General features: G+C 36.8%; 34 protein-coding genes. 22 read left to right on the forward strand and 12 right to left on the reverse strand.

Annotated elements, in window-relative coordinates; genetic code table 11:
* Positions 1-259: 259 nt before the first annotated feature.
* Positions 260-802 carry a DUF4136 domain-containing protein gene (locus ACOVQ4_RS17310; RefSeq protein ID WP_421821874.1) on the reverse strand — a complete coding sequence of 181 codons (543 nt, stop codon included), beginning with the start codon at positions 800-802 and terminating at the stop codon, positions 260-262.
* A 482-nt stretch (positions 803-1,284) separates the two neighbouring features.
* A complete protein-coding gene (locus ACOVQ4_RS17315; protein ID WP_421821875.1) occupies positions 1,285-1,872 on the reverse strand; it encodes a DUF4136 domain-containing protein in 588 nt (195 codons plus the stop codon).
* A gap of 182 nt (positions 1,873-2,054) precedes the next feature.
* Here ACOVQ4_RS17315 and ACOVQ4_RS17320 point away from each other — a divergent pair, with 182 nt between their 5' ends.
* The 3 genes from ACOVQ4_RS17320 (at position 2,055) to ACOVQ4_RS17330 (ending at position 4,807) form a co-directional block, all read left to right on the forward strand.
* Complete coding sequence (locus ACOVQ4_RS17320) at positions 2,055-2,756, forward strand: DsbA family oxidoreductase (RefSeq protein WP_421821876.1); 702 nt, start codon at positions 2,055-2,057, stop codon at positions 2,754-2,756.
* Positions 2,757-2,977: 221 nt separating this feature from the next.
* Positions 2,978-3,793, forward strand: a complete 816-nt coding sequence (locus tag ACOVQ4_RS17325) for a hypothetical protein (RefSeq protein WP_421821877.1) — start codon at positions 2,978-2,980, stop codon at positions 3,791-3,793.
* Positions 3,794-3,799: 6 nt separating this feature from the next.
* On the forward strand, positions 3,800-4,807 hold the full coding sequence (locus ACOVQ4_RS17330) for a S41 family peptidase (RefSeq protein ID WP_421821878.1): 1,008 nt from the start codon (positions 3,800-3,802) through the stop codon (positions 4,805-4,807).
* 177 nt (positions 4,808-4,984) lie between these two features.
* Here ACOVQ4_RS17330 and ACOVQ4_RS17335 read toward each other — a convergent pair whose 3' ends face one another.
* The 4 genes from ACOVQ4_RS17335 to mutL all read right to left on the reverse strand — a co-directional run bounded on the left by ACOVQ4_RS17335 (position 4,985) and on the right by mutL (position 10,234).
* The gene (locus tag ACOVQ4_RS17335; protein WP_421821879.1) at positions 4,985-5,689 is read right to left on the reverse strand and encodes a 2-phosphosulfolactate phosphatase; all 705 of its coding nucleotides are present in this window, start codon (positions 5,687-5,689) and stop codon (positions 4,985-4,987) included.
* Between the two features lie 301 nt (positions 5,690-5,990).
* Entirely contained in the window at positions 5,991-7,088 is a 1,098-nt protein-coding gene (gcvT, locus tag ACOVQ4_RS17340) for a glycine cleavage system aminomethyltransferase GcvT (protein WP_421821880.1), read from the reverse strand.
* A 150-nt stretch (positions 7,089-7,238) separates the two neighbouring features.
* Positions 7,239-8,270, reverse strand: a complete 1,032-nt coding sequence (locus ACOVQ4_RS17345) for a M28 family peptidase (protein ID WP_421821881.1) — start codon at positions 8,268-8,270, stop codon at positions 7,239-7,241.
* A 44-nt stretch (positions 8,271-8,314) separates the two neighbouring features.
* Positions 8,315-10,234 carry a DNA mismatch repair endonuclease MutL gene (gene mutL / locus ACOVQ4_RS17350; RefSeq protein ID WP_421821882.1) on the reverse strand — a complete coding sequence of 640 codons (1,920 nt, stop codon included), beginning with the start codon at positions 10,232-10,234 and terminating at the stop codon, positions 8,315-8,317.
* A gap of 486 nt (positions 10,235-10,720) precedes the next feature.
* Here mutL and ACOVQ4_RS17355 point away from each other — a divergent pair, with 486 nt between their 5' ends.
* Positions 10,721-11,314 carry a NifU family protein gene (locus ACOVQ4_RS17355; RefSeq protein WP_421821883.1) on the forward strand — a complete coding sequence of 198 codons (594 nt, stop codon included), beginning with the start codon at positions 10,721-10,723 and terminating at the stop codon, positions 11,312-11,314.
* A 223-nt stretch (positions 11,315-11,537) separates the two neighbouring features.
* Here ACOVQ4_RS17355 and ACOVQ4_RS17360 read toward each other — a convergent pair whose 3' ends face one another.
* Positions 11,538-12,869, reverse strand: coding sequence for an alpha-L-fucosidase (locus ACOVQ4_RS17360; RefSeq protein WP_421821884.1), 1,332 nt, complete (start codon positions 12,867-12,869; stop codon positions 11,538-11,540).
* 168 nt (positions 12,870-13,037) lie between these two features.
* On the opposite strand from ACOVQ4_RS17360, the gene recJ reads away from it, so the two are divergent.
* Positions 13,038-14,750, forward strand: a complete 1,713-nt coding sequence (gene recJ, locus ACOVQ4_RS17365; RefSeq protein ID WP_421821885.1) for a single-stranded-DNA-specific exonuclease RecJ — start codon at positions 13,038-13,040, stop codon at positions 14,748-14,750.
* A 116-nt stretch (positions 14,751-14,866) separates the two neighbouring features.
* Positions 14,867-15,598: an LPS export ABC transporter ATP-binding protein gene (lptB, locus tag ACOVQ4_RS17370; RefSeq protein WP_421821886.1), complete on the forward strand. Its 732-nt coding sequence runs from the start codon at positions 14,867-14,869 to the stop codon at positions 15,596-15,598.
* Here the strand turns inward: lptB and recO are convergent.
* Together recO and ACOVQ4_RS17380 are read right to left on the reverse strand one after the other, a co-directional pair.
* On the reverse strand, positions 15,595-16,278 hold the full coding sequence (gene recO, locus ACOVQ4_RS17375) for a DNA repair protein RecO (protein WP_421821887.1): 684 nt from the start codon (positions 16,276-16,278) through the stop codon (positions 15,595-15,597). The two genes, lptB and recO, sit on opposite strands and share 4 nt — an antisense overlap.
* Before the next feature lie 4 nt (positions 16,279-16,282).
* Complete coding sequence (locus ACOVQ4_RS17380; RefSeq protein WP_421821888.1) at positions 16,283-17,086, reverse strand: lysophospholipid acyltransferase family protein; 804 nt, start codon at positions 17,084-17,086, stop codon at positions 16,283-16,285.
* A gap of 551 nt (positions 17,087-17,637) precedes the next feature.
* Here ACOVQ4_RS17380 and ACOVQ4_RS17385 point away from each other — a divergent pair.
* The 5 genes from ACOVQ4_RS17385 (at position 17,638) to gldJ (ending at position 25,827) form a co-directional block, all read left to right on the forward strand.
* The gene (locus ACOVQ4_RS17385) at positions 17,638-18,546 is read left to right on the forward strand and encodes a TIGR01777 family oxidoreductase (protein WP_421821889.1); all 909 of its coding nucleotides are present in this window, start codon (positions 17,638-17,640) and stop codon (positions 18,544-18,546) included.
* 75 nt (positions 18,547-18,621) lie between these two features.
* The gene (locus ACOVQ4_RS17390) at positions 18,622-19,203 is read left to right on the forward strand and encodes a TIGR00730 family Rossman fold protein (RefSeq protein ID WP_421821890.1); all 582 of its coding nucleotides are present in this window, start codon (positions 18,622-18,624) and stop codon (positions 19,201-19,203) included.
* A gap of 62 nt (positions 19,204-19,265) precedes the next feature.
* Positions 19,266-20,909 (forward strand): OmpA family protein, encoded by a 1,644-nt coding sequence (locus tag ACOVQ4_RS17395; RefSeq protein WP_421821891.1) that lies wholly within the window; start codon positions 19,266-19,268, stop codon positions 20,907-20,909.
* 153 nt (positions 20,910-21,062) lie between these two features.
* On the forward strand, positions 21,063-24,428 hold the full coding sequence (mfd, locus tag ACOVQ4_RS17400) for a transcription-repair coupling factor (RefSeq protein WP_421821892.1): 3,366 nt from the start codon (positions 21,063-21,065) through the stop codon (positions 24,426-24,428).
* Positions 24,429-24,582: 154 nt separating this feature from the next.
* Positions 24,583-25,827, forward strand: a complete 1,245-nt coding sequence (gldJ, locus tag ACOVQ4_RS17405; RefSeq protein WP_421821893.1) for a gliding motility lipoprotein GldJ — start codon at positions 24,583-24,585, stop codon at positions 25,825-25,827.
* 49 nt (positions 25,828-25,876) lie between these two features.
* Here gldJ and ACOVQ4_RS17410 read toward each other — a convergent pair whose 3' ends face one another.
* Positions 25,877-26,560 carry a ComF family protein gene (locus ACOVQ4_RS17410; RefSeq protein ID WP_421821894.1) on the reverse strand — a complete coding sequence of 228 codons (684 nt, stop codon included), beginning with the start codon at positions 26,558-26,560 and terminating at the stop codon, positions 25,877-25,879.
* Positions 26,561-26,674: 114 nt separating this feature from the next.
* On the opposite strand from ACOVQ4_RS17410, the gene ACOVQ4_RS17415 reads away from it, so the two are divergent.
* On the forward strand, positions 26,675-27,019 hold the full coding sequence (locus tag ACOVQ4_RS17415; protein ID WP_095163540.1) for a carboxymuconolactone decarboxylase family protein: 345 nt from the start codon (positions 26,675-26,677) through the stop codon (positions 27,017-27,019).
* A gap of 47 nt (positions 27,020-27,066) precedes the next feature.
* Positions 27,067-27,423, forward strand: coding sequence for a hypothetical protein (locus ACOVQ4_RS17420; RefSeq protein WP_095163539.1), 357 nt, complete (start codon positions 27,067-27,069; stop codon positions 27,421-27,423).
* Positions 27,424-27,599: 176 nt separating this feature from the next.
* Here ACOVQ4_RS17420 and ACOVQ4_RS17425 read toward each other — a convergent pair whose 3' ends face one another.
* Positions 27,600-29,051, reverse strand: a complete 1,452-nt coding sequence (locus tag ACOVQ4_RS17425; RefSeq protein WP_421821895.1) for a hypothetical protein — start codon at positions 29,049-29,051, stop codon at positions 27,600-27,602.
* A 369-nt stretch (positions 29,052-29,420) separates the two neighbouring features.
* Here ACOVQ4_RS17425 and ACOVQ4_RS17430 point away from each other — a divergent pair, with 369 nt between their 5' ends.
* On the forward strand, positions 29,421-30,182 hold the full coding sequence (locus ACOVQ4_RS17430; protein WP_283344882.1) for an exodeoxyribonuclease III: 762 nt from the start codon (positions 29,421-29,423) through the stop codon (positions 30,180-30,182).
* A gap of 133 nt (positions 30,183-30,315) precedes the next feature.
* On the forward strand, positions 30,316-33,660 hold the full coding sequence (locus ACOVQ4_RS17435) for a DUF4175 family protein (RefSeq protein ID WP_421821896.1): 3,345 nt from the start codon (positions 30,316-30,318) through the stop codon (positions 33,658-33,660).
* Positions 33,661-33,690: 30 nt separating this feature from the next.
* On the opposite strand, the gene ACOVQ4_RS17440 is transcribed toward ACOVQ4_RS17435, so the two are convergent.
* The gene (locus ACOVQ4_RS17440; protein WP_421821897.1) at positions 33,691-34,941 is read right to left on the reverse strand and encodes an OmpA family protein; all 1,251 of its coding nucleotides are present in this window, start codon (positions 34,939-34,941) and stop codon (positions 33,691-33,693) included.
* 191 nt (positions 34,942-35,132) lie between these two features.
* On the opposite strand from ACOVQ4_RS17440, the gene ybeY reads away from it, so the two are divergent.
* The 7 genes from ybeY to ACOVQ4_RS17475 form a co-directional block, all read left to right on the forward strand.
* Positions 35,133-35,564, forward strand: a complete 432-nt coding sequence (gene ybeY, locus ACOVQ4_RS17445) for an rRNA maturation RNase YbeY (protein WP_421821898.1) — start codon at positions 35,133-35,135, stop codon at positions 35,562-35,564.
* Between the two features lie 184 nt (positions 35,565-35,748).
* Positions 35,749-37,611: a tRNA uridine-5-carboxymethylaminomethyl(34) synthesis enzyme MnmG gene (gene mnmG, locus ACOVQ4_RS17450; RefSeq protein WP_421821899.1), complete on the forward strand. Its 1,863-nt coding sequence runs from the start codon at positions 35,749-35,751 to the stop codon at positions 37,609-37,611.
* 423 nt (positions 37,612-38,034) lie between these two features.
* The gene (locus ACOVQ4_RS17455) at positions 38,035-38,925 is read left to right on the forward strand and encodes a methyltransferase domain-containing protein (RefSeq protein ID WP_421821900.1); all 891 of its coding nucleotides are present in this window, start codon (positions 38,035-38,037) and stop codon (positions 38,923-38,925) included.
* A 207-nt stretch (positions 38,926-39,132) separates the two neighbouring features.
* Positions 39,133-40,782 carry an Ig-like domain-containing domain gene (locus ACOVQ4_RS17460; protein ID WP_421821901.1) on the forward strand — a complete coding sequence of 550 codons (1,650 nt, stop codon included), beginning with the start codon at positions 39,133-39,135 and terminating at the stop codon, positions 40,780-40,782.
* 486 nt (positions 40,783-41,268) lie between these two features.
* Positions 41,269-43,104, forward strand: a complete 1,836-nt coding sequence (locus ACOVQ4_RS17465) for a tetratricopeptide repeat protein (RefSeq protein ID WP_421821902.1) — start codon at positions 41,269-41,271, stop codon at positions 43,102-43,104.
* Between the two features lie 93 nt (positions 43,105-43,197).
* On the forward strand, positions 43,198-44,304 hold the full coding sequence (locus ACOVQ4_RS17470; RefSeq protein ID WP_421821903.1) for a M48 family metalloprotease: 1,107 nt from the start codon (positions 43,198-43,200) through the stop codon (positions 44,302-44,304).
* A gap of 218 nt (positions 44,305-44,522) precedes the next feature.
* Positions 44,523-45,789, forward strand: a 1,267-nt coding sequence (locus ACOVQ4_RS17475) for an AMP-dependent synthetase/ligase (RefSeq protein ID WP_421821904.1), incomplete at its 3' end; no start/stop codon positions are given.

A 45,789-nucleotide genomic window follows, 5' to 3' on the forward strand; every position in this document is an offset into this window, starting at 1 on the left:
GAAGTATTTTGGTTTGACCAAACATGAGTCATTCCTAATTTAGTGATTTAGCGACAGAATGAATGAGTGATTAATTTAAAATTTATATTCCATCAGTAGAGACGCAATGATTGCGTCTTAAGCTGAGTCATATCTAGCAGAGTAGCATCAAAAAAGGGGTCGAAAAATATTTTTCGACCCCTTTTTTGATAAAAACTTGGAGAATAATCCCAATCCTAAAAATTCGGGATGACTCATGTTTTACTTTATAGTTTAATGACTAACGAGTCGCTGTCATTTCCTGTTTTGGTGTGTAGCCATAAGCTACCAATTTATACTCATCAAAAATACTTCGTGTAATAGCCTTTAATTCACGTTCTTCTACCAATTTGTGAGGCTTGATAAAACCCGAAGCCATTCCGAGCCAAACAGACTTATTCAAGTTTTCGTCAATCATCTGAATCATTAATGTTCCGCCATTGAGTGTTACTCTACGAGTGGTATACTCCGATTTGTCCTCCTCTACATTGCGACTGTCTTTAATTTTCAATTTGGTTTCAAAAACAGAACATACTACTACAATATCAGGAGATTTGCTGGTACGCACAAAACCACGAGCCTCCATTTGGTTTTCAACTTCGTCCTGAATTGCACGTTCGGTTTCTTCTGACAATTTTGCTTCACTTTGCCCAATCACAATTTGATAAGTCTGATTGAGATTATTTACCATCAAATGATCATTATTGGCACGAACAGCAAATTTCTGATTGCTACATGACATGATTACGGTGGCAAGTAGTAATAAAAAGAATAATTGTTTCATCTTGCTATTGGGTTAATGGTCCAACATTTCATTATAGTCATATACTTTAAGAGATATTGGCGATTGTGTTTCAAACACTCTTTTGCCATCATGACTTAATGATAATATTACAAAAATTTAACAATTATTTAATATTAAATTTTGAAGAAAATTAAAATAAAGACAGACGAATCGTAAAGCGCAGAACATTGAATGTATTTTGAAAAACTAAGATGAGTCATTCCGAATTGTAGGATAGGAATTATTCTTCAAGTTTTCATCAAAAAAGCGGTTGAAAAATATTTTCCAACCGCTTTTTTGATAGTTAAATACTAGATATGACTCATTTTAAGATTGTGCTTTCAGGTATCGGCTTTCGGCGGTGGGCTTTGGGAAAATGCATGTCTGTGGCCAGTAAAAAACATTTTAACACGCTTTGCCTTATGCCTGCTGCCTTGTCCCTAAAAATATAACTCTGCATAATTACTTACCTTTGACTGCTCTCATTTACTTGGAGCCAACACCATAGCTGTAACAGGCTGATTAGTTAAGTAGTTTTTGGCAAAGATTTTATAATTATCAAAAATTTGGCGAGTAGCCGAGCGAAGAGCTTTTTCATCTATATCGTTGGTTTTTTCCTCGGCAATACCTGCAGCGTAGCCCATCCAAATAGGTCGATTAGAATCATTTTCGACAAACTGCAAAAGGAGGGTACCTTTTCGAAGTTTGATTCTTCTGAGTTCTTCGCTCATATTTTCTTTACCTAAGCCTCTAAAAGAACGCTGAAGTACCGATAAATTAACTTCTGTTGGAAAAAGAGCATAAAACACTATTAAGTTGGGACGCTCTTTGGAATCTTGATAACCTCTAAGTCTCATTTGCGTATCGATTTCGTCAATAACAGCGTCGAACCTATAGGTGGTATCTACGAGGGTAAACTGTTTTTCGATACAAGTAAATGATTCATAATTGGGTTTGAAGACTTCATCTTCAATTTCTCGATGACAAGCCGTACCAACCTGAAAGTCGTGGCGATTGCACGCACTCAAAAAAAACATAGCTGAGATAGCGATGAAATAAACTTTCCTCATAATTCTCAAAAGTTAGAGTGATTACGGAGTGCATAATCACATTTGAAATATAACAAACAGACTAAACAATTTTTATAACTATTTGACTATTAGATTGTTTCAAAAAAGAATTATTAGTAATACTAAAAAATAGGAATTTAATGAGGTAGATAGGTGTTTTGATTAAAATAAAATTCAAGAAAATGAATCAAGAAAAAGCAAAAATTCGAATAGATGTAGTTTCAGATGTGGCTTGCCCATGGTGTTATATAGGAAAACGTAGAATTGAACAGGCTATTGAAAATACGCAAATTTCTGATAATGTGCAAATTGTCTATCATCCTTTTCAGTTAGACCCCACTATCCCAAACGAAGGAGTTGACTTTAATACATACGCAGAAAATCGCTTTGGAGATGGGTATCTACAAAAATTTACGCAAGTCGAAAATGCGGGTAAATCAGTAGGGCTTGATTTTGAGTTTGAGGCTTTACCCAAAGCTATCAATACCTTCCATTTGCATCGATTCTTGACTATTGCCGCTATGGAGGGCAAGCAAGCCGAGCTAAAAGAACTCTTCCTCAAAGCCTATTTTATAGACCGTGTTGATTTGAGTAAAAAAGAGGTATTAATCAATATCCTAAGTCAAATAGGTTGGTCTGAAGATAAAACATTAGCACTTTTAAATTCTGACGAAGCTACTGATAGTGTAAAAGAAGAAATGCACTATTTCAGACAGCATGGCGTAGGAGGTGTACCTTTTTATATCTTCAATAAAAAATATGCCTTATCTGGTGCTCAACCGAGCGAAGTGTTTGAACAAGTATTCCAACAAATCCTTCAAGAAGAAGGAATTACCGTTCAAGCAGAAAGTAATAGCTGTGATATTGAAACAGGTGAGTGTTAGTTGAACTGACCTCAATAATATCCAATTTGACATAAGCGTTAAATAATCTTTATAAAAGGAATATTTTTGATTTACTTTACAAAGTTTGGCATCATCAGGTCAGATTATTAGTAAATCCGAAGTATTCCTTTTTTATTTGTAAATCAAACCTATCTTACTCTCTTTCCTAAATACCCTAATCACCTGATTTAACTATTCTTTTCAGTTAGTATAAATATTGAATGAGACCAATTACTTTTTGTTGCTTACTACTGTCAACGCTGACAAGTTATGCACAATTACATATTGACAGCACATTATCTACAACATACCGAAGTTTTACAGGCAAAGTAGGTTCAACTACATTCAGAGATGATTTTATTAGCCCACTTAGGTATGATTTAGTAGCAATAGGGCTAGAATTTCAACATCAAAAGCTTCAAAAGCATAAGTTATCCACATTGTTATCCACAATGTCATTTGGTATTCCTTCGCAACAAAATACCTTAACTGTAGCTGCTGGTGAGATTAATTTGTATTATGCGAAGCAATATAATATACTGCGTACAAATACATCATCATTGTTTTTGGGTGGTTTTACAGGCTTGAATATTGCTACAAGGTTTTCTGATATTTATAGCTTAGGATATGGAAACAATGAAGTTTCGGTGGATGCAGGCATTCGGCTCGGGCTTGCTATTAGCTATTGGAAGTCCATGAAGATTTTTCATCAAAAAGTACAATTCAGGAATTTTTTTATGATGCCTCTTGTAAGCGTATTAGGTCGTTCGGGGTATGCTCATGATGCCTATTTTAAGGAAGAGCTCTGGAGATACCTTGCTGACTATATTTATGTTGGTGGAGTCAACAAATATTTCTTCTTTACGAATCGTTGTACGCTTTATTTTGGAGAACACTCGTCGGCAAGTATCAAACATCCAAATCGAAAGACAGCTTGGCGTGTAGGAATCGAATGGGGTTTCAGACATTATACGGCTCCTTCTGAGTTATCTCTTGGAAACACATCTCTGACAATTGGTAAGGTTATTTCTTTTTGATGTTTTATGAAAAAAATACTTCTATTGATATTCGTAGTGTTCACTCTTTTGGGTTGCGAAAAACTATTTATTGCTCCTAATCCATCTAATACTCCCACCGAGAACTTTGAAATACTCTGGAAAACTGTAAGAGATAAATACTGCTATTTTGAGCTAAAGGGAATTGATTGGCAAAGTATTTATCAGAAATATCGACCAAAAGTAAATGACCAATTGACACAAGATGCATTCTTTACAATCGTAAGTCAAATGATGAATGAATTACATGATGGGCACGTCAATCTACAAATTCCTAATACTCGTTATAACTATACTTACTATTCGGCTTTGGGCTTGTTGAGAGGCTATGCTCGTAATTTTAATGATAGTATTTTAACAAATCAATACCTAAAATTTGGATATGGGCAAAAAATCAGGAGTACAGTGCTCAACGAAAACATAGGTTATATTTACTACGGTAGTTTTTCGACTACACTAGAGGATAAAGAATGGGATAATATTATTAATAAGATGGTTATCACCAAAGGTTTAATTATTGATATCAGAGACAACAATGGCGGCTCTGTAGAAAATATAAAACGCCTAATGCAGCATTTTTTATTAGAAAAGACGCTAATTGGTTTTACCAGAAGCAAAAATAGCGCAACCCTTCACGATTTTAAGAACTATACTCCCGTGTATGTAGAGCCTAGTGGGTCTTTTTATGGTAAAAAAATTATTTTACTCACCAATCGGCGCGTATTTAGTGCTGCCAATATGTTTGCCTCGGCTATGTCCGAGCAACCCCAAGTGACTTTGGTAGGCGACGTTACTGGCGGAGGGGGGGCTGGGCCTATTGGTGGAGAATTGCCCAATGGGTGGCTTTATCGTTTTTCGGCTGTAGCTTTTTCCAATACTAAAAAAGAAGATATTGAAAATGGAGTTATGCCCGATTATCGTATAAATATTACCACAAAAGATGAGAGTGCTAAAATCGATACAATTTTAGAGAAAGCCATCGAGCTTCTGAATTGAGTGAATTGAGATTGAGTGAATGATTGATTGTTATTTATCAAACTTGCCTCGACACAAAAGATTGCGTTTGGACTGGTGATATTTATTAAAAAAACAACCACTCAATCACCCAAGTACTTCAATATTATCCACAGTGTATCCTGATAACTGATACACTGTTAACAAATAACAAAAACCTTACATATTTACCAAAGCATTACCTCTTAGCACAGGTAAAACATCATATAAATCATGTTGTAAACAATAAGCTATATCTTTTTGAATACCTAATCTTTGCAAACGACGAACGTGAGATGACGATGCTACAAAAGATAATAAATCATCTTTTGCATTTTGATATTGACGTAAGGCCATTAACGCAGAATCCTCCTCAATCATAAATTCTTCTTTCAAACGCTCTACCAAAGCACCCGCAAACAAGGTATCTTCCAAGTTTGGCTTGCCTTTCCATCCAGCACATAAAATCAATACATCATACTGTTGATCTTTAAGATAAGTTGACAAAGCACCGAGATTTAGAAATGACCCAACCATTACTTTCACCGCAGATTTTGATTTGGTAATAGCCAAAGTCCCATTGGTGGTTGTCACACAAATTGTTGCATCTTTCACTTTATCGACCATATAACTAAATGGCGAGTTATCGAAATCAAAGCCTTCTGGCGTTTTTCCGTCACGCTCAGCAGCGGCCAAATAGCCTTGTTGTTGATAAGCAACGCATTCGTCGATGGTAGCCACAGGGATAATAGACCCTACGCCGTTGGCAAATGCCGTTGTCATACAAGAAGTGGCTCTGAAAATATCCACAACCACAACGATTGAGTTTTCGATATTATGAAGATGTAATAATTCTGGCGTTAAACAAACATCAATGGTTTTCATGATTGGACAAAATTTTTCGAGCAAAAAGCCCTCAGACTTCTTGCTCGAAAAGGTTAAGTTTCTGACTTGATATTATTATGCATTAGGCTGTAAGCTATATGCATTAGGCAAAAGAGTTTCTATTATTCTATTAAAAACAATTGTAAACTTTTTGCCTTAAGTAAAAGGAAAGATTAAATCAATAACATATCTGTGGCAAAATTTGACTATAACCTTTTGATTATGAATATCTCCAAATAACCAATATACTATTAACGCTTTCCTACTTATGCTTACAGCTTATTACCTAGAACCTAATTACTTATTTAAGAAATGGTAATTTTACCACTTGAGCTTTCAAATATTTGTTACGGATATTGATATAAATTTCTGTACCTAATTTACTGAACTCTTTAGCTACATAACCTAATCCGATACCTTTATTCAATGAAGGCGACTGAGTTCCTGAAGTAACTTCACCGATGATATTACCTGTTGCATCCATGATTTCGTAATGCTGACGAGGAATACCACGATCTACCATTTCAAAGGCTACCAATTTCTTGGTTGGTCCATTTTCTTTGATTTGTTTGTGGAAAGCTGAGTTTACAAATTCTTTATTAAATTTTGTAATCCAGCCCAAACCAGCTTCGATAGGAGAGGTTGTATCGTCGATATCGTTACCATATAAACAGTAGCCCATTTCGGTACGCAAAGTATCGCGAGCACCTAAGCCTACTGGCATGATACCAAATTCTGCTCCTGCTGCAAAAATGGCATCCCACATGGTTTTTGCATCTTCATTTTTTACATATACTTCCATACCACCTGCGCCAGTATAACCTGTTGTGGCAATGAGTACATTTTCGATACCTGCAACTGTACCTTCTTTGAAAGTATAGTACTCCATAGAACCAAGGTCAAGGTCAGTCAATTTTTGCATGGTAGCTACCCCTTTAGGTCCTTGTACAGCAAATAGACTGATTCCATCACTAATATTTTGCATCTCAACACCAAAAGTATTGTGGCTCTGCATCCAGTTCCAGTCCTTTTCGATGTTAGAAGCATTTACTACCACAAAGTATTCGTTTTCCGAACGGCGGTAAATCAACAAATCGTCTACGATACCACCTTTGTCATTAGGCAAGCAAGAGTATTGCACTTTGCCATCGTACAAAGCAGCTACATCGTTTGAGGTAACATACTGTAAAAATTCAGTAGCACGCTCGCCCTTTACCACAAATTCACCCATGTGAGATACATCAAATACCCCAACTGAGTTACGAACAGCAAGGTGTTCTTGAATTAAGTTGGTATATAAAACTGGCATTGAATATCCTGCAAAAGGTACCATTTTGGCTCCTAATGCGACATGTACATCGTTGAGAAATACGAGTTTTAATTGTTCTGTTTGTTCCATTTGGTAGTTGGTTGAAAAAGATGCACAAAGGTACGGAAAGTATCTATATCCATCGAGTGTCAAAAGCAAGGCTTTTGCATTTATCCACAAAAAAATCCCAAAAAACACGAATATGCATTTTTTGGGATCATCAAAATGCTTCGAAAAGCATTATTCTTGATACAAAGCTGTCAAAACTGTTTGACCAACAGCTTTCAACGTATTTTTATCAATCACATTCATATTGTCGTTGTGGGTATGATGATACGAGCCAAAAGTTTTAGGATCGTTTGGTCGAAGCTCCACAATATCAATCATTTGAATTTTACCAATATCGTTCACAAAAGCATGGTCGTCGGTTAATGCACCACCATCGGCATCGATAAATAAATTACCATATCCTAGCCTTGAAGCGATATCCCAGATAGATCTAGTTAAGATAGGAGCATATTGCATGGATAATCCTTCATGTGGAAAAACAGCGCCCTTTGCGCCAACCATATCCAATAAGATACCATAATAGGCTTGATAATTTGGTACGTGCTTATTGGCTGCCCAATATTGTGAGCCCAAGCACCACCAAACTTGATTTCCTGAATTACCGCTATATTCATTTGGTTCACCATTGTCTTCGGCATCAAATAAGATAAAATCAATCCCGACATTAGGTTTGTTTTGAGCATCCTTAATGGCTCTTGCTATTTCTAATAAAACACCCACACCACTTGCACCATCATTGGCTCCGTCGATGGGCTTATCTTTATCCTTGGTATCTTTATCGGCAATAGGTCTAGTATCCCAGTGTGCTGCCAACAATATTCTTTTGGCTGCTCCAGGGTTGTAGGTTCCTATGATATTTACTGCATTGAGCTTTTTACCATCGTAGGTTGTTGCCACAAAGTTTTGATTGATTACCTGACATCCATAAGCCTTCAACTGGTCAGCTAACCATGCTGCACAAGCTTTGTGAGACTTGGTATTAGGAACTCTTGGACCAAACTCAACCTGCTTTGCTACAAACTTATAAGCCGAATCGGCATTGAAGGTAGCGGCTGGCAATAGCCCTTGGTCGGCTGCTGGGGCTTGGGTACTTGCTTGTTCGGTTGTTGAACTAGATTTTTCTTGACAAGATTTGAGATAAACTCCTACGCCAGAAAAAACAAATATGCCTAGCAAAACAAGAGCGATTTTAGACGTTTTCATATACAGATAAATAAGGCACCTTTGCAGATGCCTTGAAGGAAGTTTTATTTTTGAAATATATTGGCTATTTCTGCTAATCCCAAAATCTTCATAGTAAGCTCACCGCTTGGCGAATAGCTTGGATTAGATGAGGCAAAAAGTTGCTCTACTAAAGTGTTCATTTCTTGGTTTGACAAACGAGACATGCCAAATCGTCCTGCCGAACGTTTTGCCATAGACCTAGCTAAATTTTCAACTCTGTCGAGATGCAACTCCGATTCGTTGCGCTTAAATTGTTCTAATAAACCTTCAATCAAAGCTTGTTCATTTTCATCGGGCGAATCTGCTGGGATACCATTGACGATAAATGAGTCATGACCGATAACGCTTAAATCAAAACCAAGGTTACGAACTTCATCTTGGATTTCGACCAATAAATGAAAATCCGCAGGTGTTAATTTTATCGTAGAAGGAAAAAGCAGTTGCTGCGATGTTCCATTATTTTTTTGAAGATATTGTACAAATTTTTCATACAAAATACGCTCATAAGCTGCACGCTGATCAATTAACAACATACCTGATTTTACCTGAGAAATAATATATCGGTTGTGAATCTGGAAAGTTGTCGCATCTGAATCTTGCGAACTGCGTAATGGACGAGACTCTAACAAATCATTGGCTTTGCTTTTGAGCGTGAAAGGCTGAGACTCTGGATAATCTTCCTCATTTCTAAAATTAAATGAGGATTGTTCTACTCTTTTTTGCTCAAAACTTTCAACGGTACTGTCTAGTCCTTCATACAATTTGTTCCAATTTGAAAGATTGCTTTTTTCACGAGGCGACATTTCGGGCTTCGCAAAAGGTCTTTCACTATCAAAATCAGCTTGATTCATTTTGCTCGGGACAGCCGTTGATGTTGGCGTAGGAGCATTATTAAAGCTAAAAAACTGATTGGAGTAATTGATATTGGTATCAAAGTCGAGTGATGGCGCCAAATTATGTTGGCTCATCGATTTGCGTACAGCAGCTTGCACGATGGCATAAACGGTACGTTCATCATCAAATTTGATTTCTGTTTTAGTAGGGTGTACGTTTATATCAATATGGACAGGGTCTATCTCAATAAATAAAACATAGAAAGGATGTGAGCCTTCGGGCATCAATCCTTCAAACGCCGACATCACAGCGTGATTGAGATAACTGTTTTTGATAAAACGATTATTGGCAAAGAAAAACTGTTCGCCACGAGTTTTCTTGGCAAACTGAGGTTTTCCCACAAATCCACGAACTGTCACAAATGATGTTTCTTCCTCACAAGGCGCTAATTGCTCGCGATAGCTTTTGCCAAATAAATCCACAATACGACGGCTTAATTTACCAGAAGGCAAATTATAAATCTCGGCATCGTTATGATACAATGAAAAGGCAATATCAGGATTAGCCAAAGCCACACGCTGAAACTCATCAATAATATGACGCATCTCTACAGGGTTTGACTTTAAGAAATTACGACGAGCGGGAACATTGTAGAATAGGTTTTTGACCAAAAGATTGGTGCCTTCAGGTGTCGAAATAGCCTCTTGTGCTTTTAGCTCCGAAGCTTCAATTCTTACCATCGTACCTAGTTCATCTGTGCTACGTCGGGTTTTTAGTTCTACCTGAGATACCGCCGCAATTGAGGCCATAGCTTCGCCTCTAAATCCCATGGTACGGATTTTAAACAAATCGTCGGAAGTACGTATTTTGGAAGTAGCGTGGCGCTCAAAGCACATTCGAGCATCGGTTTCGGACATACCTTTACCGTTGTCGATTACCTGGATAAGGTTTTTGCCTGCCTCTCTTACAATCAATTGAATCTGAGTGGCTTCGGCATCTATAGAATTCTCTAACAACTCCTTCACCACAGAAGAAGGTCTTTGGACTACCTCCCCAGCAGCAATCTGGTTCGCAATCGAATCAGGAAGCAGTTGAATTATATCTAACATTTGTATCAGCTAAATTTTTAGGGTTTGAAAACGCATGTCTTCAAAACATTCATTTTCTACAATCACTCTACTAAGTTCGGCATTATCGAAGGGATTCCCAACAAAAAAACGACATTTGAGCTCTGAGTGCTTCTAAAGCAGGTATCTTTTTTCAGAAAAAAACTTAACAAAAGTACGATAAATTCTTGTTTTTTGATAGAAAAGATTCTCATTAACAATACCTTAACTTATTTGAATCCTCTAGGCAAAAGCACTGAAAAAACCTTTAATAAACACAAACTTTAGTTTATTATTCAATAAATCCTCCCCAATGTAATCGTTTTACCCTCAATTAGTCTACAGTCTCATTATCAGATTATTCTGTAAGATTTGTATCAAAAATCAAATTTTTGAAAGAAAGCATTCGCAATTATCAAACTTTGCAAACTAATTTTGGACATCCTTTGTTATAACAACCATAATAGCTAATCAAACTAAACAGGCATCATGTTAAAATCTCAGATATTTATTTATACAGAATCAACTCCGAACCCTAATTCAATGAAGTTTGTCTTAAACTTTGAATTAGTTCCAGAAGGTGCTTCTTTCGATTATGCAACACCTTCGGATGCAATTTCGGAAGAAAAAAACTCACCTCTAGCGGTTGAGTTATTTGGTTTTGATTTTGTAAAAAGAGTATTTATTTCTTCCAACTTTGTGACGGTAACCAAGGATGAAGAAACGAAATGGGAAGATGAATTATTCAACTTGAAGCAGTTTTTGAAAAAATTCTTCGAGGATAAAAAAGAAGTTTTTGCTCAATCAACGATAAAAGCACACGAAACAAATCCTTCGGGCGAGCCTGATTCGGATACTGTTATCAAAATCAAAGCAGTTCTTGACCAATATGTACGCCCTGCTGTTGAATCAGACGGTGGCGCTATCAGCTTTCACTCATTCAATGAAGGTACCGTAAAAGTATTGCTTCAAGGTTCTTGCTCGGGTTGCCCTTCTTCAACGATGACTTTGAAGGCTGGTATCGAAAACCTTTTGACAAGAATGGTTCCTGACGTAAAAGAAGTAGTAGCTGAAGGAGTCTAGTGAGTGTTGAGTTTTGAGTGCGGAGTTTTGAATAATCAAGGCTCGTAGAGACGTAATACTTTACTTCTAAATAGGTTTTATAGTATCATAAAAGGCGTTCGAAATTAGTTTTTCGAACGCCTTTTATGTTAAACAGTTGGAAAATCACTTTTTGAAAATAGACTCAAGCCAAAAATTTAACACATTTTCAAATCTCCAAATTGACACATCTTCAAATTAGCCCCTATTTTTCTCCATCGCTTTTATAAATACTAATCGGTTTTTCGAGTTCTAGCGCCAAGACAGTCATATAAGTATCATTTACTTTTGCAGGAACATCAATGAATACAATCCCTGGCACATTACCCCAAGTCATTTTGCTTTGTACTTGATGAGTTAGTTCGTGATTTGTTCCTACGACTCTGATTTTATTGATTTTATTATTCAATCCTTTCAACATGACTTGCCCTGAAGATTGTGGTTGTAAAAACAAATACAAAGTAGTTGAATCTTTAGACAACGTTGTAGGCCCATAAAAATGTCCTGCTTCGATACCCGCCACAGTACCAAAAATAGCCTCCTCGTGTTTCTTATTCCATTTTCCTAGTTCTTTCAAAATATGAACTTGTTCGGCAGGAATTGTACCGTCCTCTTTAGGCCCAATATCAAATAGGTAAACTCCACCATTACTAATCACATCTGCAAAGATTGAGATAACCTGAAATGGGGTTTTGTAATTGGTATCGTCAGGGTGATATCCCCAGTTGAGATTAGAAGTCATACAAGCCTCCCAGTAAGGAAACTTCTTTGGTCGGGTAGGAGGGATGGTTTGCTCATAAGTCTCATAATGTCCAAAATCCAAAAGTCGGTCGTTGGCAATAGCCCAAGGTTGAGCTTTTAGTATTTTATCTTTGATTTTTTCAGATTCCCATTCCTTCGAACTATGTTCCCATTCGCCATCAAACCACCAAAGATCTGGATTATAATTAGCCAGTAATTCATCTATCTGATTATGTGCAAAAGTTTTGAAGCGTCCCCAGCGAGCCAAATCATCTTGCATTTTGTATCGATTACTATCTCTCAGAATAGCAGGGTAATCTGGATGGCTCCAATCAATTAGAGAAAAATAGGCTCCTTTTTTAATACCTTGTTTTTCAAGAGCAGTAAAAAATGGCTTTATCAAATCTCTTTTGGCTGGAGTGTTTTTTAAAGTACTAAAATGTTTTTCTTTGGTTGGCCACAGTGCCACGCCATCATGATGCTTGGTAGTAATTACGGCGTATCTTGCGCCACTATCTTTAATTAAAGCTGCCCATTCTTCAGGATTATATTTACTTGCCGTAAATCCATTTAGTTGAGCCATATAGTCTTTGTATGAGATTTTGTGGTTATAAAAGCTCCAACTTTCATCTACTCCCTTTACAGAATAGATGCCCCAATGGATAAATACGCCCAGCTTTCCATCCTGAAACCATTCCATTCGTTCCTGCAAAGAATTGGGAGAGGTACTTTTCTGAGCCTGTAGATTGAGACTCAACCAACAAAGTGTCGATAAAATTATAAATAATCTTTTCATAGAAAATAAACTTGTTAATGATTGAAAATTGAGTGCAAAAGTGCAAAGTATGAAGTGTGAATTTCTTAAAAAATCTTATAGTCACAGTCCTTCTTTGCAAGTCTCCTATATTTAAGTATAACTTTGTTCTTTAATAATCAACATCTTGTTATCCACAGTCATCAATCCATGGTCGAAAAACGTTGGAATTATAAAAAATTACCCTCTTCAGAAATAGTAGATACCCTATCAAAAGAATTAGGTGTGAGTTATGAAATCGCTACCTTGTTGGGTCAGCGAGGCGTTGGTACATTTGATGAAGCTAAGCATTTTTTTCGTCCTAGCTTATCAGATTTACACGACCCGTACTTGATGGCAGACATGGCCATCGCCGTTGAGCGATTGAGTAAAGCCGTTGAGCAAAATGAGAAAATACTAATTTATGGTGATTATGATGTAGATGGTACTACTTCGGTTGCTATGTTTTATGGATTTTTGCAAAAGTATATTCATCAGAATATTGAATTTTATATTCCCGATCGTTATGCCGAAGGATATGGCGTCTCACAAAAAGGGATTGAATATGCCGCCGAAAATGGTTTTGCTCTCATTGTAAGCCTCGACTGTGGAATCAAATCTGTTGATAAGGTAGCTTGGGCAAAAGAACATGGCGTAGATTTTATTATATGTGACCACCACCGACCAGGCGACGAGCTGCCAGATGCGGTAGCGGTACTTGACCCTAAACGTGAAGACTGTCTATATCCTTTCAAGGAATTAACAGGTTGTGGCGTGGGTTTTAAATTGTTACAAGCTTATTGTCAAGTTAAAGATATTGATGTCAATTTGTTGTTGCCCTATTTGGATTTGGTTGTGACGAGTATTAGTTGTGATATTGTACCAATTGTGGGTGAAAACCGAGTTTTGGCTTTTTATGGTTTACAACAACTCAATACCCATCCACGAACGGGGCTAAAAGCATTGATTAAATCCGCTTCGCTGGAAGGCAAAATGGATATTACCAAAGTGGTATTTGGATTAGGGCCACGAATCAACGCAGCAGGAAGAATTCGCCATGCATACGATGCTGTTGACCTAATGTTATCTGAGGACGAACAAAAAGCTGAGGAGTTTGCCCGTGTGATTGGTCAACATAATACCGACCGCAAAGGACTTGATTCATCTATTACAGCCGAGGCTTTGGAAATGATTGCCCAAAATAGTGATTTGATTGCCGCCAAAAGTACGGTGTTATTTAATGAAACTTGGCATAAAGGTGTAATTGGAATTGTAGCCAGTAGATGTATCGAAAAATATCATCGTCCTACCATTATCTTGACAGAATCACATGGCAATGCCGCTGGTTCGGCACGCTCAGTGCCAGGCTTTGATGTGTATGACGCCATTGAAGAATGCTCTGAGCATTTGATTCAATTTGGCGGACACACTTTTGCAGCTGGTTTGACGTTAGAGCTTAATCAAATTGAAAATTTTAGAAGAAAATTTGAAGAAGTTGTTTCTCGAAAAATTTTACAAGAACAGCTTTCTCCGCTGATAGAAATAGACTTAGCCTTGCCACTATCAGCTATTACAGACAAGTTTTATCGTATTATGAGTCAAATGGCGCCCTTCGGTCCTCAAAATATGACACCTGTTTTTGTAAGTCACAAAGTACAATTATATGGGGCTCCTATCAAAATGAAGGAAAAGCATCTGAAGTTTCAAGCATTTCAAGAAGGTTCAGCGGCTTTTACCTGTGTAGGCTTTGGCATGGTTGAAGACTTTTTTGATAAATTATTAGAAGTTAAAACTTGCTCTATTTGTTATACCATCGAAATCAACGAGTGGCAAGGGAAAAAGAGTTTTCAACTGATGTTGAAAGATATTAAGTTTGAATCCTAAAATGCATGGAAAAGCACAGTGGCTTTCAGTTTGTGTTTTTTCCTAAACATCGTATTCTATTTTAATTCATAGATAAAAACGGCAGGTTTATTTCAAAGAATTTTGCCACAGCAATTATGCTACTAAGAACAGAAAATCTTGTAAAGAAATATGGTCAGCGCTTGGTCAACAACAATGTAAGCTACCAAGTAGAACAAGGCGAAATTGTAGGTTTGCTAGGTCCTAATGGTGCTGGTAAAACGACTTCGTTTTACATGGCAACAGGTTTGGTAAAGCCCAATTCTGGAAAAGTATATCTCGATGATTTGGATGTGACTAACTTGCCCATGTACAAGCGTGCACGTTTGGGGATTGGCTATTTGGCTCAAGAAGCATCTGTTTTCAGAACGCTATCGGTTGAAGAAAATATCTTAGCAGTTTTGGAATTAACTAAACTTTCTAAAAAAGAGCAAAAAGAAAAAACAGAGCAATTGCTAGAAGAATTTTCATTGACTCATGTTCGCAAAAACCTTGGACAAGTACTATCTGGAGGCGAGCGTCGTCGTACCGAAATTGCCCGTGCCTTGGCTGTTGACCCAAAATTCATTTTGTTAGATGAGCCTTTCGCAGGAGTGGACCCTATTGCTGTAGAAGAAATTCAAGGTATCGTAGCCAAGCTCAAATATCGCAATATTGGTATCCTTATTACCGACCACAACGTAGACGAAACATTGTCGATTACTGACCGTGCTTATTTGTTATTTGAAGGGAAAATTTTAAAATCAGGTACACCCGAAGACCTTGCTTCGGACGAGCAAGTGCGTCGCTTGTATTTGGGTAAACACTTTGAATTAAAGCGCAAAATCTAGTGTAATATCTCTTTGAGAACAGCCAAAGATTTTATCTCTCCAAAAGTCTCCAAATGTATTTTATACCAGTGCAATAGTATCTCTACCATTTCATTTCTTGAATGACGATCTATTCTTGGTACTTCTCCATATTCCAAACCCCAAAGGAGTTGAAGCCCAGCCTTAGCTCCTTTGGTCAAAGGGTATCCATACAAGCTCAATTCCTCTTCCATCTCTTCAAGTGTTTCAGGCAAAAAACCTAAATACGCTGTCATTGACAATAAAAACTGAATATGAAAGCATTCAAAGTGCTTATTAGCACCATCTAGCCACAAGATTGATTGCTCTACAAACTCGAACAGTTGTTCATTCGGGCTTTCTTCACGTAGCGTTTTGGTCAAAATCTCGGTGACAAAAATCGCTACCGATGATTTTGCTATCTCATAAGGAATCGATTCGAACGGATGATTACATTTGATTTCTGCAATACGATGAATATCCTTTCCTTCCTTATGGTATATCACAAGGTCGAGTAAAGTGAGTGGCTGAAAAAGTGCTATTTTGTTTTTGGCTCTTGCACTTCTTACGCCATTTTCAATGTACGATTGTATGCCAAACTCCTTAGTATAGACTTTAGCAATAATCGAACTTTCCTTGTACTTCACGTAGTTGATGACAATTCCCTGAGTTTTGCTTAGCATAGTCTTATTCTTCTCTTCTCCACTTCAATTTTTCGACAGGTATTTTTTGTTCTATCTGCTCACGCAAAATATCCATCATCTCTTCAACTGGCATATTAGGGTCAAATTGAATTGGGGCTTTGAATGTTACCGAAAGCGTTGTATTACGTTTTTTAAACAAAAGTCCTTTTTTGTCAAAGGCTCTTCTAAAACCGTTGATTACCACAGGTACTACAATGGGATTATGTGCTTTTATCAAGTGCGCTGTTCCTTTACGAAGTGGAGCGTAAGGTGTAGTTGTTCCTTGCGGAAAACTAACCACCCAACCGTATTTTAAACCTAATCCAACCTTGTCGTTTGCGGCAGTATCCAATTCTCTTTTCACATCATGCCCTTTGGCTCTCCATGAACGATTCACCAAAATAGCTCCAGCTTGAGAAAAAATCTTTGGCAATAATCCACCTTCTTTCATCGTCTCTGAAGCTGCCACATAAAACAGGCGCGACCGAGGAGCCAATAAATAAATGGGAAAGTTTATCGAATTTTTGAAGCCCCATTTGATACTAAAAAAAACATGATACAAGCAAATCACATCCATGAAATAGGTTTGGTGATTTGAAAGAAAAAGAACTCCTGTTTGTGGTAAATTTTCGAGGTGTTCTGTTCCACTAATTTTGGTTTTATTATAAACTCTCAATCTTCCGTAAGTTATCCAACCTAAGGTAAACATGATGATTCTTTTCAGAAACATCGAATTACCAAAAGGGTCTCTCTCCACAATTCCAAAGACATCAAACATGGATAAAAAATTTCGGATATGTAATTTCATTGCTTGCAGTTTTAGGGTCTTAGTTCATGTTTATAACTAAGAAATAGTTTGGTTTTTGAGTCGTTTTAGACAATACTTAATTGGTCGAATATATACATTTTTTTACAAATAATCTCAATCACGATTTCGGCCCACGTTATGTCTAATAACCAAAAGTGCCTAGGTTTGTATATATCTATTTGTGTTCTAATTCCTTAAAATTAAGATATTCGAACGTTCAATCTATTTCATTCTATACTTATTTTCTCTTTGAGTAAAAACCGAAACTAAGTACTAAGGTTTGTAGGCACTCGCCTATTCCCCATCCAGTAAAAAATAGCCATGTTTATAAGATTATAAATTTACCAAAAGGATATTTTGGAATTTAATTATTTCCGACAAATCACAACCGAACATTCAATCAAAAAAATAAAAATCTAAAAATCAACTAATTAACACTAAATAAGATTCAATATAACCATTAGATTCCTTTTGTTGTTTATTTTATTGAGATATGCTGTATCTTCATTTTTCTTATCAATTCTTTTATTCTCTTGTAAAAAACTAAACTAATGAACATACTAATCACTGGCGGAACTGGGCTTGTGGGCACACGGCTTACTGAGCTACTAATTGAACAAGGGCATTCGGTTTGGCATCTGAGTCGCAAAGCTCAACAGAGAGGAAACGTAAAAACTTTCGTTTGGGATATAGACAAAGGAATCATTGATGAGGAGGCTCTTCGCGGGGCTGACTATATCATCCACTTGGCAGGTGCAGGTATTGCAGACGAGCGTTGGACACCCGAACGCAAAAAAGAAATCATTGATTCTCGAACAAAATCAATGGCGCTGATTGCCCAAAAACTCCAAATGATTCCACATAATATTCAAGGGTTTGTATCAGCATCAGGAATTGGATTTTACGGCGCAGATACTGGGAGTGCTATCATTACCGAAGAGTCTCAAGCAGGCAATGACTTCGTTGCCGAGTGTTGTATTCTTTGGGAAAAAGCCGCTGACCAAATAGCAAACCTCGGTATCAGAACGACTAAACTCCGCATTGGTATTGTACTTTCTGACAAAGGGGGAGCACTGCCCAAAATGGCTCTGCCAACCAAATTTGGCTTTGGTGCACCACTAGGTACAGGCGAACAAATTCTCTCATGGATACATATTGATGACCTTTGCAGACTCTTTATCCATGCACTATTTACCCCTACTGTTCAAGGTGTTTTCAATGCAGTTGCAGACAATCCTATCAACAACCGAACGTTCAATCAGATTTTGGCAAGCGTATTAAAACGCCCATTATGGCTACCAAATGTGCCATCATTTGTACTAAAGACCATTTTTGGAGAAATGGCGTCTATTGTTCTAGGAGGCAATAAAGTACTCAACAATAAGCTCAAACAGGAAACTTCTTTTACATTTTTATATGATGACCCAGAAGCAGCTTTACGTGATATTTTCAAAAAATAGCTATCATGAGAGTTTAAAAACTGTTATTTTGTGAGACTTTATTCAACAATAAACATTTTTTCGTATACTCTGAACATGAAAAATATCTTGGTGTATTGCGGAGCATCTGTTGGCTTCGATGAGATTTATAAAAATACAGCTATTGCTGCTGGCAAGCTTTTAGTAGAAAAAAACAAAACGCTTGTTTACGGTGCAGGTAGCGTTGGTATTATGGGGATAATCGCCGATGCAGTACTCGAAAATGGGGGAGAGGTGATTGGTGTAATCCCTTCTTTTATGGAAAAATTTGAAGTACAACACAAAGGTCTCACGCACATTCACATTGTGGAAACCATGCACCAGCGCAAGCAATTGATGGCTGAAATTTCAGATGCAGTGGTAGCTTTGCCAGGCGGATGGGGAACGCTCGATGAGCTTTTTGAAATACTTACTTGGAAACAATTAGGACTTCACCAAATGCCAGTTGGTCTGCTTAATGTCAATGGCTTTTATGACCCATTAATCGAAATGATTCATAAAATGGTGAAAGAAGGTTTCTTAAAGCAAACTAATTTTGATATGCTCATGATTGATGATAGTCTCGAAAGCCTCCTCAATCGTATGGAACAAGCTGAATATCCAGATTTTCCTGTTGGTAAATGGGTGAATAAAGCCTAACAATACATGCGTAGCTTTGTTCGTTTGCCTATGACATAAACCCTTTAATATTGGCTATTTTCATGAAACTCTATACTTCGTTGGCTATCGTTTTGTTGTGTATACCATCTGCATTCTTGATGGCTCAAAACAAACCCGAAAACCTTGGTACTGCTATCAATACTGAATACTCAGAACTGGGGCCAGTTATGTCTCCAGATGGTAAAACCCTTTATTTTGGACGTAAAAACCACCCTCAAAACAAATATGGGGTTAGTGGTTCGGAACAAATTGCAGGCTCCCAAGATATTTGGTTTTCCGAAAATACCATGGGCGCATGGACACCTGCAAGACGTATGTCCGAAAACCTTAATAGAGATCAGTACAATAGTATTCTGAGTATCTCTCCCGATGGGCAAACTATTCTCATGAAAGGTGCTTATTTAAACGGTCAGTACGAAACACGAGGTTTTTCTATCGCCAAAAAACTTGAAGGAGGCTGGGGACTTCCTCGCAAATTGGACATTCCCAAATACGAAAAACTAAGTCGAGGCAAAAACGAGCATGGCTTCTTGTCTGCTGATGGAAAGGTTTTATTAATGGCTTTTTCAGAAAAGAAAAACTCTGACGAAGATGATATCTATGCTTCTTTTTTAGAAGATGATGGAACTTGGTCTGAACCCATGAATTTGGGCGATGATATCAATACCAACTTTACCGAAACTACTCCTTTTTTGGCGGCCGACGGTAAAACGTTGTATTTTTCTAGTAACAGAGAAGGCGGAAAAGGTAGTAATGACATTTATGTTTGTAAACGTAAAGATGAGACTTGGATCAACTGGACAGAGCCTCAAAACATCGGCGAACCTATCAATACCGATGAATATGATGCCTATTACACGATTCCAGCCTCTGGTGATTATGCTTATTTTATTTCTGGAAAAAGCTCTCTTGGTAAAAAGGATATTTTTCGTTTGAAGCTTGATGCTGGTACAACATCACCTATACAGGCAGGTAATGAGCCTGTGGTGGCTACAAACAAACCAAATACCAAAAACACCAAAAATCAACCCGCACCCGACGCTACCAAATCAGAACCTGTTGTCCTTGTTGCAGGGAAAGTGATTGATAGCAAAACAGGGAAAGTACCTAAAAATGCCAAAGTCATTTATGAAGATTTGACCACAGGAAAAGAATTAGGTCAAGCCAGTCCAGACCCGCTGACTGGTATTTACAAAATCGTATTGCCTTATGGTAAGAACTATGGTATTACAACCAAAATCGATGGTTTTGTAGGAACTTCTCAGAATATTGACTTGAGTAAAATTTCAGGAAAATACCTTGAAATAGAAGGAAAAGATATCACCGTTGCTCCAATCGAAGCTGGTACGAAGATAACGATGAATAACATTTTCTTTGAATTTGGGAAAGCAGCTCTACAGTCTGAGTCAACTCCAGAATTGAAGCGTATCGCTGAATTTATCAAAAAGAACAAAATCAATGTTGAAATCAGTGGGCATACCGATAATGTGGGTAGCGATGAGGTCAATAACCGACTTTCGCAAGAGCGTGCAGATGTAGTTCGTAACCAACTCATCGCTTTTGGCGTAGCTCCTGAGCGAATTATAGCAAAAGGATATGGTAAAAACCGTCCCAAAGTAGCGAATGATACTCCAGAAAATCAGGCCATAAACAGACGTGTAGAATTTGAGATTCTGAAGAATTAAAAACTATTTACTCTTTTTTACAGTTATTTTTGTGAAATGATTGCCACAAAGGCTCAAATATTCGGTATTTGAGCCTTTGTGGCTAATTGTGTTTTTCTGAACTGAAAAACTCTTACCTTACGATAAAAACAGACCCTAGCTTTATTTTCAATCATGCTTGTTAAAGATTTCCTGAAGCTCTACCGTGAAGATGGCGTTGTGCAAACTATTTCGGAGCAAATCAAAAACCGAGAAAAGTATCCTCAAGTCCAGTTAAAGGGGCTTTCGGGTAGTCTCGACGCTGTTATTGCTTCCGCAATACATCAGCTTAACCCTCAACAAGACCACTTATTTGTGTTGGAAGACCGCGAAGAAGCTGTCTATTTCCTGAACGACCTGCAAAGTCTTCTGGGAGAAGAAGTGCCAATGCTTTTTCCGATGTCATACAAAAAAGCCTATCAGTATGAAGATATTGATAACGCAAATGTTTTGATGAGAGCTGAGGTTTTAAGTAAAATCAACAACAATACCAATAAAGGACATATCATTGTATCTTATCCAGAAGCGCTTTTTGAGAAAGTTATCAACAAGCGTTCTTTGATGAAAAATACACTTACGGTGTCTTTGAACGAACAGTTGGATACCAACTTTTTGGCAGAAGTTTTACTAAGTTATGATTTCGAAAAAACTGATTTTGTGTACGAAGCAGGGCAATTTTCTATCCGTGGTGGAATAGTAGATGTTTTTAGCTTTTCGAACGAGCTTCCTTACAGAATTGATTTGTTTGGGAACGAAATTGAAAGTATCCGAACTTTCGACCCAGAATCTCAGCTTTCGATTGAATCTGTTTCGAAAATTAATATTATTCCAGATGTTCAGACCAAATTAGTTCAAGAAACTCGCGAACCATTTTTCCAGTTTTTATCACCAGATACCCGCATTTGGTTCAAAGACCTAGAACATGCTCTGGAAGTAGTACAGAAATGTTTTGAAAAGGTAGAACAAAGCCTTCAGCAAATCCTTGCCAAAAGTGGAGGAATTCAGGTTGTATCGGATCCAAACCAATTATTCGAATCTCGACGAAGTTTTTTAAACTTAATCAAAGCATTCGGCATCACAGAGTTTGGGCGTAGATTTTATTTTAAAGAAAAATCTGAGAAACTTATCTATCAAGCCAAAGCACAACCATCTTTCAACAAGGATTTTAAGCGATTGGCGGATAATCTTCGTGAATATCAGAGTTTTTACTTCACAAATATCATTACCTCCGAATCACAACGTCAGTTAGAACGACTGACCACGATTTTTGAAGAAATCGACTCCAATGTGCGTTTTCAGCCAATTACTATTGGCCTTAGAGAGGGATTCATAGACGAGCAAAACAAAATTGTTTGCTATACCGACCACCAAATATTCGATAGGTTTCACCGTTTCAAAGAAAAAAGCAAATATTCAAAATCCAAAGCGCTTACCCTAAAAGAGCTTCGTACCTTGCAAGTGGGCGATTATGTGACCCACGTGGATTACGGCATTGGACGTTTTGCAGGTCTTGATAGAGTCCAAGTTGGGGAGTCTGAACAAGAAGCTATTCGTCTGATTTTTAGGGACAACGACGTTTTGATGGTATCTATCCACTCTTTGCACAAAATTTCAAAGTTCTCAGGCAAAGAAGGTGGACCACCAACCATGTCAAAATTGGGTTCTCCTGAATGGGAAAACAAGAAGTCCCGTATCAAAAAACAGGTTCAGGACATTGCCAAAGAATTGATTGCTCTTTACGCTCAGCGTCGTTTGGCACAAGGATATGCATTTTCAAAAGATAGTTTCCTACAAGCAGAATTAGAATCTTCTTTTATTTATGAAGATACACCAGATCAGGCAAAAGCTACGGCTGATGTAAAAGCTGATATGGAAAAACCAAACCCTATGGATAGGTTAGTTTGTGGTGATGTAGGCTTCGGAAAAACCGAAGTGGCTATTCGTGCGGCATTTAAAGCTGTCGCAGACTCCAAACAAGTGGCGATTTTGGTACCTACTACCGTTTTGGCTATGCAACATTTCCGTACCTTCCGCGACCGCCTAGAAAACTTTCCATGTCGTGTAGAATATATCAACCGTTTTAAATCGACACAACAAATCAAAGAAACCCTCAAACGTGTAGCTAATGGTGAAACCGACATCCTGATTGGCACACATCGTATTGTGAATAAGGATGTTACCTTCAAAAATTTGGGTTTAATGATTATTGATGAGGAACAAAAATTTGGCGTAAAAGTTAAAGATCGACTTAAAGAAATGCGTGTGAACATAGATGTGCTAACACTTACAGCAACACCTATTCCACGTACTTTGCATTTTTCACTTATGGGGGCACGTGATTTGTCAGTTATTGCAACTCCGCCACCAAATCGTCAACCAGTTACCACCGAGCTTCACGTTCTTAGCGATCAATTACTTCGCGATGCCATTAGCTACGAATTAAAACGTGGAGGTCAGGTATATTTTGTTCATAATCGAGTGGCAGAGTTAGAAAGCATTGGAAATAGCATACTTAGAATGGTGCCAGATGCCAAAGTAGGAATTGCACATGGTCAGATGGAAGGGGATAAACTTGAGAAAGTGATGATGAATTTTATCGAAGGTCATTATGATGTGCTTGTTTCTACTAATATCATCGAGTCGGGTATCGATATTCCAAATGCCAACACGATCATCATCAATCACGCCAACCATTTTGGTCTATCAGATTTGCACCAAATGAGGGGTAGGGTAGGGCGTTCCAACAAAAAAGCATTTTGTTATTTACTCACACCTGCGCTCTCGTTACTTACAACAGACGCACGCAAGCGACTGAGTGCACTGGAAGAGTTCTCTGATTTAGGAGATGGCTTCAAGGTAGCTATGCGAGATTTGGATATTCGTGGAGCAGGAAACTTGCTTGGTGCCGAACAAAGTGGTTTTATTAATGATTTGGGATACGAAATGTATCATAAAATCCTAGATGAAGCTGTTCAAGAATTGAAAGAAAATGAGTTTAGAGCTTTATTTGAGCAAGATTTGGCAGAATCGACCAACAAATTGAAGGTAGATTGTCAAATTGAAACCGATATGCAAGTTTTAATTCCTGAAAACTATGTGACCTCGATTTCTGAAAGATTGTCGCTCTATACCCAGCTCGACGACATGAAATCAGAAGAAGAATTACAAAATTTTCAACGTGCCATCAACGATCGTTTCGGCCCAATTCCCCCTGAAGTGAAGGATATGATTGAGATAGTTCGTGTACGATGGAAAGCAGAAGTTCTTGGAATCGAAAAAATTATGTTAAAAAATAATAACCTACGTTGTTTCTTCGTTTCCTCACAGAATGAAAGGTATTATAAATCAAGTGTTTTTGGCAAGATTCTTGATTATGTGAAAGTCAACCCCAAAAAATGTTCGCTCAAAGAAGCGAAAGGGCGATTAATCCTTAGCTTTGATAAAGTCACTTCTATTGACGAACTTCAAACAATTCTGACCGACATATACTCTCGAGGATAGTATTTAGGCTTTATTTCCCTAAACATCGCTCAAATGAGCAAACAAATTGGGTATCTACAGCGCTTTTTATATCAAAAACACTAATTTTGTGTTTAATCAAAAATCAGATTTTAGTATTAAATATTTATACAACGACAATCCAAGTATTTAAGAAATGAAGTTGTCTATCAAATCAGTAGCTGTTTTATTCTTGGGTCTAGCCCTCGTAAGCAGTTGCAAAAGCAAAAAGCCGAATAGTGTTAAGCTAGGTAAAAACAGTACTGCTACTGGTATTACCTACAACAAAAAAGGAGGATTCCAAGTTGATAAAAAATTCAAAGGCCAGCCTACCGGTCCTAACCTCGTGTTTATCGAAGGTGGACGTTTTACGATGGGTGCTCTTGAAGAAGATGTTATCAACACTCGTGACAACTTGGAAAGAACCGTTTCTGTGCAGTCATTCTACATGGATGAAACAGAAATTGCTAACGTTCACTACCTCGAATATCTCAATGCTATTCAAAAAGACTCTTCACAAGAGTTTTATGAGTCTGCGCTTCCAGATACCCTAGTTTGGAAAGACGAATTAGCGTTCAACGACTCTTACGTTGAGCAATATCTTCGTTATCCTGGCTTCCGTATGTATCCTTTGGTAGGTGTTTCTTGGACTCAGGCTACAGACTATTGTACTTGGCGTACCGCGGCGGTCAATAATGACTTAGCCATGAAAAACCAAAAAGGTAAGAAGTCTACCACCAAAAGAAAAGGAAAAGCTGCTGGTGCTGAAGTAAAAGCCGCTCCTGCATTCTCTGCTGGTCAACGCCTTCCAATCGAATCAGGAATTGTATTGCCTGCTTACCGCCTTCCAACAGAAGCTGAGTGGGAATATGCCGCAAAAGCCATGATTGGAACGCAATATGAAGATGAAAACCAAGTAAATCAGCGTATTTATCCTTGGGATGGCCCTTCTATGCGTTTGGCAAGAGGTAAGCACAAAGGTGAAATGTTAGCTAACTTCAAACGTGGTCGTGGTGACTATGCTGGTATTGCTGGTAAAAGCAACGATAAAGCTATTATTACAACTGAAGTATATTACTATCCACCAAATGACTTCGGTTTGTACCAAATGGCTGGTAACGTGAATGAGTGGGTATTTGACTTGTATCGCCCACTGTCTTACGAGGATATGAACGACTTGAACCCTATTCGTAGAAATGATTTTATGGATAATGCCAAAAACTACGATAGAAAAAATAATAACTCTTTAATTGACAACCATTCAAGAGTTTACAAAGGTGGTTCATGGGCCGATGTAGCTTATTGGCTAGCTCCTGGTACTCGTAGATTCCTCGACCAAGATTCATCAACATCAACTATTGGTTTCAGATGTGCGATGATTCGTGCTGGTACTAATAAATAAGATTATTCATTTTGAAAAGGGCTTGAAATTTCGATTTTAAGCCCTTTTTTTATTGTTCTGCACATGCAAGTACCATAATTGAGATTTCTTTGGGATTTACTGCCTTTATAGCCTCAAAACATGACTCTATGGTGGCACCTGTAGTCAGGGTATCATCCACAATTACGATTCTTTTATTTTCAAGCATTTCAGGTGCTACTACTTCAAACAATTTCTCAACATTTTCAAATCGTTCCATACGCTTTTTTCGTACTTGTGACTCCGTGGCTCTTACCCGTTGTACTGCATTTTCCAACACTATTCCCCCCAAACTTTCAGCCAAGCCTGCCGCAATGCATGTTGACTGGTTGTAACCTCGTTCTAATTGCCGTTTTTTATGCAGTGGAATTGGGATATAAACATCAAAAGTATTTGCCAGACCTACCTTTTCTAGCTCAGCCCCAAACCATCTTCCAAGCATTTGACCTAACTCTTGATTGCCTCCATATTTGATGGCATGCATGATATGTTGAACATTACTAGCTTTCTTAAATTTGAGATAGGCAAATTGATATCGGGGCATAATTCTACCTGCAAAACGATTCACCAAAACATGATACATCCCTTTGTGAGAGTCTGTTTTGGGTAAATCAAACATGCAGTCGGTACAAAGATGTTTTTCTTGGGATACTAGCGGCTCTTTACAAGCTACACATACATCTGGGAATAGCAGTTGAAGAAATGCTTTGAACATGTTAGGTGTCATCGGTGTTGAATATTAGGTGTAATAGACTTTGCGCTTTTTATTAGTAAATTAGCGTTCTTTTATATGAATTAACGATTTTTTTCAGAAACAAACAATACTATTATGAGCTTAGTCACAGAATTTAACGACTACAGAGCTAAAATGAACGAAAAAATTTTAGCCGGTGATAATAAAGTAATCAAACGTATTTTCAATTTAGATACCAATACTTACGCAGAGGGTGCATTATCAGAAAAAACTAAAGAGATGATGGGCTTGGCTTGTTCTATGGTTTTGCGTTGCGATGATTGTGTCAAATATCATTTGGGCAAATGCTTTGAGTTGGGCGTAACGGATGCTGAAGTTCAAGAAATTTTCTCAGTAGCTACTTTGATAGGCGGTACAATCGTTGTTCCTCATTTACGCCGTGCTGTTGAGTATTGGGAAGCTTTACAACAAGAACAATAAACAGAAAAACGGTTCTATTATAAATCAAACCGTATTTTCTCAATACCATGGATATAGAATTAGAAAATCTGTCTCAGGAATGGGATATTCTTCTGGATAAACTTGAAAGAATGATGGAAAAACGTCCTTCTGATCTTAATTCTGTACTTTTTTTAATCGGAGTACAAGAGCTAGGAAAAGGACATCGTTTTTTTACCAAAGAAGAAAAACAAGACCTTATGCACATTGCCATTTGTAAAGTGCTTAGTTTTTCGGGTATATATGAGCTTGAAGGCACCGACCAAGATGGCTGGCCACATTGGAAACTGGTTCAACCTTTACCTTTTGTGAATCTATTGGAACAAGAAAAACTTCTAAAAGCTCACGTAATTGAGTATTTCGAAAAAGAGGTTTTTAATAGTTAAGGCATCAGGCAAATAGTTTAAAAATAGCTAAAGCCTTAATTCACAGAATACCCAAAGCCCAATATTTTAATTTTACTTACTATAGGCATAAGCTATTTGTTGTGAGCACAAGATAAAAGTATTTCTCAGGTAACCATGAATATGCTTTTATCTTGTGCTTGTGGCTTAAAGCCTATCTATTCTGTTCCAACCAATTTGCTATATGCAAGCAAATTAATCTGAGGAATAGTAGCATTGTAAGTTTGATTGATGGCTTTTATTACCTCATTGGCGATGACTGCCTGACCGATAGCTGTAGGATAAATACCATCTGCTGAAAAGAAGTTTCCTCGTGTTCCTCCGTCGATTTTAAAACCATCAGCCGAAACATATTGGTTGAGGTGGATTTGATGATAAATTTTCTCTAAATCTACAATTGCCAATCCTTTTTCTTTTGCCAATGTCTTAATTCTTTCGTTATACTGTTTTATAAACTGGGTATTATTGTTCAATATCTGAGTATTCAAGAAGGTGGAAGTGGGCAATACGGTAAACACATCATCGCCTTTTTTAAGATTTCTGAACAAAATATCTACTGTTTGACTTGGGATAAACAACATATCTGTTGAATTGCCATTAATAGAAATACTTTTTGCTTTAGTTTTTAAATCTTCCAAGGTGTACCAATTAAAATATGCTAAATCGGTGATAATTGGCCAAGTAAAGACTACTCCTTTGTCCGCTTTCGCCTTTTCATACAACAGTTCAATTGTTTTTTCTAATATTTTGGGACCATTCGTGTACCTTTCATACCCATAAGAACTGAGAGCATTTCCATTATTTTTGATGAGCGAAATCAACATATCACTATCATCTTCCAATAGATAAAAGTTAATGGGCTGTTTTAAAATTTGCTCTCTCAATGATACTGATTTATCGTCAATCCCATCGGGTAAGATGCGACTGGCAAAAACACCTCCAATACTCCATCTATTTCCTAATAAATCAAGCGTTTCGGTATTGACCACTCTACCTGCAATGGTAAGTCCACCATTCTCGGGTAAACCGTAGTTTTGCGCTGAATTACCTTGATATTTAGTCAATATTGGAGGCGTACCGGCTTTTACTGTTGTTACATTATTTTTTACCTCCTTCCAAGTAGGATAGGAGGAACCATCATCGACAAGGGCTAAATATCCTGTTCCATTTGCCTCTGAAGCAGAAAACAAAGGGCTTTGAAAATTATTCATTCCCATTTGCCATGCTACAAGATTGGGAAACGATGTCATTTGTCCAACTCGATACAATCCACCATTGCGAACGCCTGCAGTCAAGCCTCCACCCATAGCAATCAAATTTAGCTTTTCGCCATTATTGACGATAGTGCCTAGGTTAGGAGTATTATTTCCTTGAAAAAAGGCAGAAATATCTACATTGGAAGTAACAGAGCTTTCTCCCTTGATAAAGTAAGATTTATCAGAAAATGGATATAATGGCGGTAATAAAGTCTCATTACCCGTCGTACTAGGAGGATTGACCACTGGAGGTGTCGTTGGCTGAACCTCAACTTGCGGCGGTAATACTTCGGATGAACAACTTGTGAAAATCGAGATGGTCAATAAAGGTAGAATTTTAGTTATCCTTTTCATGGTCGATGTTTTAAGATGTAAGCACTTGTTTTGTAACTCTTTAATAGTCAAAGTTTAATGTAATTAATAGGGATGAAAGAAATGTTGGGTAATACAATTGGGATGAAAAATGCTTTCTGCATGGAGTAGTACTCTAGGATGTAGCCAAAAATTATCAGAAAAGCATCATGTATGCAAATGTATGCAAAATAGCAATCCTTAGTTTGTTTATTTCCTACTTAGAATATAATAAAATTTCAGTCTTTATTTTCCTACCAAAAACTATCCTTTCCAGCATAGAATATTGAGGCTTTGCCATGATTTAAGGTTATCTTTGAGATAAAATGTTTGTTAAATCAGCATATTCAACAACAATATCCTTTTTGTTTTATGAAAATCATTACCTACAACGTCAACGGAATTCGTTCGGCTATTTCTAAAGGCTTTATTGAGTGGCTTCAGGCTGCCAATCCAGATATGATTTGTTTACAAGAATTAAAAGCAGAAGAACACCAAATAGAAAAGCAACTTCTCACAGATTTGGGATATCACTTATATTGGTATTCTGCTCAGAAAAAAGGCTATTCGGGCGTAGCAATCTTTACTAAAGTTTTACCCAAACATGTAGAATATGGCTGTGGCATAGCAGCTTATGACAATGAAGGACGTGTCATTCGTACTGATTTTGAAGATTTTTCGTTAATGTCTGTATATATGCCATCAGGTTCGAGTGGCGACGAGCGACAAGGATTCAAGTTTCAATGGCTCGATGATTTTCAAGGATATATTAATGATTTGAAAGTACAAATTCCGAATCTTATTGTTTCTGGCGATTATAACATTTGTCATCAACCAATAGATATCCACAATCCCAAATCCAATGCCAATAGTTCTGGTTTTTTACCTGAAGAACGTGAGTGGATGGGGCAGTTTTTAGCAAGTGGGTTTATCGATACCTTCCGTCATTTCAATTCAGAGCCTCATCATTACACTTGGTGGAGCTTTAGGGCAGGAGCGAGGGCCAAGAACTTAGGCTGGCGTATCGATTATCATTGCGCTACTTTACCATTGAAAGACCGTTTAACTCGTGCCTATATTTTACCCGAAGCCAAACATTCAGACCATTGTCCGTCTGTAGTGGAGTTAGATTAACAATTCTCCACATAAAGTTTTCCACATTTTATAAATTTGTGGATAACTTTATGTGGAATACTTACCAATTTCCATTTCAGCATGATTATTGGACTCGTACTGGTCATATAATCCGCAAAATGATTTTATTACTATGACAAATTCTCCTATTGCCGCACTTTCGTCACGCATTGAAGAATATAAACGAAAGTTTTACCTCAATCGATTAGTCAAAGGTTCTATCTTTTCTTTGGCTGTTATTTTGTCTGCCTATCTGGTATTCAACACCTTAGAATATTTTGGACATTTCGGCTCATTCTTCCGTGGAGTACTTTTCTTCGGTTTTATTCTCGCGTTTGGGTTATCCACATTTTTCTGGGTCATCAAGCCATTGTTATTTCTTTATGGAAAAAGAACTCCCTTGAGTGATGAAATTGCCGCTGATCAAATCGGTAAATTCTTTCCTGAAGTATCGGATAAATTACTCAATACCCTTCAGCTTTCAAAAGCATTGAGTCATGAGCAAAATGAATTATTAATGGCCTCTATTGCTCAAAAATCGCAGCAATTAGCCATTATTCGTTTTGCCGACGCCATCAAGATTGATCACAACAAACGATACCTCAAATATATGGCCGCCCCAGCTGTTGTAATTTTTGGGTTATTGTTGATGTATCCAGCCTTTTTTTCGAAGAGTACCGAACGTATTGTCAATTTCAAAAACGAGTATCAAGAAGAAGCTCCGTTTAGCTTTGAGCTAGGAAACAAAAATTTGAAAGCGTTCAAAAATGAAGACTTCACGGTAAATCTGGCGCTTCGTGGCAACACCATTCCTGATGCAGTTTATGTGTTGGTCAATGATAGAAAAATGAAAATGGAGTCAATAGACAGCCGTCATTACTCTTTTACTTTTTCTAAATTACAAGACAATACAGATTTTACTTTTGAAGCAGCTGGCTTTAAATCTGGCAATTATGAGATAGAAGTTGTGAATAAACCAACCCTTGGGTTCTTCGATGTAACACTTCATTATCCTGCATATTTAAACAAACCTGATGAACAACTTCAAAATATGGGTAATATCACAGTACCCGAAGGCACGCTTATCGATTGGAATTTTGAAGTTACAGATACCGATTCGATTATTTTTGCTTTTGATGGTGATAAGAAAAGATATTTTGCTGAGAAAAAAATGCTCGGTGGGGGATATGACTTTAGATTGAAAGCTACTCGTTCGAGTGCCTATCAGGTTTTTCTCAAAAATCAATATTCTACTTCTAATCAAGGAATTGATTTTAATCTCAATGTTATTCCCGATAAATATCCACAAATCAGTCTTGAGCAATACAAAGATTCTACGCTTTATAACTATATGGTTTTGGGCGGAAGTATTGCAGATGACTATGGTTTAAGTCGTTTGGCGGTATTCTATAAAATTTTGCGTGAAGGGAAACCAAACAACGGCAGCTACCGCAGTTTCAATATTCCAGTCAACAAAACGCAATCGATTCAAGGATTTTATCAACAATGGGCCATGGATAGCCTTAAATTAAATCCTTCGGACAAAGTCGAGTACTATGTTCAAGTTTGGGACAATGATGGCGTAAATGGCGCTAAATCGACTCGTTCGCAATTATTAAATTATACGATTCCGAGTAAAAATGACATCAATAAAGAAATTGATAATTCTATTGATAAAACGGAGGCTCAGCTAGATAAAACGCTTGAAAAAGCCCAAAAGCTTCGCAAAGAATTAGCCGCGCTCGAAAATCGTTTGAAAAATAAGAAAGACCTAGATTTTCAAGATAAAAAGCTCATCGAAGAAATTGCCAAGAAAAAAGAAGATTTGATGAATGAAATCAAAAAGCTTCAAGAGCAAAATCAAAATCTAACAGATAAACAACAGCGATTCAATGAGCAAAAGCCTGAAATGCAACAAAAAATGGAAGCATTACAGAAAATGATGAATCAATTGATGGACCCTGAGACGCAAAAGCTTTACGAAGAATTGAAAAAAATGTTAGAAAAAAATCCAGAAGACAATCATATCAATGAGCAGATGGATAAACTTCGAAACAAAGAGCGTAATACTGAAAAGGAGCTTGAGCGTATGCAAAACCTTTTCAAGAAACTTCAGGTAGAACAAAAACTCGATAAAGCTATCAAAGAGCTTGAAAAACAAGCCGAAAAGCAAGAAAATTTAGCTGAGAAAAACGAAGACCTCAGTAAAAAGCCTCAAAGTCAAGATAAGGCTCAACAAACAGAGGACTTGAAAAAAGAGCAAGAAAAACTAAGTAAAGAGTTTGACGAGGTGAAAAAAGACTTGAAAGATGCTGATAAGCTTAACAACGAAGTCAAAAACTCAGACCCTCTCGATTTAGATAAGCAACAGCAAGAAGATATCTCCGAAGACCAGAAAGATTCCCAACAGAAAATGGACAAAGGCGATAACAAGTCTGCCGCAGCAAAACAAAAGAAAGCTGCCAAGAACATGAAAAGTATGGCTCAAAAGCTGGCTCAGATGAAACAACAAGCTGAGATGAAGGAAAATGAGGAAAACATCGAAACCCTTCGTGAAATCTTAGAAAACCTCGTTAAACTCTCTTTTGACCAAGAACAACTCATGAAGGACTTTAGAGGTATTATGCCATCCGACCCTAGATTTGTGAAGTTATCGCAGGAACAAATCAAATTGCAGGACGATGCCAAAGTAATCGAAGACAGTTTATACACCCTTTCAAAACGAGTGTTGCAAATTGAAACTTTTGTAACTAGAGAAATGGGCAATATGAAAACCTACATGGGTGAAGCCGTAAAACTCATCAAAGACCGTAAAATGGCGATGACTGCCTCGAAACAACAATTTGCCATGACCTCAATGAATAATCTAGCGCTTTTATTGTCGGATGTTCAAAAACAAATGCAGCAAAACCAACAAATGATGATGGCTGGCTCAGGAAGTGGAAAAGGTAAGAATAAAGGCAACCAAAAAGGAATGGGGCAAAGTCAAAAAGATTTTAACCAGAAAATGCAACAAACGCTTCAAAAAGGCTCTCAAAGTAAAGGAGGTATGTCTGAAGATTTGGCCAAATTAGCTCGTGAGCAAGCTCAAATTCGTAAAATGTTGCAAGATATGATGGATAATCAAAAAGGTACTGAGTTAGGCAAAAAGTTAGGAGATGAAGTAAAAGATCTTTTAAAGAAAATGGAAGAAACGGAGACCGACCTAGTAAACAAACGACTTAACCCTGATTTATTGAAACGACAACAAGAACTTCTTACCCGTTTGTTAGAATCAGAAAAAGCCCTAAAAGAACAAGAAGAGGACCAAAAACGTAAAGCAGAAACAGCTAAAAACTACGAACGAAAGGTACCACCACAGTTTCAGCAATATGTGAAGGATAAGCAAAAACAAACTGAATTGCTAAAAACGGTTCCTCCAAATCTTAATCCTTATTACAAACAACAAGTTGATAACTACTTCAAAAAAATTCAATAATCAAAAAAGGCCAGCGCGCGCTGGCCTTTTTTATTCTACAAACTTTATTTCAACTCTTCGATTTACAGCTCGTTCTGTTTCACTTCCTATTTTCAACAAGGGTTTGGTTCCTCCATATCCTTTTGTGGTGATTCTTGTAGGACTTACCCCATATTTTACCAAATAATCCCTACATGTATTTACTCGCTCAATAGAAAGTTTAAAATTATCTATCGCATCACCAGATACATCCGTATGACCCTCTAGTAAAATTTTTAACTGCTTATTTTTCAAAAGAATCATAACCAGTTCATCTAATTCCTGATAAGAACCCGTTTGTAACTCCGAAAGCCCCAACTTAAATAATATTTTTTCTAGTCTGATACTTTCCTTTTTTGTAGCTGCTTCTAGTATTTCTTTTTCTCTTTTTTCATTGATGATAATCCTTGGCTTTTTGTTTTCTTTAGCCTCACAACCCGCAATATCTGTTACTATACCAAATCTGATTGTATCTACCTTTACCACTTTGGGTCTAAATTCACCGTCTTTAAACACCGTAATCCCATCTCTTAGGACAAACATTGAGACATTCTGCTGCTTGTCATTACTAAACTCATACCAATCGTTTACGGTAATTGTATTAAAATATCCTTCCATATTCTTTGTTTCAAACAAATATGGTTTACCTTCTATATTTACTTTGTAGCTAATATTTTTCTTATTTTCCTTAATCAAAATCTCTGATTTTTCATTTACATAAAAATTGCAGCCTTCCGCACAAGTAATTTTATTTCCTCCGTCTATTCGTTCTTTCGAACTCCACAATACTTCTACGTCGTTATATCTCAGGTCTATTCTTACCATGTATTTGAGCGTAGTTGTAGCAAAATAGACTCTACCTACAGCATCTGTACCCCCAGAAATCCAACCACCATCATTATGCGAAGGGAGTTTCCATTTAGTAAATTTTCCAGACCTAGTAGAAGGGCTAAACTCATATACTGGTACCGAAGCCCCTTTATCGGCCTCCACTGCCAAAATCTTATTGTTAAATGTTTTTGCGATGGCATTACAGCGAAAGGGTAGGAGGGCAGCCATTTCAACTTTGTCAGAATGAATATCTGTTGTCCCTAATGACATTATTACCCCAGGCAATGTAACTAGATAAATAAACTTGTCACAGTTGTTAGGCAATGGCACATCAAAATCTCTATCATCTCTTCGGAGATTATCCTTTTGTGCCAAGGCTGTACTTACATGAAAGAATAATACGATGAGTATCAGCAATTGTTGGCGTTTCATAAACTTAAATAACTACTTTTCAGAAAAAACTAATATACAATCTATTGTTCTAATTGTTTGATTTTCACTACGTCAAATTTATGTAGTATCTTTGTAGGCTTTTGCATCAAAGCTCGTACCAAATCGCTTTTGCCAACAGCAAATCTTTTGCCTCTCCAATATAAATTTTTCCAAGGTAAATATTTATTGACATGATTACATTCTTCAATGAGGATATCTCATTCAATTTAAAACATAAATTAAAGACCAAATCTTGGTTGAAAAAAGTAGCTGAATTAGAGGGATTTAGGATGGGTAATCTCAACTATATCTTTTGCTCAGACAACTATCTTCATCAAATAAATGTTGAATACCTAGACCACGATACACTGACTGATATCATTACCTTCGACAACTCTGAGGAAGAGCTAACTATTGAAGGTGACATCTTTGTAAGCGTGGAACGCGTTCAAGATAATGCCAAAGATTTGAGCGTACCGTTCGATGATGAGATTCTTAGAGTACTAGCGCATGGACTTCTCCACTTGTGTGGTTATGATGACCATACCGACGAAGAAGAAGCAGAAATGAGAGTTATCGAATCTAAGTATATTCAGCTCTTCCGTACAGATTTTAGCAAATAGTAGTTTTTAAAAAAGTCTCCACGTGGAACATTTATAAAAAAACACTATCTATATTTTCACGTTTCACAAAAATTAAAGATTCCACATTTTGATTTTATTTTAACAAGTCAAGCCAAAATAAAGTCTAAGTTGGAAAATATAAATCAAACAAAAAGAAAACCAATTAGTAAACAACATAAATAAGATGCATAGTAACTATGACATAATAGTAGTTGGAGCTGGACATGCGGGATGCGAAGCTGCACATGCTGCCGCAACTATGGGCTCGAAGGTGCTACTAATTACCATGAATATGAATACGATTGCCCAAATGTCGTGTAACCCTGCAATGGGAGGCGTGGCAAAAGGTCAAATCGTAAGAGAGGTAGATGCACTTGGTGGTATGTCAGGAATCATTTCTGATAAAACCATGATTCAATTCAGAATGCTCAATCGCTCTAAAGGTCCGGCTATGTGGTCGCCACGTTGCCAGTCTGACCGTATGCGATTCGCTGAGGAATGGAGATTAGCACTTGAAAGAAATTTGAATATTGATTTCTGGCAAGAAATGGTCTCGGGATTAATAGTGGAAAATAATCAAGTTGTTGGAGTAAAAACTCAACTCGGGATAGAATTCCGAGCAAAGGCCGTGGTTTTAACCAATGGAACATTCTTAAACGGATTAATTCATATCGGCGAAAAAAACTTTGGAGGTGGTAGAACAGCCGAAGGAAAAGCTACAGGTATTACTGAGCAATTAGTGGAGCTTGGCTTTGAAGCTGGGCGCATGAAAACAGGAACTCCTCCAAGAGTAGATGCACGTAGTTTGGATTTTTCTAAAATGGAAGAACAAAAAGGAGACGAAAATCCTGCTAAATTTTCCTATTTAGATACAGAACCGCTAAAAGAGCAAAGAAGCTGTTGGATTACTTATACTAATCAAGAGGTCCACGATATCTTAAAAACAGGTTTTGAAAAATCTCCTATGTTTGCTGGACGTATCAAAGGACTAGGTCCAAGATATTGCCCATCCGTAGAAGATAAGATTAACCGTTTTGCCGAAAAAGAACGCCATCAAATTTTTGTAGAACCAGAAGGCTGGAATACAGTGGAGGTTTATGTAAATGGTTTCTCAACATCATTGCCAGAGGACGTACAGTATGCTGCCTTGAAAAAAATTCCAGGTTTTGAGAATGTCAGAATGTTCCGCCCAGGTTATGCTATCGAGTATGATTATTTTCCACCAACACAGCTAAAACAAACTTTAGAGACAAAATTGATCAGTAATTTATTCTTTGCTGGTCAAATCAATGGAACTACTGGTTATGAAGAAGCAGCGTGTCAAGGCTTGATGGCAGGTATCAATGCCCACCAAAAAGCACATGATAAAGAAGAGTTCGTACTTTCTCGCTCAGAAGCATACATTGGTGTCCTAATCGACGACCTTATTAATAAAGGTACTGAAGAACCATATCGTATGTTTACATCAAGAGCTGAATACAGAACTTTACTTCGTCAAGATAATGCTGATATTCGATTAACAGAAAGAGGATATAGTATTGGATTAGCTACAGATGAACGTTTACAAAAAGTTAAAGCAAAAAAAGAAACAACTGCTCAACTTGTAAATGAATTAAAACACAAGAAAGTAAAACCTGCGGAAGTTAACGAAAAACTAGAGGCCATAGGAACAGCTCCGCTCAAAGAGGGTACTTCATTATTAAATCTCTTAAGACGTCCGAATGTAACACTTAACGATATTAAAAATCTGAGTGAGGAATTGTCTGAATATTTGAATCAGTTCTCAGAAGAAACGCTTGAACAAGCCGAAATCAATATCAAATACGAAAGCTATATTGAGAAAGAACAGCAGATGGTAGACAAAATGCAGAAACTTGAAGATTTAGCTATTCCAAATGATTTTGATTATGGTAAACTTTCTGCAATCTCAATTGAGGGAAGACAAAAGTTAAGTAAAATCAGACCAGCAACCATCGGACAAGCTTCTAGAATAAGTGGGGTGTCAGCTTCGGATATTTCTGTACTTATGGTTTTCATGGGGAGATAACTTGAAGAACCTGCTCAACATTTATACTCTCTAATCATACAAAACATGAGTCATCCCTGATTTAGCGATTGAGTGATTATATTAAAATTTAGATTCTCCCAGTAGAGACGCAATGCTTGCGTCTCAAACCAAGTAAATCTAGCATAATTTTCAAAAAAGGGGTCGGGAAATATATTCCGACCCCTTTTTTTTGAAAATTATGGAGGATAATCATAATCTTAAAATTTGGGATGACTCATGTTTTTTATATGGTCTTAGATTTTGTGAAAAGTTTATTAGATAAGCATCACTATCAAATTATAGGCTGCGATTTATGAACAGAAACAATTTTAGCTCAACACATTTTAGTCTCATCAATTAATCATACCCAAAGTATAAATAGACTTTTAGTATATTTGTTGTATCAACATAATCCAGAATACGATGCAAGAATTACTAGAGAAGTGTCCAGTTTGCCAGCATACCCAAACCCAAAAATATATTACCTGTGAAGACTTCACCGTAAGCCATGAAAAATTTGATATTGTATCTTGTCAAAAATGTGGCTTCAAATTTACCAATCCGAGACCTACAGCAGATACCATCGGGAAATATTATCAATCCGAAAATTATATTTCACATAGTAATACCTCAAAGGGAATCATTTCAAAAATCTATCATCAAGTAAGAAAAATAACGCTTCAACAAAAAGTAGATTTAATCAATAAACTCAACGGAGCAAAACAAGGCAGCTTACTTGATATTGGTTGTGGAACAGGAATGTTTTTGAATGCCGCAAAATCAAATGGATGGAAAGTATTTGGAATAGAACCAAGCGATAGTGCTCGAACAATGGCAGAAGAAATAAATCAAATTGCTATCCCTTCCGAAATACTTGGCTCGTATAAAAACCAACAATTTGATATCATAACCATGTGGCATGTACTTGAGCATGTCCATTTGTTAAACGAAACAATTGAATTCATAAAAGAAAAATCAACACAAAACGGAAAGGTAATCATTGCTGTTCCGAATCATGAATCCGAGGACGCTCAAATTTATCAAGAACATTGGGCTGCTTATGATGTACCAAGACACCTGTATCATTTCTCCAGAAATAGCATTCAACAGCTTTTCGAAAATCATGGATTCAAATTAAAAGAACATTTGCCAATGAAGTTCGACTCGTTCTATGTAAGTATGTTGTCAACAAAATACCAACAAGGAAATACCAATTACATCGAATCATTTTTGAGTGGCCTCAAATCAAATAGAGTAGGAGCGAAGCAAAACAATAATTACTCAAGCATCATTTATATCTTCGAGAAAAAGTAGTTTTCCACGGCATATTCTCTAATTTTCCCACAGATTTAATACTTATTAACATATTTATCAACATCCCTCGGTGATTATATATCGCCGAGGGATTATTTTTGTTGATAATTATAAGTACTAAATACCTTATAAATAAACAATTTCATCATAATAGAAAAAGTTATACACAAACGATTCTATTATCAACAAAGTTTTCAACATATTCACATGAAAATAATTAACATAGTCTTGATAACTTTTCTAGGATTTCTATTTATAGAAGCGTTATTTAGTTGTGCACAGGTTGTAGCACCCACAGGAGGAAAAAAAGATACCCTTGCACCACAATTAGTAATGAGTGTCCCTGCCAACCAATCAAAAAACTATAAAGGAAAAAGTATTGAGATTCAATTTGATGAGTACATCAATGTAGATAACCTTCAACAGCAGTTGTTAATAACGCCAAGCACAGAGCCTTTTTTTACTACTAAAACAATGCCGAAAGGAGTACGGATTACTTTTGAAGATGCCTTTCAGCCAAATACCACCTATAGTTTCAATTTTAGAGAAGCTATAAAAGACATAACTGAAAGAAATCCAGCCAAAAACGTAAGAATCGTATTTAGTACAGGAAGCATAATAGACTCACTGACCGTAGCAGGAAAAGTAGAAGATATTGTAGAAAACAAAGGGTTTTTAGATGCCACTGTTGGGATTTATAAATATTCGGATACCTTAAAGGTCAATAAAATAAAACCTTATTACTTCACCAAAACTGATAGTTCTGGAAACTTTAAAATAGAAAACGTCGCCGCAGGAAAATATAGAATTTATGCCATTTCGGATGTCAACAATAATTTGTTATATGATGAAACTAAGGAAAAAATAGGATTCATTACTGATACGCTGCAACTTAACCAAAGCCAAAGCAACCTGAATATAAAAATTGCCAAGGCCGATTATTCTCCTGTAAAGGTAAGTAAGACACGCACCACAACTAACTATTATATTATGGAATTGAATAAAGGGGTCAAAAAAGTAAAAATCAACTTTGAAAATCCTAAAGATAGTATTCCATACCAACTTGTGGAAAAAAATACGATTCGTGTGTACAACCTGAATAAAGTAAGTCAGGATACAGTCAAAATTGCTGTAACCGTAACAGACTCATTAGACAGAACATTTGATTTTAAGCAAAAAATAAAATTTAAAGCAAAAGGAAAAAAAGAAGATTCATTCGTAGAGGAATTTAGATACGAGGTTAGTCCACAGAATAATCAACAAGCTGATTTGAAGGAAGTTGGTTATACTGTCAAATTCAGTAAACCTATTGGCTTTTTCGATTGGAAAAAGATTAAAGTCTTAAACGATACCCTCAAGAAAGTAGACATCCTCGAAAAGCATTTCTTATGGAATGAAGACCGAACGGAAGTATTGTTGAAAATCCCTGAAGCACCAAAACCGAAAGAGTTTTTGTCCCTTGAGATTCCTGTAAACACATTTCAATCGATAGAAGGTGATACCAACAAGATTGTCAAGCAGCTTAATCCACTAAGAGATCCAGAAAATTATGGATTGATAGAAGGGCAAATCAATAATCCCAATGCCAAACAATGCATAGTTCAGATATTAAATGATAAAAAAGAAGTTGTAAAAGAACTTATCCACAATAAAACAGGTAAATACACATTCGATTACTTGGTTCCAGGGGTATATAGGATTCGATTAATTGTGGATTCCAACAAAAATGGAAGATGGGATGCCGCAATTGTGGATAAAAACATCCCCGCAGAAGAAATTTTACACATAAACGATAAGATCAAGCTAAAACAAAACTTCGAATTGTCAGGATTTGACTTCAAAATTGAGGATAAGTAAGCATTTTGTGGATAAGTGCCCTATTTTAGTGCAAGACTGTATAAATACTGTGGATAAATACCCTGATTTTGGGTACAAAAATTGTGGAAAGAAATAACACAATTGTGGAAAGAAAAATCAGCAAAATCAGACGGTGAATAACTCATATAGTTATACAGTAGAAAAAAGGAATTTATCCCCGAAAAAATACACTGTCAAAAACAAGTGATTTATCAACATGAGTATCGTGTGGATAAATGTAATAATTTGTTAATTGCCTGAAAAACAAATATTTAATTGTATATAAATTCAATATTAAATGTGTATAAATTAAAGGTTATTAACATTACGTTGTGAAAATCTTTTTCCACGAAAGTAATCCACAAATCCACAGTATAATAAGCATAGTAGATATTCTTTCTTTTTAAAAAATTAAAAAAATAAATACTATATATATTATGTTGTGTTGAAAACTGAAATGAATGTCAAATCTTTAACGCCTAAAATATGAAACCAGAAGTGTGTATGCCATATCGTCTTTTTTTCAAATTTCTTGTCTTAGCTTTTATCCTAAAAATTGGAATAAATCAGACGAGTGCTCAGGATGTGGAATTAGGGATTGAATATGTAAAAGCTGGGGAGTACGAAAAAGCGAAAAGCATTTTTCAGAAATTAGCTAAAAACAAAGACATCGCGGGAAGTATTCATAAACCCTATCTTCAGACATTGTATAAATTGAAAGAAATGGATGAAGCAGAAAAGTTTTTGAAAAAGCAAATCAAATGGTCTGACGGAAACCCTTTTTATCTACTCGATTATGCACATTTGCTGGAAGAACAAAAGAAAAAAGAAGAAGCAGATAAGCTCTATAATCAGATACTTGAAAAATGTAAAGTTACAGACGAGTTAACCCTCAAAATGGTAAACGAATTTAGTGCATATCAACAGTACGAATGGGCTATTAACTTGCTTGAGAAAAATAGGCTTTATTTCAAGGATAACAATAAGTTTCCTCTTCAGGTAGGTAGATTGTACAAACTCGCTGCAAAACCTCAAGAAATGCTTGAGGAATACCTAAATTTTGGACGTGACATAGAAAACCGCGAAATCCTTCAAGGAATGCTTCAAGATGAGCTACGAGACGAAAGCGATCAAGCGCTTTTAGAAAAGGTTCTTTATGCCAAAGTGCAGAAGTTTCCCGAAGATCCTTATTACAGTGAGATGCTTATTTGGCACCTTACCCAAAAGAAGGAATTCTTTAAAGCATTTGTCCAAGCAAGAGCCCTAGACAAGCGATATAAGCGTGAAGGTGCCCAAGTAGCCGACTTAGGTTTTCTAGCGTATCAGAATAAGGATTTTAGTAGTGCTGGAAAAGTTTTTGAATATCTAATTAAAGAATACCCCAAACAACAAAATTATCCTCTTTGGAGAAGGGTGTTGATAAACTCTAAAGAAGAAGTTATCAAAAATACCTATCCCGTCAATCAAAGCGACATCAGAATATTAATACAAGAGTATACCAAGCTATTGAACGAACTAGGGATAAACCAAAGAACACTGGAAGCCTTGAGAAGCAAAGGTCTTTTGTATGGTTTTTATCTCAATGAAAAAGATACAGCCATTGCTGTGTTAGAAAGTGCTATAAAGTTATCCACAGGCAACAGAGAGTTTGTGGATAAGTGCAAACTAGACCTTGGCGATATTTATGTCCTTAAATCAGAACCTTGGGAAGCTACCTTACTTTATTCACAAGTAGAAAAATCCGAAAAGGACAGTCCGATGGGATACGAGGCCAAGTTGAGAAATGCAAAGCTATCTTATTATAAGGGCGATTTTGAGCTAGCCAAGGATATATTAGATATCCTCAAACAGGCTACCACGCGCGAAATTGCCAACGATGCCATGAACTTAAGTCTTCTTATACAAGATAATACAGGTATAGATTCCACCGACCAAGCCCTGAAAGATTATGCTAATGTGGAATTGATGTTATTTCAACATAGAAATGAGGCTGCTATGGCTGAAATGAAAAATTTAATAATTAAACACAAAGGACATCCACTAGAAGACGAATACATGTACTTGTTGGCCACCACATATTTGAAAGAGGGCAGAGTAGATGAAGCTATTGAACAATTGGAAAAAATTGTGGATAAGTTCCCGACAGATATCCTTGGAGACGATTCCTTGTATATTTTAGCAAAAATTTATCAAGAGAAAAAGAATCAACCCTCTAAAGCTATGAAACTTTTTCAGGAGTTATTAACAAAATACCCTGGGAGTATCTATGGGGCAGAAGCCCGTAAACGATTTAGAAATTTGAGAGGAGATACAATAAATTAAGGATAAATCACGTAATTAGAAGGTTCGTATATTCATACGAACCTCTTTTTTTCCTCAAAAACTTCTTAGAACCTAGTTAACCGCTTATTCACAATGAAAACACTTTTTCCACAATGTAGTGCATTCTTAGTAGGAATGGTGCTTACCACTGGTGTTTTTGGTCAAAATCATACTGCATCAACACCACTATTTATTTGTCACTATTACGGCAAAAAAATTACAGAAAGTGATTTATGTAATTCGGTTATGGGTTATGGTAGCAGCAGGGCAGAAAGAGAAGTAAAGAAGATTACAGAGCTTATGCACCTTTCCAGAAATCCCTTTCAAATGATGGAATGCCCCAATACCGACAATTGCTACGCAACCTTGGTAGAGGGTGTTCCTTATATAATCTATGATAGAAGCTTTTTACAAAGAGTACATAGGTTAACTCAAAAAGACTGGGCAGCAATTTCTATTTTAGCACATGAGGTAGGACATTTAGTTTATTACCATCCAACTAGTCAGAGAGGGAGTCAGCATCAAAAAGAACTGGAAGCTGATGAGTTTTCAGGGGCAACACTCTACAAAATGGGAGCATCTCTTGAAGAAGCTCAGTTAGCCATGCAATATTTTCAAGAGGAAGTGTGGACAAGTACGCACCCACCTCGTTCTCAACGTTTGAAAGCTATTGCGAAAGGGTGGTTAGAAGAAAAAAGAAAGGAGCAAAAAGATGTAATACCTTATCAAAGTGATGAAAACATAGTTGTGACAAACAAAGAAGAGCCTGAGGTTGTTGAAGATATCAATCGAGTAATTGAAAATGTGGATAACAATGATTCTTCTCCACATGAAGACCTAAAAAAAACTGAATCTGGAAAATTTGGCTGTATAGAAGGTAATTGCGATACCGGATTTGGGTATTATATCCACAAAACACAAGGAAGTTATAGAGGAATGTGGAAAAATAGTATGAGAAATGGTATAGGAATACAATACAAGCAAGATGGATCAAAATTATTCGAAGGAATGTTTGAAAATGGAAAGCGTAATGGAAATGGAGTTTATTACTTTTCTAATAAAGTATATTTAGAAGCAGTTTTTGAAAATGACTTTCCTCAGAGCGAAGGTCGCTTGACAAACCTTTCAACCGAACCAATGACTGAACTAAAGTATATTCAATCAAATGGGGATATAAAAATAATAAAAGTACCAAAATGATGTAAAAATAGGAGATAGAGGCTTTTCATCTATCTCCTATTTTTTTTATAAGTTTTTGAAAATAATAAGAATAGGTGAAAAAATATTAAAAAAATTATGCATGCATACTATTTTTAATTTCAACAACCTATTATCTTTGAGAAAATGAATTGTGATTAATCTTGTTTAAATTGTATTAAAAAAAGATTAGTGTCTCATCAATAAGCAAGCTATCGAATATGAACAATCACCAAACCGCAACACGCGTTTTTGACCTGTTAGAAACTTGTGTTAAACCACTGAATAAAGAAGACGTTTTTGCTTGTAAAATTCAAGGCACTTGGAAAAAGTATGGTGCTCAAGAAGTTATAGATACGGTCAATAAGGTAAGTCTTGGCCTATTGAAATTGGGGGTGAAGCGCGATGATAAAATCGCCTTGATTTCCAACAATAGACCCGAATGGAATTTCGTCGAGTTAGGAATACAACAAATTGGTGCTGTTTCAGTACCTATGTATCCTACTATTACTATTGAAGATTATAATTATATCTTCGCTGATGCTGGAGTCAAATTGATATTTGTTTCTGATGAAAATTTGTTGAGAAAGTCAACAGAGGCTAGTAAGGATTTAGGTTTTGTGGAGGGCATATACACATTCGATCCAATTAGTGGTGCAAAGCATTGGTCTGAGATTTTGGAATTAGCCAAAAATGAAAATGTTGACGCTTTAGAGCCATACAAGGCCGCAGTTCAGCCAGACGATTTGTTAACCTTGATTTATACTTCAGGTACTACCGGAAAACCAAAGGGTGTAATGTTGACACACAACAACATTATTTCCAATGTAGAAGGACTCATTAAGGGAAAACATCTCGAACTAGAGGAAGGTGACAGAGCTTTGAGCTTTTTGCCATTATGTCATATCTACGAACGTACAGATGTCTATGTTTATTTGCGTTACGGGGTTTCTACATATTACGCAGAAAGCATGGATACCATCGCAGATAACCTCAAAGAGGTAAAACCTCATGTATTTGCTACGGTTCCTAGATTGCTCGAAAAGGTTTATGATAAAATAGTTGCCAAAGGCTATGAGTTAACAGGAATCAAAAAATCATTGTTTTTCTGGGCATTAAACCTTGGTCTAAAATATGACCCTATGAAAGAAATGGGTTTAGCATACGATATTCAGCTTAAAATTGCTAGAAAATTGATTTTCAGTAAATGGCAAGAAGCTTTGGGTGGAAATATCAAATTTGTCGCCTCAGGTTCTGCTGCTTTACAACCTCGTCTTTCGCGGGTATTTTGGGCAGCAGGTATTCCTATTGTAGAAGGCTATGGTCTGACCGAAACCTCACCAGTAATTTCATCAAGTATTATTACCGATTTTAGAATTGGTTGTGTGGGTTCTGTTTTGCCAAATGTTCAAGTAAAAATTGCCGAAGATGGCGAAATTTTGGTGAAAGGACCAAGTATCATGAAAGGCTATTATAACAAGCCCGAAC

This window comes from Flectobacillus sp. (assembly GCF_049240685.1).
In the GTDB taxonomy this organism is placed as follows: Bacteria; Bacteroidota; Bacteroidia; order Cytophagales; family Spirosomataceae; genus Flectobacillus.

Bases quoted from the DNA above. Each gene is read 5' to 3' on its own strand.
- ACOVQ4_RS17310 (WP_421821874.1), bottom strand. From the start codon at position 802: ATGAAACAATTATTCTTTTTATTACTACTTGCCACCGTAATCATGTCA.
- ACOVQ4_RS17315 (WP_421821875.1), bottom strand. From the start codon at position 1,872: ATGAGGAAAGTTTATTTCATCGCTATCTCAGCTATGTTTTTTTTGAGT.
- ACOVQ4_RS17320 (WP_421821876.1), top strand. From the start codon at position 2,055: ATGAATCAAGAAAAAGCAAAAATTCGAATAGATGTAGTTTCAGATGTG.
- ACOVQ4_RS17325 (WP_421821877.1), top strand. From the start codon at position 2,978: ATGAGACCAATTACTTTTTGTTGCTTACTACTGTCAACGCTGACAAGT.
- ACOVQ4_RS17330 (WP_421821878.1), top strand. From the start codon at position 3,800: ATGAAAAAAATACTTCTATTGATATTCGTAGTGTTCACTCTTTTGGGT.
- ACOVQ4_RS17335 (WP_421821879.1), bottom strand. From the start codon at position 5,689: ATGAAAACCATTGATGTTTGTTTAACGCCAGAATTATTACATCTTCAT.
- gcvT (WP_421821880.1), bottom strand. From the start codon at position 7,088: ATGGAACAAACAGAACAATTAAAACTCGTATTTCTCAACGATGTACAT.
- ACOVQ4_RS17345 (WP_421821881.1), bottom strand. From the start codon at position 8,270: ATGAAAACGTCTAAAATCGCTCTTGTTTTGCTAGGCATATTTGTTTTT.
- mutL (WP_421821882.1), bottom strand. From the start codon at position 10,234: ATGTTAGATATAATTCAACTGCTTCCTGATTCGATTGCGAACCAGATT.
- ACOVQ4_RS17355 (WP_421821883.1), top strand. From the start codon at position 10,721: ATGTTAAAATCTCAGATATTTATTTATACAGAATCAACTCCGAACCCT.
- ACOVQ4_RS17360 (WP_421821884.1), bottom strand. From the start codon at position 12,869: ATGAAAAGATTATTTATAATTTTATCGACACTTTGTTGGTTGAGTCTC.
- recJ (WP_421821885.1), top strand. From the start codon at position 13,038: ATGGTCGAAAAACGTTGGAATTATAAAAAATTACCCTCTTCAGAAATA.
- lptB (WP_421821886.1), top strand. From the start codon at position 14,867: ATGCTACTAAGAACAGAAAATCTTGTAAAGAAATATGGTCAGCGCTTG.
- recO (WP_421821887.1), bottom strand. From the start codon at position 16,278: ATGCTAAGCAAAACTCAGGGAATTGTCATCAACTACGTGAAGTACAAG.
- ACOVQ4_RS17380 (WP_421821888.1), bottom strand. From the start codon at position 17,086: ATGAAATTACATATCCGAAATTTTTTATCCATGTTTGATGTCTTTGGA.
- ACOVQ4_RS17385 (WP_421821889.1), top strand. From the start codon at position 17,638: ATGAACATACTAATCACTGGCGGAACTGGGCTTGTGGGCACACGGCTT.
- ACOVQ4_RS17390 (WP_421821890.1), top strand. From the start codon at position 18,622: ATGAAAAATATCTTGGTGTATTGCGGAGCATCTGTTGGCTTCGATGAG.
- ACOVQ4_RS17395 (WP_421821891.1), top strand. From the start codon at position 19,266: ATGAAACTCTATACTTCGTTGGCTATCGTTTTGTTGTGTATACCATCT.
- mfd (WP_421821892.1), top strand. From the start codon at position 21,063: ATGCTTGTTAAAGATTTCCTGAAGCTCTACCGTGAAGATGGCGTTGTG.
- gldJ (WP_421821893.1), top strand. From the start codon at position 24,583: ATGAAGTTGTCTATCAAATCAGTAGCTGTTTTATTCTTGGGTCTAGCC.
- ACOVQ4_RS17410 (WP_421821894.1), bottom strand. From the start codon at position 26,560: ATGTTCAAAGCATTTCTTCAACTGCTATTCCCAGATGTATGTGTAGCT.
- ACOVQ4_RS17415 (WP_095163540.1), top strand. From the start codon at position 26,675: ATGAGCTTAGTCACAGAATTTAACGACTACAGAGCTAAAATGAACGAA.
- ACOVQ4_RS17420 (WP_095163539.1), top strand. From the start codon at position 27,067: ATGGATATAGAATTAGAAAATCTGTCTCAGGAATGGGATATTCTTCTG.
- ACOVQ4_RS17425 (WP_421821895.1), bottom strand. From the start codon at position 29,051: ATGAAAAGGATAACTAAAATTCTACCTTTATTGACCATCTCGATTTTC.
- ACOVQ4_RS17430 (WP_283344882.1), top strand. From the start codon at position 29,421: ATGAAAATCATTACCTACAACGTCAACGGAATTCGTTCGGCTATTTCT.
- ACOVQ4_RS17435 (WP_421821896.1), top strand. From the start codon at position 30,316: ATGACAAATTCTCCTATTGCCGCACTTTCGTCACGCATTGAAGAATAT.
- ACOVQ4_RS17440 (WP_421821897.1), bottom strand. From the start codon at position 34,941: ATGAAACGCCAACAATTGCTGATACTCATCGTATTATTCTTTCATGTA.
- ybeY (WP_421821898.1), top strand. From the start codon at position 35,133: ATGATTACATTCTTCAATGAGGATATCTCATTCAATTTAAAACATAAA.
- mnmG (WP_421821899.1), top strand. From the start codon at position 35,749: ATGCATAGTAACTATGACATAATAGTAGTTGGAGCTGGACATGCGGGA.
- ACOVQ4_RS17455 (WP_421821900.1), top strand. From the start codon at position 38,035: ATGCAAGAATTACTAGAGAAGTGTCCAGTTTGCCAGCATACCCAAACC.
- ACOVQ4_RS17460 (WP_421821901.1), top strand. From the start codon at position 39,133: ATGAAAATAATTAACATAGTCTTGATAACTTTTCTAGGATTTCTATTT.
- ACOVQ4_RS17465 (WP_421821902.1), top strand. From the start codon at position 41,269: ATGAAACCAGAAGTGTGTATGCCATATCGTCTTTTTTTCAAATTTCTT.
- ACOVQ4_RS17470 (WP_421821903.1), top strand. From the start codon at position 43,198: ATGAAAACACTTTTTCCACAATGTAGTGCATTCTTAGTAGGAATGGTG.